Raw genomic sequence first — 56,389 nt, 5'->3', positions numbered from 1 at the left:
GCCCCGGCCGAATAGGCCTATTCAATCACGGCGCAGGCGAGCCGGTCGCCCGCGCCGCCCGTCGGATCGGTGCGGTAGTCGTCCGAACCGGCATGCACGATGAGCGCACGGCCGCGGATACCGCGTTCCGCATCGTCGAGACGGACCAGCGTCGAATAGACCTGCGCCCGCAGCACGCCGTCCTCGGCGATATACTGGTTCGGCAGGTCGCCGGCATGGGGACCGTCCGCCGAGATGAAGCCGTGGCTCTTTTCATCCGGGTTGAAATGCCCGCCCGCCGATGCGTGGCCGCCAGCCGGATCGCAGCTCCCGCTCTCGTGGATGTGCAGCGCCACCCATTTTCGCGGCTCGAGGCCGGAGATCTCCACTTCGAACAGCACGCCGTCGCGCCCTGCGGTCACCTGTGCACGGCCGGTTTCCTTGCCTGCGCGATCGACGAAATCCGCCCGGGCCGTATCCGCCGCCTGCTGGGCGGCGGCGGGCAGGCTGATGAGCGGGGCGGCCAGCACGGCGTGTGCAACGATCTTCCACATGGATGCGTCCTTCCGATTGCCATTGTCCATGGAACCGGAACGCATCGTCCGCCGGGGTGTTCCGGCCCGATCAGCTCACAACCACGTCGAGGCCGATGTCGAGCGTCGGCGCAGCCATGGTGATCTTGGAGGTCGAAATATAGTCGACACCGGTTTCGGCAATGGCGCGGATCGTCTTCAGATTCACGTTGCCGGAGGCTTCCAGCTTCACGCGGCGCGGGTCGGCGGCGTAGGTCGCCTCGGTCAACCCCGCACAGTCGCGGTTGATCTCGACGGCGCGGCGCAGGAGCTCCAGCCCCATATTGTCGAGCAGGATGACGTCGGGCTGCGCCTCCAGCGCCTCCTCCAGCTCCTCCAGCGTCGTCACCTCGACCTCCACCTTGACGAGATGTCCGGCAAAGGCGCGGGCGGCCGCAATGGCGCCCGCAACACCGCGGGACACGGCGATATGGTTGTCCTTGATGAGGATCGCATCATCGAGGCCGTAGCGGTGCGACGAGCCGCCGCCCATGCGCACGGCATATTTTTCCAGCGCCCGCAGGCCCGGGATGGTTTTCCGCGTGCAGCAGACCCTCGCCTGCGTGTGGGCGATCTCGGCGGCGAACCGCGCCGTGTAGCTCGCCACGCCGCAAAGGTGCATGAGAAAATTCAGTGCCACGCGTTCGGCCGACAGCACGGCGCGGGCGGGGCCGGAAACCTGCGCGATCACCATACCCGGCGAAAGCCGGTCGCCATCCTTCACGAAGGCCTCGAAGCGGATCGCAGGATCCATCAGCCGGAAGGCCGCGCGGGCGAGATCGAGGCCGGCGACAACCCCCTCCTCCCGCGCATTCAGCTCCGCCCGCGCCAGACTGCCCGGTGCGATCGTCGCCTGACTGGTGATGTCGCCGGCGCGCCCGAGATCTTCCGACAGCGCGGCGCGCACCTGATCCTCGACCATCAGCGGGGAGAGGACGGGGAGATGGGGGGTGGTCATGGCGGAGAATCCTTCTCTGGACTGTTGGCATCGACGAGCCGCTTCAACGGCTCCATGCGTTCATGCAGAACGCGGAGAATGACGATTTCCTGTGCCTCGTCCGCGCCTGCTACGAGGTGATAGTAAAGAACGTGCGCAGCAGCATGGCGCCGGGCTGCCGCACGGGAAAAATGCATGGAGCGCACGCCGGGGCGGAGCTCGTCGCGTGCCCGCGACGCCGGTCGGAGCGGGTTTTCGGCGAGAAGGCTCATGGCATGCCCGATCAACGCGGCATAGTGCATGGCCTGGACAACGCCGAAGGCCGTCGCCGTGTAGCGCGCGATCTCGGTAAGATCCCGTTCGGCCTCAACCGTCAGCCGAACGATCATTTTTCGCCGATTGAAGCCGTAAAAATGTCCGTGACGGAGCGCCGGGAAAACTCGCCCCGCTCCGACTGCGCCAGCCCGGCATCGACCGCCTTGCGCAGGAGCGCGAGTTTGGCCGCCTCGCTTTCCTGTTCCTGACGCATCAAACGCAACGCATCACGAACGACCTCGCTTGCAGAGACGTAGGAGCCGCTTGCGACGGCGTCCTCGATAAAGTCGGTGAACTCCGGGGTGAGACTGACATTCAGCGTCGGCATGGCGCGATCCTTTCGCCCGATTCTAGTGCGCAAAGAGCGATTGTCAATTTTTGCCAAACTTCACGCCGCCGCCGTTTCCGCAAGGTCCGCAACCACCTTCTCGGCATCGGCAAGGGTGAGGAAGGTGCGGTGCTTCCAGCCGGCCTTCTGCTCGGAGAAATCGGAGCGGAAGTGGCCGCCGCGGCTTTCCTCGCGCAGATACGCACCCGTCGCGATGAGCTTTGCCGTGGTGACGATGTTGTGGAAGCGCATGCGGCTGTTTTCGCGCTCCAGCGCAGCGATCTCGCGGATTGCCGTCTTCAGGCCGTCGCGGCTGCGGATGACGCCGACATGGTCGCTCATGATGCGGCGCAGGCGCTTCAGCGCCGGGCTGTCCTCGATGGTGACGAGGTCGTCGCTCTCGCCGGCATTCTTGCCCCAGTCGTTGATCTTCGGCTCCGGCAGCATGCCCTTGATGTTTTCCGCGATGCGGGCGGCGAAGACCACCGCTTCAAGCAGCGAATTCGAGGCAAGGCGGTTTGCACCGTGCACGCCGGTGGAGGTGACTTCGCCGGCGGCCCACAGGCCGTCGATCGAGGTGCGGCCTTCCGCATCCGTCAAGACGCCGCCCATGTGGTAGTGCACGGCGGGCACGACGGGGATCGGCTGGGTGACGGGGTCGATGCCGGCGGCGATGCAGGAGGCATAGACCGTCGGGAACATTTCCGGGAAATGCGCACCGACCGCCTTGGTGCAATCGAGGAAGGCGCCGCGGCCGGCCTGCACCTCCGCAAAGACGCCGCGCGAAACGATATCACGCGGGGCGAGTTCGCCGTCCGCGTGGATATCGAGCATGAAGCGGTGGCCGGCGGAATTAATGAGGTGCGCACCGTCGCCGCGCAGCGCCTCGGTGGCGAGCGGTGCAGGATCGCGGCCGATATTGATGGCGGTCGGGTGGAACTGCACGAATTCCGGATCGGCGATGATCGCCCCGGCGCGCGCGGCCATGCCGACCCCCTGACCGCAGGCCTCCCACGGATTGGTGGTGACGGCATAGAGATGGCCGACGCCACCCGAGCAGAGCACGACGGCGCGGGCCGGGAAATGAACGCGGTTCTTCGACTGGCCGGCATCGGGGCGGGCGACGACGCCCGAGATGAAGCGGCCCTCGCGCACCAGCTCCTCGACGACATAGCCTTCGAGCACCCGGATCGACGGCGTCTTGCGAACCGCAGCGATCAGCGCCTCCATGATGGCCTTGCCGGCCATGTCGCCCTTGACGCGCACGATGCGGCGTTCCGAATGGGCAGCCTCCCGGGAGAGCAGCAGCTTGCCCTCGAGATCGCGATCGAAGGGCACGCCGTATTCGAGCAGGTCGTGGATGCGCGCCGGGCCTTCGGAAACCATGAAGCGCGCCATCTTCTCATCGACGATGCCGGCACCGGCTTCGAGCGTGTCGGCGACGTGCTTTTCGAACGTATCGCCGGGGCTCATCGCCGCCGCGATGCCGCCCTGCGCCCAGGCGGAGGACGCGCCCTGGCCGATCGGCGCAGCCGCGAGAATGGTGACGGGACGCGGCGCGAGTTTCAGCGCGCAGAACAGGCCGGCAAGCCCGCCGCCGACGATGACGATATCGTCGATGCCGTTCCAGGATTGCGGACGAAAACTATCAATGGGCATGTCTTACTCCTCCGACGCGCCGCCGAACTGCGCCCCTCACCTGCCTGCCGGCATCCTCTCCCCGCAAGCAGGGCGAGGAGCGCTGGGCTCGCCGTTTTCCCCTTCTCCCCGTTTACGAGGAGAAGGTCCCGGCAGGGGGATGAGGGGCCGCAGGGCCTCCTGCGCCTCTACTGCTTCAGGTTCACCATCCGCTCGACGGCAAGGCGGGCGCGATCGGCGATCGCCGGATCGACCACGACCTCTTCCGTCATGTTGACCAGGCTGTCGAGGATCTTCGGCAGCGTGATACGCTTCATGTGCGGACAGAGATTGCACGGCTTGACGAAATCGACGCCCGGCAGCTCGGCCTGGATGTTGGAGGCCATGGAGCATTCGGTGACGAGCAGCACGCGCGAGGGACGATTGTCCTTCACGTAGTTGATCATGCCGGAGGTGGAGCCGGCGAAATCGCAGACGGCGATGACGTCGGGATGGCACTCCGGATGGCCGATGATCTCGATACCGGGATGGGCCTCCTTGTAGGAAAGCAGCTCAGCCGCCGTGAAGCGCTCGTGCACCTCGCAGTGCCCTTTCCAGGTCAGGATCTTCTTGTTCGTCTGCTTGGCGACGTTCATCGCCAGGTACTCATCCGGGATGCAGAGCACGGTGTCGCTCTCCAGGCTCTCGATCACGGCAAGCACGTTGGAAGAGGTGCAGCAGATGTCCGTCTCCGCCTTCACATCGGCCGAGGTGTTGACATAGGTGACGACCGGCACGCCGGGATAACGCTGCTTGAGCAGGCGTACATCTTCCCCGGTGATCGAATCCGACAGCGAGCAGCCGGCCCGGGCATCGGGGATGAGCACCGTCTTTTCCGGGTTCAGCAGCTTCGAGGTCTCGGCCATGAAATGCACGCCGCACTGGATGATGATCTCGGCATCCACCTTCGTGGCGTCACGGGCGAGCTGCAGCGAATCGCCGACGATATCGGCGACGCAGTGGAAGATTTCCGGCGTCTGGTAATTGTGCGCGAGGATGACCGCGCCGCGCTCCTTCTTCAACCGGTTGATGGCGGCGACATAGGGCGCGTAGACCGGCCATTCGAAGGCGGGAATGAACTGTTTCACCTTCTCGTAGAGGTGTTCCGTCTCGCGGGCGATCTCGGGCGTGAAGGTCAGATCCGGTTTCTCGACGACGCCGAAGCGCTCCGCGGCAGTCAGCGGACGAGCGGCTTCGGCCATCCCCGCATGCTGGGCCAGAACGGTCATGGAACCCTCCCTTTCTCCCGCCATCCTCCGGCGGAAAGGCTATTTTGCTCAGTTTGAGCATAATAGCTCCAAAACAAAACCGGCATTGCCGGTGGTTCAGATTTAGAAACTTTTGTGACGGTTTGCAAGAACCGCCGCCCGAATTCCTTCGGGCGGCGGTACCGTTTTAGGTCAGGCGACGGCCGGGCGTACGACGCCCCTTTCCTCGATCGGCCAGTGCACGATCGCCGCGAAGACACCGAGCGCCGCGCCGAGCCACCAGACCGGATCATAGGTGCCGAAATGATCGTAGAGATAGCCGCCCATCCACACGCCGAGGAACGAGCCGACCTGGTGCGAGAGAAAGACGATGCCGCCGAGCAGGCCGAGATGTTTCGTGCCGAACATGATGGCGACGAGACCGTTGGTCGGCGGCACGGTGGAGAGCCAGAGCAGGCCCATGACGATGGCGAAGACGATGACCGAGGCCGGCGACTTCGGCAGAAGGATGAAGGCCGCCACCGCGACCGAGCGCGCGAGATAGATATAGGCGAGGAAATAGGGCTTCGAGTAGCGCTGGCCGATGAAGCCGGCGGCGAGCGAACCGATGATGTTGAAGAAGCCGATCAGCGCCAGTGCGATGACCGCATAACGCGCATCGATGCCGATATCGCCGAGATAGGCCGGGAAATGCGCGGTGATGAAGGCGACCTGGTAACCGCAGACGAAGAAGCCGGCGACCAGCAGCAGGTAGCTGCGATGGCCGAGCGCCTCGCGCAGCGCCTCGCCGATGGTCTGCTTGTATTCGTTTGCCGACGTGATGCCGGAGGAGGAATTGCCGCGCAGCGGAATACCGAGCAACGGCACGATGAGCATCAGCATGCCGAGATAGACGAGACTGTCCGACCAGCCATAGGCGCTGATGAGGCCCTGCGACAGCGGCGCGAAAAGGAACATGCCGGCAGAGCCTGCGGCCGTGCAGATGCCGAAGGCCATGGAGCGCTGGTCCGGCGTCACATTGCGCGCGAAGGCCGACAGCAGGATGCCGAAGGAGCCGGCCCCGACACCAAGCCCGACCAGCACGCCGCCGCCGACATGCAGCCAGAGCGGCGACGTGCCGAACGACATGAGGACCAGGCCAAGCGCATAGACGAGACCCGAGACAAGCAAGACCCGCCAGGTGCCGAACTTGTCGGCAATCGCGCCGAAGAACGGCTGGCTGACGCCCCAGGCAAGGTTTTGCAGCGCCATGGCGAGGCCGAACGTGGTGCGGTCCCAGCCGGTATCCTGCAGCATGGGCAGCTGGAAAAAGCCCATCGCCGAGCGTGGGCCGAAGGTGAGCACGGCGATCAGCGAGCCGGCAAGAATGATGAGCCACGGCATGGGCCGGCTCGCGGCAGGCGCCGCAACGACGGATGGGGTGGACATGGTGGGTCTCCGGGAGTGTGTGGCCGGACACTACGCGGCGCCATGCATTAACAAAAGCGAATTTAATTGACCGGACGATCAGCCGGATTGATGAAATCCCGGCACCGGGCATGGCGCCGGATGTGCTTGACGCCACGGTATTTTGAGCGCATGTCCCCTCCAGGCGTCACACGGCGCCAACCGAACCCGGATAAGATCATGGACCCCGACAGTCGACTATCGAGAGCAATCGAGCGACCGATCCGGTAAGAGCCCCGAAAAGGCTTTGCTCCGGACGGCGAGAATGCCTCCAAGGAGTAAAGCATGCTGCAAATCTATGCCCGCAGGGCAGACCGCTTCTGCCTGCGCGAAATTTCCAACCCGGCCATCGAGCAGGCAATCGCCCCTGCCCTCTGGTACGATCTCCTGAGCCCGACACCCGAAGAGGTGGCGGACGTGGAGGCGGCGCTCCGCATTTCGATCCCGACGCGGGAGGAAATGGAGGATATCGAGCTGTCGGCCCGCCTCTACCAGGAAGACGGCGCGGAATTCATGACGATGACGGCGCTCACCAATCTCGACGGCGACGAACCGATGAAGATGCCGGTAACCTTCATCCTCACCGGCCCGACGCTGGTGACGGTGCGCCATGCGGATGCAAAGCCCTTCGTGACCTTCTGCAATCGGGCGCTGCGCGGCAACGGCCACAGCTACGAGACCGGCGAGGACGTGATGCTCGGCGTCATCGAGGCGGTCATCGACCGCATGGCGGACGTGCTGGAGCGGCTCGGCAACGAGATCGACGGCATCTCCCGCGAGGTCTTCCGCAGCAAGAAGGGCTCGTCCACCAAGAAGACGCGCGACCTCGAGGCACTGATCGAGCAGCTCGGCCGCAAGGGCGATTTCCTCTCCGGCGTGCGCGAAAGCCTCGTCAGCATCTCGCGTCTCGTCGCCTATCACGCGGCGGTGGAGAGCCCAGCCCGACGGCCGTCGAAGGACATCCGCCAGCTCGTCAAGCTCGTGCAGCGCGATGCCGCATCGCTCGGCGACCATGCGGCGTTCCTCTCGGGCAAGATCAATTTCCTGCTCGACGCGACGCTCGGCCTGATCAATCTAGAGCAGAACCAGATCATCAAGATCTTCACCGTCGCCTCGGTCGTCTTCCTGCCCCCGACGCTGGTCGCCTCGGCATACGGCATGAACTTCGAGCTGATGCCGGAGCTCCAATGGCGCTTCGGCTATCCCTATGCGGTCGGCCTGATGATCATCTCGGCTTTGATGCCGTTCCTCTATTTCAAGCGACGCGGCTGGGTTTGAAAGGCAACATGAGCACGCCGGCCCGACATCAGGCTGTCACACGCCGACGATAGTCGGGCCGACATGGCACGATACAACTCGTATATCATCTGCACCTCTCCGCGCAGCGGAAGCACCCTGCTGTGCAAACTCCTGGCGGCGACTGGCATCGCCGGAAACCCGGCCTCACTCTTCTACCGTCCGAACTTGCCCGACTGGCTGACGAGGCTCGGTCTCATACTGGTGGAAACAGTGGCGGAGCGCGAATTGCTCGAAACGATCTTCGAGGCTGCGAACCGCAAGGGACGCGGGGATACAGCAATTTTCGGACTTCGCCAGCAGAGGCACGGCTTCGATTTCCTCTGCGAGAAGCTCGCGATCCTCCACCCCGGCAATCTCAGCGATTGCGAACGCATCCAACGGATCTTCGGCACGACGCTCTTCATTCACCTGACGCGCACCGACAAGCTCGCGCAGGCGGTTTCCTACCTTAAAGCAGAACAGACCGGATTGTGGCATCTCGCCCCGGACGGCACGGAACTGGAGCGGACCGCGCCGAATCGCGCGCCCGTCTACGACCGAGACGCCATCCGAGCCCACGTCGAGACGATGACGGCCTATGACCGCGCGTGGGAGACGTGGTTCGAACGCGAGGCGATAGCACCGCTTCGCCTTTCTTATGACGATCTATCCGACGATCCGCGCGCCACCTTACGGACCATCCTCCTCCACCTGGGGCTGGATCCGGCAGCCGCCGATCGCGTTGCGCCCGGCGTGAGGAAGTTGGCCGACGAAACCAGCCGGGAATGGGGGGCGCGGTTTCGCGCGGAAAACACGTTAGCCTGACTTCAAGCCCGCACCTTCATCGGCCAGCGCTCGGTGCGCGTCTTCGTCACGCGCACCGTATCGCCGAGGCGGATCTCGCCCTCGCCGCGGGGCACGGCGTTCCAGCCGAAGAGCACGCCGGGCACGCGGCGGTCGGCGGACATGCGCTTTTCGGCAAGGCCCTGGATCGGGTTGCCGCCGATGCGCTCGCCGGTCTTCTGGTCCTGCGTGGTCATGATGCAGCGGGCGCAGGGTTTGACGAAATCGAAAGTGATGCCGTTGATCTCGATCGCTTCCCACAGGTCCTCCACCCAGGGATCGTCACAGGAGACGAGGATGTTGGTGCGGAAGCGCTCCATGCCGACAGGCTCCTGGCCCTTGGCGACGAGGGTACGGTTGAGGTCGGAAAGCGAGCCGGTGGTCGTCACGAGAACGGGGAAGCCGTCGGCAAAACCGACAGGCGCCGGGCTGCCGGCCCACTCCTCACCCTCCAGTCGCTCGGCCCGCGCGTCCATGTGCACGAGCCTGACCGGACGGGCGAGCCAGTCCGACAGGACCTCGTTGACGGCCTCGTCAGCGACGGCAGCGTTGACCGGGCTGTCCCAGACGGTCACGTCGAGGCGGTCCTCCGGATCGAAGCTCGCAAAAAGCTGGCGGCCTTCCATTTCGAGATGCAGGCTGTCGCCGACGGCCGTCGCCTCGATGCGGGCCAGCGCCTGCAGCTCGCGCTGGGTGATGAAGCGGCCGTCCGGCTCGACGACCATGAAACGCCGGTCGCCGGCAAGGCCGTCGAGACGCACGGCAGCGCTTTCGACGGGAATGGCCCGGCCGCTCTTCAGCGGGTGGATGTTGAGACCTTCGACCTTCATGCGGGCGACCTTTCCTAAAACTTTGATTCAACGGCCTGCCGATCGGATTCAATGCGGCGGCACAAAAGCATGTTTTTCTTCAGATTTCATCCAACAGCATGGCGCGGATCGCCCGCAGGCGCTCCGTCCGCTCGCCGGCCATGCGCGCACCCGCCGCCGTCTGGAACCCGTCAGCCAGTTTGAAGAGCTTGACCTCGAAATGGTCGATGGCGAAGGCCTTGTCGTCGAGCGGGCGGTTTTCGCCGAGCGGGTCCAGCGGATCGTAGAGGCCGCTGCCCATGCGGCCGGCAATGTAGAAGCAGCGCGCAGCACCGATCATACCGATCGCGTCGAGCCGGTCGGCGTCCTGCAGGATCTTCGCCTCCAGTGTCTTGGGAGCGAGATTGGCGGAGAAACTGTGCGTCAGGATGGCATGGGCGACGGAGGCCACGTCCGCTTCGCTCCAGCCTTCGGCGGCAAGCAGACCGGCCGCCTTTTCGGCTGCAAGGCGTGACGCTTCGGCGCGCAGCGGCGAGTTCTTTTCCACCGCCACGCAATCATGCAGCAGCACGGCGGCGGCCAGCAACCGTATGTCACCGCCCTCTTCCGCCTGGATGCGGCGCGCGCTCTTCCACACACGGATGAGATGCGCGGCATCGTGCGAGCCGTCATCGGCAGAGAAGGCCTGCGGCAGCAGGCGTTCGGCAAGGGTCCCGAGGGGCGAGAAGGCGGCGGCGAGACAGGCGAAGGTCATGGGCAATCCATCATTGGTTGCCCTGACTATCCTGTCACGCCTCGGCGTTCAATTCCGCCTTTTCGCCGGTCCCGGACTTTCCCGACAGGATCTTCTGGTAGAACAGCCCGATACCGATCAGCACCGCGCCGAGCCCGATGAAGGAGAGCGCCCTGAGGATGCCTTCGAGATTGGCCATGTCGATCAGGAAGACCTTGACCACCGCGATCAGCACGAGACCGGCGGAGGCAAGGCGGATGCTCTTGGAATCGAACTTCGAGCCGACCACCAGCAGCAGAACGCCGAGCAGCAGCCAGACGACCGAATAGGTGTAGGTCTCCGGCTGGAGGAACCCCTTCCAGTCGGCAATGCCCTCGCCATGCCAGTAGCGGCGCACGCTGAGCGTGACCCAGGAGAAGGCGAGCGCCACGCCGGTCAGCGCCAGCATGATCACATAGGGCATCGGCCGCCGGCCGCGCGCATAGAGGGCAAGCCCGCCATAGGCGATGCCAGGCAGGAGATAGCCGACGAAAAGCAGATCCAGGAACGGCCATTTACCGAGCAGTTCGCCGGTGAAATAGGGGTTGAGGCCAACGAAATGGGCGCTGAGGATGGACAGGACCGAGAGCCCGCCGACCACCATGGAACCGTAGCGGAAGACCGGGCTCGGCGATTTCAGGTCGAGCGACATCAGGATACCCGCGGCGCCGATGACCAGCAGCGTGTAGATCGACTGCTCGCCGAGCGTCGGCACGGAGCTGTCCAGCACCCCGCCATTCATGCCGTGGCGCACGAGGATCGCCGCCGTCAGCAGCACGAACAGGCTGGCCAGCGCCTGCAGCAGGTTGCGGATTTTCTCGCCCGGCCAGCGGCGCAGTTCGAAGGCCGAGAGCGCGAGGAGAGCAGCCGGAATGCCGTAGCCGGCAAGCAGCTGGTTGAAGACCGGCGTCTTCGAAAGGTTGGCCGCGCCGACGATGGTCGGCTCCCAGCCGATGCGGCCGGCAACCACGGCCGCCGCCCCGGCCATCAGCCAGGGCAGGACCGGCCAGCGGCGAAGGCGCGTCGCGAAGACGGCGGCAGCGCCGAGGATCGCGATGCCGAGCGTGGTGGCAAGGCCGTCCGTCATGGCGTGCAGCGCCAGCACGAGGAAAGCAAAGCCGCCGGCAACGAGCGTCCATTGTGGAATGAACAGGCCCTCCTCCGCCCGTCCGCGCGAAAAGACCTCTGCCGCAGCGAAGAAGGCGAGACCGAGCGCCACGGCGAGAAGACCGTGCTTGAGGTCAAAGGAGAGGTTGCCGAAATGGAGGAAGCTCAGGGCGACAACAACGAAGGGCACGGCCGGAGCGATGAGGCTCCAGAGCGCGGAAAAGGCGGAGGACCCCGTCATGCGCAGGCGCACCGCCGCAAGACCGACCGCCGCATAGGCCACGGCAAGGAGCAGCAGCAGATTGACCGGCACGACGGCGATCATCGGTACCGGCAACGATGCTGGCGGCGGCAGCACCGAGGCGTTGTCCAGTATCGGCGGGGCCAGCGAGGAGAAATCGTCGAACAGCAGGCCGCCGGGCCGGATCACCATCGCCCCGGCGCCGACCACGGCCGTGATGGCGGAAAAGAGCGCGGGATAGATCGCCCAGCCGCGCAGCGCGCCGAGCAGGGCAAGCGCCATCACGATCGCCGCAAAGCCATAGTCCGCCCGGGCGAGCGCCGGGACGGCATTGGCGAGGATCAGCGCCGGGAAGGTCAAGGCCAGCGCGCCGGTCAGCGATACGGCGACCGCGGGCGGGGCAAGCAGGCGGTCCAGCGGATCGGCGGCGGCGGCGCCCGTTGCGGGCGGCAGGTCGTCCGCCGTAATGTTGCCCGGCCAGATCAGCCCCAGGCCAAGCGCCATCACGAGCAGGGCGAGAAGCATCGGCACGACCTCGACCGTACTCGCCTCCGAAAGATAGAGCACCGCCCAAAGCGCCATGCCGGCACTGGCCAACGCCGGCACGACCAGCCAGCGACGGATGCGCGCGGCGGCGAAGGTGGCAAGCCAGGCGACGGAGAGGAAGCCGAAAAGGCCCCAGGCACTCGGCTCCTCGGTCGCGATCAGCGCAGGCGTCACGAGAGAGGCCAGCAGGCCGAGGCCGGCCAGCGCCTGCCCGTGCAGGAGCGACAGGCCGATCGTCGCGAAGGCCACGGCGGCGAGCAGCACGAAGGCCGTCAGCGGGCCGAAATAGCCGTAGAACTCGTAGGAAACATAGGTGACGGCAAACAGTGTTATGGCGCCGGCAGCGGTCAGCACGCCGGGGATCATCGCGTTCTGGAAGGCATTCGCGATGACCGGCAGCGTGCGGCGGCGCACGAACTCGCCGACGGCCATGAGCACGAGGCCGAAGACGGCGGCCAGCGACAGCCGCACCGCCGGGCTGAGCAGCCCTGCCTCGATGGAATACTTGACCATGAAGATGCCGCCGAGCGCGAGCGCGATGCCGCCCACCCAGACGGCCCAGCGCGCGCCGATGCGGCTTTCGAAGCTTTCCTTCGGCTTTGCCGCGGCCGCGGGAGTGGCAGAGGCCGCCGCAACGGCTTCGTCCAGCCCCTCGCTCGCAGCAACCGTTTCGGCGGGACCGGCGGGCGTGCCGCCAAAGATCGCCCGGCCCTTCTCGGCCTCGTCCATCCCCGCCGCCTGCGACGCAGCCCAGGGGCTTGCGAAATCGGCCGGCACCGGCTCCTCGGCCGCCTCTTCGGAGATGGCCTCGGTCGCTTCCACAGCCACCGTCTCCACTGGCGCCGTCAAATCTCCGGCCTTCAGCGCCTCGACTTCGCGCTTCAGCCGCATCACCTCCTCGCCGAGTTTCTGCGCGCTGTTTCGCGATGCATTGAGGGTATAGAGCGCCAGGCCGATCGCGACCAGGGAGAGGATTTCGAGCATTGCGACTCCAAGGCGGGCATTGTCCGGGCGCGGAGACTACCCGGTTTTTTCCAAAGACTAAACGGGGTTACGTTTGAAGCCGGTATTCTCTTCGGGTTGTCGCATGGTTTTCATGCAAGGCGGGCACAATGACCTATTTCCAGGAGCAACCGGAGCCCGCCATGACCCAGACCCTTCGCAATGCCACCGCCACGCAGGCGGGCCGGCAGCCCCGGGACGGCTATGCGCATGCCATCGTTCGCAGCCTCGGCAATCTTCTCGGTCGATGCACCGCCGCCCGCACGGACGGGCAGCCTATAACGCCAGCCGCCGGCGAGGCCCCGGCAAAACGCCTGGCCCCCGCCGCGCTCCGCTTGGCTTCAAGCCAGCGCATCGCCACCGCCGGCTGCCTTACCCCCTGGGGCACGCGGCTGATGGCAGAGGCGGATTTTCATGGCGACGCCCGTTGCTTCGATGAGGGATCCGGCGCCCCTGCGGGCTGGGTCGTCGAGGTCGATCCGCGGAATCCGGACGCCGCCCCGAAAAAACGGCCCGCCCTCGGCCGCTTGCGGCATGGCGCCCTCGCCTGCCTCGTCAACCGGGATGGCCGCGTGGTCGTCTATTGCGGCGATGTCGGCGAATCCGGGCATCTCTACAAGTTCGTCACAAACCGCACCTGGCAGTCCGGTAGCCGCGCCGACGGCCCGGACCTCCTCGACGACGGCACGCTCCATGTCGCGCATTTTTCCGCCGACGCGGAAGAGGACTGGATGCCGGTCACCTTCGACGCGGCGCCGCTGGTGATGGAAAACGGCACGCTGACATGGATGCCGGTCGCTGCCGGAAAGAGCCCGCTGACCACCGCTTATGGCTATGCCACACCGATCAACGTGCAGAGCGAAACACGCCGCGCCGCCGCCCTCCTGCGCGCCACCCGCCTCGACGGAATTGCGGATGTGACCGGGGATCCTGCGGCCGGCACGGCCCGCCTCCAGCTGGCCGGCGAAAAAACGGGCGCCCGCGACCGGTTCAGCCATATCGTCGAGATCATCGAAGCCGGCGGCGATTTCGCAGCGCTGCACGCGCACTGGGAAGTGCTTTCGACCTGTAACGGCCATTGAGCCATCGGCAGCAGGACCGATGCCTGCGGCCTGTCTGGAGCAACTTCGCAGCCCCCGGTTCAGTGGAATTGCCCCATATGCCTTCTGGCCGCCGCATCCGGCGCCGCTTCAGCTGGAGACACTAACGCATCAGGTTTTCGATCGGGAAGATGGCGCAGGTTTCAGTGCCATGGGCGAGCAGCTTGCCGTTTCCGTCGCGCAGCCAGGCTTCGGATGTCGCAATGGTACGGCCGCGATGCACGATCCTGCCTTCGCAGAACACCTCACCCATGCCGGGCAGGACGGGGCGCACGAGATTCAGCTTGAACTCGATCGTCGTATAGGCTTCGCCCGGCTTGATGACGGAGAAAACGGCGCAGCCGAGCGCCGAATCCATCACCGTTGCCGTCCAGCCGCCGTGCACCGTGCCGAGCGGATTGAGATGGTCGACAGACGGCAGGCCGGCAAAGACGACGCGGCCGTCCTCCACCTCCGTCATGCTGAAGGCGAGCGTCTTCGCCATCGGCGGGGCCGGCAGGTCGCCGGCCAGCATCGCCTGCAGTACCTTCAGCCCGCCGTCGCGCTTCACCACGTCGAGCGGCAGCGTACCGACGCCAGAAACCGTCAGCCCGGGGTAGATTTCGACCGTCATGCATGCGCCTCTCGGGGTTGATCGTGCCTCGGCGTGCCGAGCGCCTTCAGGGCCGCCTGGATGAAGCCGTCGCGGGCGCTGGCGAGTTCCAGCCCGCGCGGTTCGCAGACATGCCGGTTGAGGAAGAAGGCGGTCAGCCGGAAGCCGTCCGCGAGGGCGGCGGCATCGGCGGCGTGCCGGCGCTCGTCGCCAAGAAAGGCCGGCAGTGCCAGCATCTTGTCCGCCCAGGGTGCGCCGGCTTCGCGCGAAACGGCACGGCCGGATTTCGGCGACACGTAACAGAGGTTTTCGCGGCTGCCCGTTGCGACACATTCGAAAAGATCGAGGCCGAAGCCGAGATCGTTGAGCACGGCGAGTTCGAAACGCACGAAGAGTTCGCCGGCATCGGCCGGCTCGTGCAGGTGATCGAGGATGACGGAAAGCGCCTCGTAGAGATGGGGATGCGGGTCGCGCTCCGGCAGGAAGCGCAGCAGCGCCGCCATGGCCTGCACGCCGTAGACAGCGGTCGCCGTCTCCATCAGCCGCCCGGCGCGCAGTTCCAGCGGCTCGATGCGGAACTCGCCGAGATGCTCGTCGAGCCGCGCCCGCCAGGTGACATCGACGGAATTGCCGGGCTGGAGCACCGGCTGCATGGTCCGCGAGCGCCCGCCGCGCACCATGCCGAGGTGCCTGCCACGGCTGCGCGTCATCACCTCGACGATGACAGAGCTTTCGCCGTGGCGCCGCACGCCGAGAACGATGGCTTCCTCACTCCATTGCATGGCAAAAGCCTTACGCCCTCGCCCGCGCGGGAGCAAGCGGCATGGCATGTGCGACGGAACGACGCGTGGCCGCAAGGACACACCCAAGCCCTTGCCACAGTTTCGCTTTTTTCTCGCCGCGCCGATGCCCGCTTTGCCGACAAAGAACCCGCGCAAGGCTTTCAAGCCAGATTTCGGAATTGAAAAACGACAGGTGCCCCCCTCATGTGTGTGTCCCGTGCCCGCGCTTTCGCGGCTCTCCGCCCCTTCGCCCTCCTCGCCCTTGCGGCAACGCTCGCAAGCTGCGCCACCACCGCAAAGCCGGTGAAGAAGGGACCGGACCCGATACATGTCGCCATGTACGGACCGCATCCGGAAGAGCGTTTTCCCCTGCCGGCGATGGACATCAGCAAGGTGAACCCGAAATATTTCCGCCAGCTGGTCGCCTACCAGACGGCCGAGCCGGCCGGCACCATCGTCATCGACACGCAGAACCGCTTCCTCTACCTCGTGCAGGGCGAAGGCATGGCGATGCGCTACGGCATTGGCGTCGGCAAGGCGGGACTGGAATTCGAGGGCGGCGCACGCATCGGCCGAAAGGCGGAATGGCCGCGCTGGACTCCCACCCAGAACATGATCGAGCGCGAGCCGGAGCGGAACCTGAAATGGGCCGGCGGCATGGAGCCGGGCCTTACCAACCCGCTGGGGCCGCGCGCGCTCTATCTGCACAAGGACGGCAAGGACACGCTCTTCCGCATCCACGGCACGTCCGAGCCCTGGTCGATCGGCAAGGCGGTGTCGAGCGGCTGCATCCGCCTCTTCAACCAGGACATCATCGACCTCTACGGCCGCGTGCCGACCGGCAGCCGCGTCGTCGTGCTGCAGCACCAGGCACCGGTCGACCAGCCGGTGCCGATGGCGGCTGCCGACGGCCTGACACCGCCCGCCGCCATCTGAGGCCTCGTTCGGGGACGGCCTTGCGCCCGTCCCCGAACCGTTTTCATCACCAGGCGTCGGGCTCGCGCACCATGTGCACGATATTGGCCGGGTTCATCACCCAGCCGCCGCGAAAGCCTGCGCCCAGATCCTCGATCGGATCGCAGCGCACGACGCCGTTCTGCTCGAGATGGCCGAGAGCGACCGTGTGGTCGGGCGTGAAAAGTTCGAGCCAGACCTCCGCCTGGCTGTAGCCCGGCGCCTCGTCGATCCACAACCGGTTCGGGCCGAGCAGGAACCCCCTTGCCGGGGCTTTGTCGTCGAAGGGCTCGAGCCCGACGACGTCGCGGTAGAAGGCGAGTGTCGCCTCATACTGGTGCGAGGGAACCTTCATGGCGATGTTGATGCCGCCCTTGATGTCAGCTGTCATTGCAAACCTCCCGTTTCAAGTGAAATCCTGCTGCTCGGAGGCGACGACGCCCTTGAGCTCGCTCGGGTAATAGCCCTCGCGCAGGTTGATGCCGTATTCGACATAGGCCTTCATGCAGGCCAGCATCTGCGACCAGCCCTCGCAGTTCATGTAGGATGCTTTCTGGCCGCGGGCGTTGTCGCGCCAGCCGGTCTCGGCGATGGTCACCATCGTGCCGCCGTCCTCCAGCGGCTTGAAGCGCATCTCGACGCGCGTCCTGTAGGGCGCCTCCCCCTCGTCCACCATGGCATCCCAGCGGAAGACGATCAGGGCGTTCTCCTCCACCTCGTCGACGACGACCGGGGCCATGCCCCACCAGGTGACCGTCGTGCCCTCGACCAGCGGGGCGCTCGCCCCGCCGATGGTGGTGAAGTAGCCGCTGAGCTTCTTCGGATTGACCACCGCATCGAACACCTCGGCAACCGGCTTGCCGATGCGCCCGTTCACACGAAATTCCAGCGTCATGCCGTCCTCCTTCCGGGGCAGAAGCGCCCCTTTCGATCTTGTCTGCCGTCAAAATATGTTATAAAAATATAACATGTCAAGCGAATCGAAACAGGACGCCGTTTTCAAGGCGCTGGCCAATGGCAAACGGCGGCAGATGCTGGACGCAATCAAGGATGCGCCGCTGACGACGGGCGCACTGTGCGAGCGTTTCGGGGAAATGGACCGCTGCACGGTCATGCAGCACCTCAAGGTGCTTGAAGAGGCGGAGCTGATCGTCGCCCGCCGTGAGGGCCGCGAACGCTGGAACCACCTCAATGCCCTGCCGATCCAGGCAATCCATGACCGCTGGATCAGCCAGTATGCCGGCCATGCGATGAACGTTCTTTCAGCGCTCAAGGGCGACCTGGAGGACTGAGGCACCGTCGCAAGGGCGGCGCCTCGGCTTGAACCGTAACGTCTCAGACCTCGGCCGCGATGCGCCCGATCTCGGCAATGACGGCATTGCGCTCGTCGCCGGAAATGCCGGGGATTTCGCAGAAGGCTGCAACGATGATGGCGCCGCGGTCCGGCGACCAGGCGATGGCGACGTCGTTGGCATTGCCGGCCTTGTCACCGTTGGTGCCGGTCTTGTCGCCGGCCATCCAGTCCGCCGGAAAACCCGCGCGCAGCCGCGCGTCGCCCGTCTTGTTCATCACCAGCCAGGCGGCAAGCTGCGCCTTCGAACGCGCCGACAGCACGTCGGCAAAAACCAGCCTGCGCAGCGTCTCCACCATGGCGGTCGGCGTCGTCGTGTCGCGCACGTCGTCCGGCGTCTCATGGTAGTTGAGCGTCGGCTCCGTGCGGTCGAGCCGCGTTACCGCATCGCCAAGGCCGCGCAGGAACGCCGTGACGGCCTCCGGCCCGCCCGATGCGGCAAGCAGCAGGTTGGCGGCGGCATTGTCGCTGAACGTGATGGTCGCCTCGCAGAGTTCGGCGATCGAGATGCCCTTCCCGCCGACACGCGTTTCCACCACCGGCGACCAGTCCACGAGGTCCGCCTTCTTCACGACGATGCGCCGGTCCAGCGTCTCCTCTCCCCGATCCACCCGGGCGAGGATATGGCCCGCCAGCAGCGCCTTGAAGGTGCTGCACATCAGGAAGCGTTCATCCGTGTTGTGGCCGAGCCGCGCGCCCGTCGAAAGATTATGTATGGCAACGCCGATGCGCCCGCCGTGACGCGCCTCCAGCGCGGCAAGCCGTTGCGCGAGATCCTCGCCGGCGGCGCGGCTGGTGCCGGCCGTCAGCGCGGAAACCGCGGGAATAGCAAGGAGAGCGCCGGCCATGGCCTGGCGGCGTGAAATCGTCATCGTCATGTCTTGTTTCCTGTTTGCCGGACACCGGGCGCGCTTTGCAACACCCGGCCCGCTTGAGCCCGCCCACACCGCGACTATGGGCGGTGAGGCGATTCAAGACAAACGACGATTTCTGCCGACAGCCATTAGGAAAACTAGGGCTTTGCCTTATTTTCGCTTCATCGCCTCGGCGAGCGCTGCACCGAAAGCGCCTTGCGAGGGCGCCTGCTGCTTGGGGGCCGCCTGGCTGAACTTCGGCTGCATCTGGGCATTCTTGTCGCCCCGCGGAGCATTGTCGCGGGCGGCTGGCGCGCCGCCGTCCTTGCGCATGGTGAGGCCGATGCGCTTGCGCGGCACATCCACCTCGGTGACGCGCACCTTCACCACGTCGCCGGCCTTGACCACCTCGTGCGGGTCCTTGACGAAGCGGTCGGCGAGCTGGGACACGTGCACGAGGCCGTCCTGATGCACGCCGATATCGACGAAGGCGCCGAAGGCGGCCACGTTCGTCACCGTGCCCTCCAGGAGCATGCCGACCTTGAGGTCCTTGATGTCGTCGATGCCGTCGGCAAAGGTCGCGGTCCGGAATTCCGGACGCGGGTCGCGGCCGGGTTTTTCCAGTTCAGCAAGGATGTCCTTGACCGTCGGCAGGCCAAAGCGCTCGTCGACGAACACCTTCGGGTCAAGTTGCTTCAGCGCCGCACTGTCGCCCATCAGCGCGCGCACGTCCCGCCCGCAGGCCGCGACGATCTTCTTGGCGACGCCATAGGCTTCGGGATGCACCGAGGACGCGTCAAGCGGCTCCTTGCCGTTCGGAATGCGCAGGAACCCGGCGCATTGCTCGAAGGTGCGCGCACCAAGGCGCGAGACCTTCATCAGCTCCTTGCGGCTTTCGAACGGGCCATTGGCATCACGATGCGCGACGATCGCTTCGGCCGAGGATTTGCCGAGGCCGGAGACGCGCGCGAGAAGCGGCGCGGAGGCGGTGTTGAGATCGACGCCGACGGCGTTCACCGCGTCTTCCACAACCGCATCCAGCGAGCGGGAGAGCTTTCCCTGGTCGACATCGTGCTGGTACTGGCCGACGCCGATCGACTTCGGCTCGATCTTCACCAGTTCGGCAAGCGGATCCTGCAGACGGCGGGCGATGGAAACGGCACCGCGCAGCGAGACGTCGAGGTTCGGAAATTCGGCGGCCGCCGTTTCCGAGGCGGAATAGACGGAGGCACCGGCTTCCGAGACGATGACCTTGGTGGGCTTGGGTGCCGGCAGCTGGTCGAGCAGATCGGCGACGAGCTTTTCCGTCTCGCGGCTGCCGGTGCCATTGCCGATGGCGATCAGCTCGATCTTGTGCTTGCGGATGAGCGACGCTAGCTCAGCCTGTGTGCCGCGCACATCGTTCCTCGGCGGGAACGGGTAGACGGTCGTCGTCTCGAGCACCTTGCCGGTGTTGTCGATGATGGCGACCTTGACGCCGGTGCGGATGCCCGGGTCGAGGCCCATCGTGGCGCGCGTGCCGGCAGGAGCGGCGAGCAACAGGTCCTTGAGATTGCGGGCAAAGACGCGGATCGCTTCCTCCTCGGAGCGTTCGCGCATCTCGCGCATCAGGTCGAGCGACAGCGACATGGAGAGTTTCACCCGCCAGGTCCAGCCGATCACCTCGGCCAGCCACTTGTCGCCCGGCTTCGTGCCGATGGCATAGAAGGAAGCGATGATGCGTTCCACCGGCTTGACGGCCTCGGTGCTGTCCTGGTCGACGACGATGTCGACCGACAGGAACTCCTCGTTCCAGCCGCGCAGCATGGCGAGCGCCCGGTGCCCCGGCACCGCCGCCCAGCGTTCGGTATGGTCGAAGTAGTCGGAGAACTTCGCCCCGGCCTCCTTTTTCCCCTCAACGACCCGCGAGCGCAGGAAGGCGTTGTCCTTCATGTATTCGCGCAGGCGCTTCAGGAGATCGGCATTTTCCGTGAACTGCTCGGCGACGATGTCACGCGCGCCTTCCAGCGCCGTCTTGACGTCGGGCACCTCGGCCGACAGGAATTTTTCGGCAAGCTCCGCCGGCACCAGTGCACGGTCCGTGAGGATCTGTTCGGCAAGCGGCCCGAGGCCGCGCTCGCGGGCGATCTCCGCCTTGGTGCGGCGCTTGGGCTTGTAGGGCAGATAGATGTCCTCGAGCTCCGCCTTGGTCGCGACCGTGGCGATCTTCGCCGCAAGCTCGTCCGTCAGCTTGCCCTGCCCCGCAATCGATTCGAGGATCGAGGCACGGCGCGCCTCCAGCTCGCGCAGATAGGTCAACCGTTCGGACAGCGTGCGCAGCTGCGTATCGTCGAGACCGCCGGTCACTTCCTTGCGGTAGCGCGCGATGAAGGGCACCGTTGCCCCCTCGTCGATGAGCGCCACGGCGGCGGAAACCTGCGCGGAGGTCGCCTTGATCTCGGCGGCGATCAGGTTCGCGATCTTGAGCGGTGTCGTGGCCATGTCGAATTCCTCTGGGTTGGCGCGGTCGGCGACCATAGTGTGCGGCCGGCTATAGGCCAACCACAGGCCCGGCAGCCCGCGGCCACGTCCACAATATATATCACGACCGGCAAAAGCGGCAGGACTGTGCCACGGTTGAACACCAGCGAATACAGGCTTAGAGGTTGTAACGCTTCATAAAGTCTTGCCGACTATCCTCACCGCACGTAACGGCAACGGGGCCTTCGGCATGCGCGGCGCTTTTCTTGCAGCAGTCTCACTGGCGGCCTTCGGCACCACGTGCCCGGCGCATGCGACCACGCTTAACCTGTTGATCTGGGAAGCCTATATCGACGAGCAGATCCTTGCCGACTGGACTGCCGAAACCGGCATCGAGGTGCGCCAGACCTTCTATGACAGCGGCGACGTGCGGGACAAGATCCTTGCCGATCCGAACGCCAATGTCGACGTCGTCGTGACCAATGAGAACGGCGCACGGCTCTACGGCAAACGCGGCGTCATCGCCACGCTGAGTGCCGACAACGTCCCATCGCTGAAGGACTATGCGGAAAGCTGGTCGGGCCGCTGCGGCGGCTACGGCGTGCCCTATCTGTGGGGCACGATGGGCATCCTCTATCGCTCCGACAAGATCACGACGCCGCCGACCTCCTGGGCGGACATGATGAAGCCGGCCGAAAGCCTACGCGGCCATATCGCCATGTACGGCGACCACGCCGAAGCCTTCGTCGCGCCGCTCGCCCTGCTCGGCAAGTCGGTCAACGCCAATGACAACGAGACGCTGAAGGCGGCCTACGAGCTGATGAAGGCGCAGGCGCCCTATGTGCTCACCTACGACTATGTCGTCACCTCGGTGCAGAGCCCGGACAAGGGGCCGAACATCTACATGGCGCTCGGTTACAGCGGCGACCAGTACACGCTGAACGACAAGGTCTCCTCACCGGGCCTCTGGCGCTACGTCGTGCCGAAGGAAGGCACGCTTTCCTGGCTCGACTGCGTCTCCGTCAGCGAACGCTCGAACAACAAGGCCCTGGCGCTGAAGCTGATCGACTATATCAGCAACGCCAGGAACGGCGCCCGCAACGCCGTCAAGCTCAACATGCCCACCGCAAGCACCGCCGCACTGGCGCTGCTTCCGGAGGACATACGCTCCAATCCCGAAATCTATGCAGCACCGGAAATCCTGGCCAAAAGCCAGTTTCAGGAGGAACTGACCGTGCAATCGGTCCAGGCCCGCCGCCGCATCATCAGCAGTCTGGCCCAGATCAGTGACGCTCGGTAAACGCGCCCTTTCCCTCATCTTCCCGGTCGTGCTCGCAGGCTATGTACTTGCCGCCTCGCTGATCTACTACGTGCAGAGCTCGTCCATCCTCGCGCTGGAACGCGCCCGCCTGTGGCAGCAGATGGGCCTGCTCACCGCCGTCTTCCAGAACGAGGTGACGCAGAACCGCAGCTTCATCTACTCGCTCGTCGAGGGCGGCGCGGTTCGCCTCTTCGTCAACGAGCCCGATGCCGCCTACCGCAACACCGCGCTCGGCGTGCGCCTGCAGCAGAGCATCACCTCGCTCTCCGACGACCGCAAGCGCTTCATCTCCGTGGCGATCATCCGCCCGCCGCTGACCGTCGATTATTACTTCGAGGACAGCGACGATCCGTTCGCGGAGATCACGCCGCAGCAGATCCAGCATGCAAGGCAGGTGATCGAGAGCCCGCGGCTCTCCTCCTGGAGCTATCTCAACACGGCCGGCATCGAGCCGCTGATCGTGCATTCGGAGTTCATCGATCCCTTGACCTTCAACCGACCGGTCGCCAGCGCCAAGAACGGCGCGATCCTGGTGCAGACCGCGGTTCGGCCCAAACTCTTCCTCGACATGAAGCGGGCGCTGGAAAAGGAATATGGCACGACGATCGAGATCGGCCAGCACCAGCTTCTGGCGCAGGGCGGGCTTTCCGCGACCGCGACGCTCAGCCCCTCGCTCTTTGCGCGGCTGACGCCGGAACCCACCTTCCTCGACAACCGGCTTTCGACGCTGAAATCGCTGCTCGCGCTCGGCGCCATTGCGCTCAGCCTGTGCACGATCGTCCTCGTGCTCGGCCTGGTGCGCCGCTACATCACCAACCCGATCGCCAAGCTCGACCGCCAGCTCACCGACGTGATGACCGGCAACCGCAGTGCCCTGCCCGAAATGAACGAGATCGGCGAGATCGGCCGCCTGTCGGCCAACGTCAAGCGGCTGCACGACCACTCCATGCAGTCCTTCGACCTCGTTCAGAACGCCTCGTGGACGGACACGCTGACGGGCATTTCGAACCGCGAATATTTCAATATCCGCTCCACGCAGATCCTGCAGGAGGCGGAGGCCGAGGATATCGGCTGCACGCTGCTCTTCATCGACGTCGACAACTTCAAGTTCGTCAACGACAAGCACGGCCACAAGATCGGCGACGAGTTGCTGAAGACGCTGGCCGACCGCATCTCGACCATCGTCGCCTGCGTCGTTTCCGAGCGCGGCCTGCCGGACGGCCTGTTCGCCCGCCTTTCCGGTGACGAATTCGCCATCATGCTGCGCTGCCAGCCGGGCAGCGGCACGATCACGGAGATCTCCGAAAAGATCCTCGCCCTCTTTGCCGAGGGGTTCGAGGTGCTCGACAAGGCCTATCCGGTCACCGCCAGCATCGGCATCGCCGTCTATCCGGAGGATGCCCGCACGCTGCCCGAACTCGTCGCCAATGCCGATGCCGCCATGTACCAGGCGAAATCCCAGGGCAAGAACGGCTCGGCCCGCTATTCCCGCTCGCTGCACGAAAAACGCAACCGCCAGCGCCGCATCGAAGAGGAGTTGCGCGTCCTCGACCCGGACCGCGAATTCCACCTCGTCTACATGCCGATCGTCGATGGCCACGGCAAGGTGACGGGTTGCGAGGCGCTGTTGCGCTGGACCTCGCCGGTGCTTGGCCGCGTGACGCCCGACGAATTCATCCCGATCGCCGAGACGACCGGCCTCTTCAGCAAGATCGACTGGTGGGTGATCGACCGGGCGATGGCCGAATACGGCCAGATCCGCAAGCTGTTCGGCACCGAGACGATCCTGTGCATCAACATCTCGTCCGCCGAGCTCTACACGAAGTCGATCAGCGACCATTTCTGCGACAGCGCCGACCGGCACGGCATCGATGCCCGCCTGATCGAGATCGAGCTGACCGAGACCTTCGCCGTCAAGCTCGGCGAGCAGTCCCGCCGCAACATCGAGATCCTGCGCGCCCGCGGCTTCCGCATTTCCATCGACGATTTCGGCGCAGGCTACACGTCCGTGCAGCAGATCATCGAGTACCCGGCCGAGACCATCAAGCTCGACCGCGAGCTGGTCGAGAGCCTCACCCGTTCGGCGGCGCTGCCGACGCTGCGGGCTCTCGTCGCGCTTTGCCATGCACAGGACATGTCGGTGATCGCGGAAGGCGTCGACACGACCGAGAAGATGGCGCTGCTCGCCGCGGCCGGCTGCGACCTCTATCAGGGTTATCTGATCAGCCGCCCCCTCACCCTCGAGGAGATCGGCATCTGGGCGATGCAGCGGCTTGTCGAAAAGGCCCGCGAGGCCGCCCAGAGCCCCGACCGCCGCGCCCGCGCCTGATACTTTCCACGACTTGCCGTCTCTCCGGCGAGCCCCTATCCCTATGCCCGGGGCCGCAGGAGGACTTTTATGCGAAACGCGCCGATCTTCACGCTGGGCCTCGCCCTGCTCATCTGGTCGTTCAACAGCTCGCTGATCGCGAGCACGCCGGATGGCGCGACGAAGCTGATGGCCCATCGCGGCGCCCACCAGACCTTCAGCCATGAGGCGGTCGACGACGACACCTGCACGGCAAGCCTCATCGACCCGCCCAAACACGATTTCCTGGAAAACACGGTCGCCGGTATGCAGGCAGCCTTTGCGGCGGGCGCCGAGGTCGTCGAGATCGACGTGCACCTGACGCCCGACAAGAAGTTCGCCGTCTTCCACGACTGGACGCTCGACTGCCGGACGGACGGCAAGGGCGTGACCGAGGAGACGGACAGCGCCACGCTGAAGACGCTCGACATCGGCTACGGCTATACGCCCGATGGCGGCAAGACCTATCCGTTCCGCGGCAAGGGTGTCGGGCAGATGCCGATGCTGGAAGAGATCTTCGCCGCCAACCCGGCGGGCAAGCTGCTGATCAACTTCAAAAGCCGGCGGGCGGAGGAAGGCGCGGCGTTTGCCACGCTGCTGGCGGCAAATCCAGCCTGGAAGGACAAGATCTTCGGTATCTACGGCGGCGCGGAGCCGACGGATGCGGCGCTTGCCGCCATACCCGGCCTCAAGGGTTACACAAAGACCTCGGTGAAGAGCTGCCTGCTGCGTTATCTCGGCACAGGCTGGATCGGCTATGTGCCGGAGGCCTGCCGAAACACGCTGGTGCCGGTACCGAGCAACTATGCGTTCCTGCTCTGGGGCTGGCCGAACCGCTTCCTGACGCGCATGGAGGATGCCGGCAGCGATGTGGTCCTCATCGGCCCCTATTCCGGCGGCGGTACGGTCGGCATCGATACGGCCGAACAGGTGGACGACCTGCCGGAGCCCTTCCCCGGCTATGTCTGGACCAACCGCATCCTGGAGGTCGGCCCCGCCATCAAGGCGCGGCCGTAGGCCCTTACGAGGTCGGGAAGTCGAGGCCCATTTCGCGGAAGCGGGCCGGGTCGTCGCCCCAGTTCTCGCGCACCTTCACGAAGAGGAAGAGGTGCACGGGCTGTTCGAGGATTTCCGACAGCTCCTTGCGCGAGGCCATGGAGATCGCCTTGATGGCGTCGCCGTTCTTGCCGAGCGCGATCTTCTTCTGGCTGTCGCGCTCGACATAGATGACCTGCTCGATGCGCACCGAGCCGTCCTTGCGCTCCTCCCACTTCTCCGTCTCGACATGCGAGGAATAGGGAAGCTCCTGGTGCAGGCGCAGGAAGAGTTTTTCGCGGGTGATCTCGGCGGCGAGCTGGCGCATCGGCAGGTCGGAAATCTGGTCCTCCGGATAGTACCAGGGGCCTTCCGGCAGAGCGCCCGCCAGATAGTTCATCACGTCGTCGCAGCCCGAACCGTTCAGCGCCGAGATCATGAAGGTGCGTTCGAACGGAACCACGGCGTTCACCGCTGCCGTCAGCTTCAGAAGGTCCTCCGGATTGACCCGGTCGACCTTGTTGAGGACAAGGATCTTCGGCTGATGAACCTCTTTCAGGCCCTCCAGGATCGTCTCGGCATCGCCCTTGAGGCCCCGCTCGCTGTCGATCAGGAACATGATGAAATCGGCATCCTTCGCCCCACCCCAGGCGGTCGTCACCATGGCGCGGTCGAGCCGGCGGCGCGGCTTGAAGATGCCGGGCGTGTCCATGAAGACGATCTGGGCGTTGTTGTGGATGGCGATGCCGCGCACGATGGCACGCGTCGTCTGGACCTTGTGGCTGACGATCGACACCTTGGCACCGACGAGGCGGTTGACCAGCGTCGACTTGCCGGCATTGGTCGCGCCGATGAGCGCGACGAAGCCCGAATGGGTCGGGCCCTCGCCGTTCGTGCTGCCTTCGGCGGGGTTTGTGTTTTCTTCGTTCATGATATCCGTCAATCCGCGGTTTGCCCCTTGGGCCAGACGCCTTCGCGTTCCAAAATCTTCGTCGCGGCCACCTGTTCGGCGGCCCGTTTCGAGCGGTCGATGCCGGTTTCCGGTGCGACGCCCCTGATCTCCACCGTCACGGTGAAGCGGGGGTCGTGGTCCGGTCCCGAGCGCTCGTCCACCCTATAGTTCGGCGTCAGGCCGAACCTGGCATGCGCCCATTCCTGCAGTTCGGTCTTGGCGTCGCGCCGCGCGCCTTCCGCACGCGCCGCCCTGCCCTGCCAGTTGGCGAGGATGAAGCCGCGCGCCGCTTCCAGCCCGCCATCGAGATAGATCGCGGCGATCAGCGACTCTACCACATCGGCCCGCACATTCAGCATGGCTTTTCCGGTGAGTTTCTTGACGTCCGCGCCGGTGCGGATGAAGCGGTGCAGGCCAAGATCATCGGAGACCGCCGCACAGCTTTCCGCGCTGACAAGCTGGTTCAGGCGAACCGAAAGCTCGCCCTCCTTCGCCTCGCGGAAGGTGCGGAACAGCATCTCGGCGACGCACAGGCCAAGCACGCGGTCGCCCAGAAATTCCAGCCGCTCGTAATTGCTGCCCTTGCCGGGCCGGGCGCTGGCATGGGTGATCGCCCGGTCGAGACGGTCCTTGTCGGTGAAGGCGTAGCCGATCAGGTCCTCGAGGGCCTTGCGGTTGACGTCGTTCAGCGGAATGGCGCCCTTCATTCAACAACCTTGAACAGGCGGTCCCAGCGAAGGTTCGTCGGCCACTTCCAGATCTCGGAGAAGGACGTGTCGTTGCCGAGCGAGAAGAAGATGAGGGTTGCGCGGCCGATCAGGTTTTCCGCAGGTACGAAACCGACATCGAAGCGGCTGTCGGCCGAGTTGTCGCGGTTGTCGCCCATCATGAAATAGTGGCCTTCCGGCACGATGAACTCGCGCGTGTTGTCGCCGACGGTGCCCGGACGGGTGTCCAGCGTGTCGTAGGCGACGCCATTGTCCATGGTTTCGCGGAAGACCGGAACATCCTCGCCGGTGTCGTACTGGTCGTCGGCACGGAAGAAACCGTTGTGTTCGCGCTTCACGGCAACTCCGTTCACGAACAGCTCGCTGTCACGCACCTGGATGCGGTCACCCGGCAGGCCGACGAGACGCTTGATATAGTCGATGTCAGGGTTCGGCGGGAAGCGGAAGACGACGATGTCGCCGCGCTCGGGTTCACTTGCAAAAATACGGCCGGAGAACAGGTTCGGCGAGAACGGCAGCGAATATTTCGAATAGCCGTAGGAGAACTTGTTGACGAAGAGATAATCGCCGACGAGCAGCGTCGGCATCATCGACCCGGAGGGAATGGTGAAGGGCTGGAAAAGCACGGTGCGGATCACGACGGCGAGCAGCAGCGCCTGGATGATCACCTTGACGTTTTCCCACAGGCCGCCTTCGGCCTTTTCAGTCTTCTCTGCCACGCCGGATCTGTCCTTATCTGCAAACATGGGGCCCTCTATAGAGGAAAGGTTGCCTGTTGGAAATCGTGTCGGTCAAAAAGACGCTGGGCGCCTGTTATCCGGGCGTTCCGGCCGGCAGCGCCTCGATGATCACGAAAGCTTGAGCCAGCGGAAAATCGTCCGTGATGGTGATGTGGATGCGCGCTTCGTGGCCCGCGGGAAGCATCTGCGTCAACCGCTCCAGCGCGCCGCCCGTCAGCTTCATGGTGGGCTTTCCGCCCGGCAGGTTGACGACGCCCATGTCCCTCCAGAACACACCCTGTGCGAGGCCTGTACCGAGCGCCTTGGAACAGGCCTCCTTGGCAGCGAAACGCTTGGCATAGGAGGCCGCGCGGTTCTTGCGCCCGTCGGACTTCGCCTGCTCGATCTCGGTGAAGCAGCGCCGGGTAAAGCGCTCGCCGAAGCGTTCCAGCGACTTCTCCACCCGGCGGATGTCGATGAGGTCGCTGCCGATGCCGATAATCATAGGGATTTGTCTCCGCGGGAAAGGGCAGGATGAGCCGCGGCAAGGCCGGCGCGCTCGAGAAGACGGGCATGGCGGCGGGCCTTGAAGGAGCGCACGGCGAAACGCGTGACGCCATAGGCAAACACGGCGGCCACGATGCCGAGAACGCCGGCGCCGGCAAGCATGGGCTTCAGCACGGGCTGCCAGAGCTCGGACAGTTGCAGATGCTCCAGCCGGTGAAACAGCTCGGCCGCCGTCACCGCCTCGGCGGATTTGATGCCGAGCAGCGCCTCGCCGACGCGAAAGGTCGCAAGCGCGATGAGCGGAATGGTCAGCGGATTGGCGATGGTGGTGGCAAGCGCGGCGGCCAGCAGATTGCCGGCCATCAGATAGGCGAGCGCAAGCGCCAGGATGACGTGAAAACCGATGAGCGGCGTGAAAGCCGAAAAGGCACCGGCTGCAACGCCCGCGGCCACCGCATGCGGCGAGGCGGACAGGCGCAGGATTCGCTTGGCGAGGTAGCGCGCCGGACGCGTGAAGCCTTTGCGCGGCCAGAAGAATTCGCGCAATCGGCCAGGCCAGCTTGTCTTCTTTCGGCGTCGGAACAACATGGCTCAGACATAGCCGATCCGTTGGTGGCATTTCAATGGCGCCCTCATGACGCCAGACAAGACGGTCGCCGTGGCGCCGGAGGGGCGCCACACGGATCCGCGGAGCTTAGTAGGACTTGCGGAAGAGGCCGCGGTCGATCTGACGCTGGCGGTATTCCAGGTCGATCCGGTCGATGGCGCCGTTGAGATAGGCCATTTCGCGGTCTTCAGGAGTCGGGATGCGCAGGGCGCGGGTGAAATTCTTGATCTGCTTCAACATTGGTAAACCTCTTTCGGTTGACCTCCCGATGCAGAAGATAGGGATTTCACCCCAAAGACACCAGCGACACTATGCCAATACAGCCATGCAACAGGCGCATAATGACTGGTCAAATCTTGGGCAAACCTGCCTTATTCAAGGCAGGATGCCACATTTTTGCATAGAAACTGTCATGTAAAGACGCGATGGATCGTCGAGACGGACTGAAGTTCCTTCAACTGGCTCATCAGCTGGTTGAGCTGGCGCAGGTCCCAGACCTCCAGATCGATATGCACCTCGGTGAAGTCGGCCGCCACGCGCGTCATCGACATCGAGCGGATGTTGACGTCGCTGGTGGCAATCGTCTGGGTGACTTCGGCGAGCGTGCCCGGCTCGTTCAGCGCATTGATCATGATGCGCGCCATGAAGCGGGTGTTGTTCGCCTCATCGAGGTCCCAGCGCACGTCGATCCAGCGTTCCGGCTCGTCGTCGAACTTCTGCAGTGCCGGCGACTGGATCGGGTAGATGGTGATTCCCTTGTCCTTCTCCATGATGCCGACGATGCGATCGCCCGGCACGGCACCGCCGACGGAGAAATGCACCTCGGCATTGCCGGAGAGGCCGCGGATCGGCAGGGCTTCAGGGCCGGTTTCGCTCGCCCCCTCCTCCAGCGCCGTCTTCGCCTTGCCCGGCAGCTTGAACACCATGCCTGCCGCGCTGCGCATGTTGAACCAGCCGTCGTCCGAGCTCGGCTTCACCGTGACACGCTCGTCCTGGTAGTCCGGGAAGACGGCGCGCAGCACGTCGAGCGAGGAAAGCTCACCGCGACCGACGGCGGCGATGGCGTCCTCCACTTCCTTCTGGCCCAGCCGGTGCAGGACAGGCTTCAGGCCGTCGCGCGAGAAGGACTTGCCGGCGCGATCGAAGGTGCGCTCCAGAATGCGGTAGCCGAGGCCGGAATATTGTTTGCGCACGGCGGCGCGGGTGGCGCGGCGGATCGCGGCGCGCGCCTTGCCGGTGACGACGATCTCTTCCCAGGCCGGCGGCGGCACCTGGATGCCCGAGCGGATGATCTCCACCTCGTCGCCGTTGCTGAGGCGGGTGACGAGCGGCATGATGCGCCCGTTGATCTTCGCGCCGACGCAGGTATCACCGATATTGGTGTGCACCGCATAGGCGAAATCGATCGGCGTCGCGCCGCGCGGCAGGGTGATGAGCTGGCCCTTCGGGGTGAAGGTGAAGACCTGATCCTGGAAGAGCTCGAGCTTGGTGTGCTCGAGGAACTCTTCCGGATTGTCGCCTTCCGCCAGCGATTCGATCGTGCGGCGCAACCTGGCATAAGCGTTGGAGCCCGGCGAGCGGGCAACCTCGCCGTTCGCCACTTCCTTGTCCTTGTAGAGCGAATGGGCGGCGATACCGTATTCGGCGATCTCGTGCATGCGCTTGGTGCGGATCTGCAGTTCGATGCGCTGGCGCGACGGGCCGACGATCGTCGTGTGGATCGACTGGTAGTCGTTCTGCTTGGGCGTCGAGATGTAGTCCTTGAACCGGCCCGGCACGACACGCCAGCGGGTGTGCACGATACCGAGCGCCGCGTAGCAGGCGGGAATGTCGTCGACGAGGATGCGGAAGGCGTAGACGTCGGAAAGCTGCTCGAAGGAGAGCGACTTCGACTGCATCTTCCGGAAGACCGAATAGGGCGTCTTCTGCCGGCCCTTGACGAGCGCGTCCGGCAGGCCGTTGACAACAAGCAACTCGCGCAGTTCGTCCTCGATCTTGCGGATCAGGCCCTCGTTGCGCTGGGACAGGTCTTCCAGCTTGCGCGTGACGGTGTCGAAGGCTTCCGGGTTGATATGGCGGAAGGAGAGGTTTTCCAGCTCTTCACGCATGTCCTGCATGCCCATGCGGCCGGCGAGCGGCGCATAGATGTCCATCGTCTCCTCGGAGATGCGGGCGCGCTTTTCCGGTGTCATGTGGTCCAGCGTGCGCATGTTGTGCAGCCGGTCGGCGAGCTTGACGAGGAGCACGCGCACGTCGTCGGAAATGGCGAGCAGCAGCTTTCGCAGGTTTTCCGCCTGCTTGGCTTTCTTCGAGACGAGATCGAGCTTCTTGATCTTGGTCAGGCCCTCGACCAGAGCGCCGATATCCTCGCCGAACAGTTCGTCGATTTCCGCGCGCGTCGCGCTGGTGTCCTCGATCGTGTCATGCAGCAGGGCGACGGCGATGGTCGATTCGTCGAGCCGCATCTCGGTGAGAATGGCGGCCACTTCGAGGGGATGCGAAATATAGGGATCGCCGCTCGCCCGCTTCTGCTGGCCATGTTTCTGCATGGCATAGACATAGGCCTTGTTCAGCAAGGCCTCGTTGACGTCGGGCTTGTACTTCTGAACCCGTTCGACGAGTTCATATTGACGCATCATTCTCGATCGGCTCCCTCCCCGGCACGGCGGGGCAAAAAAAAGTGCGCCCCGACCTTAAGAGGGGCGCACCGACATTCGCAATATCAAAGGCTTCGGTAAAGTAACCGAAATCAGTAATCGTCGCTCTTTTCCGGCGGCACGAGGCCTTCGATGCCGGCCAGCAGCTCTTCTTCCGACATGCGGTCGAAGGCGATGGTTTCCGGCTGGTCCTCGTCCTCTTCGATCGCAACCGTACCGGTGGCGGCATCGACGACCATGCTGGCCGGATCGGGCTCGGGCTCGTCCACTTCAACATGCTTCTGCAGCGAATGGATCAGGTCTTCCTTGAGGTCATCAGGCGAAAGGGTTTCGTCGGCGATCTCGCGCAGCGCGACGACGGGGTTCTTGTCGTTGTCGCGGTCGATGGTGATGGCGGCGCCCTGCGAGATGAGGCGGGCACGATGGCTTGCAAGAAGAACCAGCTCGAAGCGGTTGTCTACCTTGTCAATGCAATCTTCAACGGTGACACGGGCCATTGCCTGTCCTTTGTGATCGAGAATTTCATGAGTTTGCATGCCCGATACAGGCAATGGACGGCAAATTCAAGTTTTTCCTTCCCCAAGGCGCTGTGGCGCGTGTCGTAAGGCTGCCCATGTAACTTCTGATTTAGCCCTCACGTTACGGAAAGTAAAAAGCCAAAAGATCGGACAAATAGGGTAAAGCGCGGGAACTATTCCCCAATTCCGACGCCCTTGATTTTTCTGAAACGATGCCGGGGGGAAAAATGGCCTTCGCAACCTAGGTTTGCTTGGAAAGCCGGGCCCTCTGCCCTAAATGAAGATTATATGAAAAAGAGTTAATTCAACCGGATAGTGCATCCGGCCACCTCGGCACTCGGCCAAAACTCAACCGTTTGTATCCACTTCTATTTAAAAGGATTGCACAGTATGTTCGACCCCCGCGAGAAAATCGCCCTCTTCATCGACGGTGCAAATCTCTATGCGGCTTCCAGGACACTCGGGTTCGACATCGACTACAGAAAGCTCCTGAAGGCCTTCCAGAAGCGTGGTTATCTGCTGCGCGCCTATTACTACACGGCTCTGATCGAAGACCAGGAATACTCTTCGATCCGCCCGCTGATCGACTGGCTCGACTACAACGGCTACAAGGTCGTCACGAAGCCTGCCAAGGAATTCACCGACTCGCTCGGCCGCCGCAAGATCAAGGGCAACATGGACATCGAACTCGCCATCGACGCGATGGAGCAGTCCGAGACCGTGGACCACCTTGTCATCTTCTCCGGCGACGGCGATTTCACCACGCTCGTCGAGGCGCTGCAGCGCCGCGGCCGCAAGGTTTCCGTCGTCTCGACCATGCAGACACAACCCCCGATGATTGCCGACGACCTGCGCCGCCAGGCCGATTACTTCATCGACCTCGGCTCGCTGAAGGCCGAAATCGGCCGCGATCCTTCGGAACGCCCGCAGCGCGTCGTCGAGCCAGTGGAAACCGTTGGCGAATAAGGCAGCCCTCCGCCGATGTTCCAGGTGCAAATGTCGATCCTCGGCACAGGGCCGAGGGTGGCGGCAATGAGCGGGGCGACGCTCCCCTGACAAGGATTTCGTGTGTGGCCGCACGCGAGAGAAGTGCCGAAATCCGGCCTTTTCAAGCTTTCCTTAAACATTGAATCAAATACCCTTGCCGGGTCTTAAGGTTCTTCAAGACTCCCCTGCTATTCCCGATATCGGACAGTCATTTCGCATTGGGACATCGGGACGATGGTGGACGCAGTATCGCTTTCGGCAAACAGCTACCGGGGAGCATCGAGCACGCTGGACGTGCGCGCACCGGCCATGGCGGCGGAAACCCGCCCGGCGGTCTCGGCCCTTGCCGCGCTTGCAGCGCCGCAGCCGGTCACCCAGGTATCGACCCCGTCCGACATCGCCGAGGAGATTGGCGATCTCAGCTTCCTCTATACGTCGAACGGGCTACCGGGCATCTCCGCCCTGCCCTCCTACGCCGTCCCACCGTCGCAGGCGGCGGCGGATGAGCGTGTTGCCAACGGCCGCAACCCGACCGCACGCCTTGCCATCGAGAGCAACGATCTCAACAGCTTGATGGCAAGCTTCCTGACCGCCCGCACGCCGAGCGCCAACCCGGCCGCGTCGCCGGAAGTGCCTGCGGATACCGGCAACCAGCAGGCCGCCCGCAGCGCGCACCAGTCGGTCATCGCACAGCTCTACAGCCAGTTCTAAGGAAAAGACGTCGAAGAAGAAGGGTCGCCTCAGCCGCGTTCGCGCAGCAGGCGGCCCTTCTGGCGATTCCAGTCGCGTTCCTTCTCGGTCTCGCGCTTGTCGTGCAGCTTCTTGCCCTTGGCAAGCGCGAGTTCGAGCTTGGCCCGGCCGACATCGTTGAAGTAGACCTTCAAAGGCACCAGCGTCATGCCCTCTCGGTTGATCGCGATGCGCAGGCGATGGATCTCACGCTTCGAAAGCAGGAGCTTGCGCCGCCGGCGGGTCTCGTGGTTGAAGCGATTGGCCTGCAGATATTCCGGCAGATAGGAATTGATCAGCCAGATCTCGCCGCCCTCGTCCGAGGCATAGGATTCCGCGATGTTCGCCTTGCCTTCGCGCAGCGACTTGACCTCCGTGCCGGTCAGGACAAGACCGGCCTCGTAGGTGTCGATGATCTCGTAGTTGAAGCGGGCCTTTCGGTTCTCCGCTACAATCTTCTTGACCGTCGTCGGGCGGGCTTTCGTCGCCATGTCAGTTCAAGAGGCCGGCGTGGCGAAGCGCCGCGTCGATGGCCGCCTCCGTCGCCGGCTCCAGCGAGGACAGCAGCGGCGAACGGACGAACCGGTTCATGCCGCGCGTGCGGTTCAGCGCATATTTCGCACCGCAAAGGCCGGGCTCGAGGAAGATCGCCTTGTGCAGCGGCATCAGCTTGTCCTGGTATTCCAGCGCCGCTGCATAGTCGCCGGCAAGCGTCGCCTGCTGGAACTCCGCGCACAGGCGCGGGGCGACATTGGCCGTCACCGAGATGCATCCCGTCCCGCCATGGGCGTTGAAGCCGAGCGCGGTCGCGTCCTCACCGGAGAACTGGATGAAATCCTTGCCGCAGGTGATGCGCTGTTCGGACACACGCTCGATCTTGCCGGTTGCGTCCTTGACGCCGACGATCGAGGGATAGGCCTTGTGCAGCGCGCCCATCGTCTCCGGCGACATGTCGACCACCGAGCGACCGGGAATGTTGTAGATGACGATCGGCAGCTTCACGCTTTCGGCAATCGCCGCGAAATGCGCGAAGAGCCCCTTCTGCGTCGGCTTGTTGTAATAGGGCGTGACGACGAGAATCGCGTTCGCGCCCGCCTTTTCGGCGTGCTGGGCGAGGTCGACCGCTTCCTTCGTGTTGTTCGAGCCTGCGCCGGCGATCACGGGCACGCGGCCGGCCGAGACCTTGATGCAGAGTTCCACCACCCGTTTGTGCTCGTCATGCGACAGCGTCGGCGATTCGCCGGTCGTGCCGACCGGGACGAGGCCATGGCTGCCTTCGCCGATCTGCCATTCGACATGCGCGGCAAAGGCGTCTTCATCGACGGCGCCGGCATCGGTGAACGGGGTGACGAGAGCGGGAAAGGATCCCTTGAGCATCGAGAACTCCTGAGGCCAGAGCCGCCCGTGGGCTTACATGCTTTGGCCGTATTCCGTGGTTAAAAACGCCCGCACAATAATCATGTGACAGTCATGCGGCAAGCGGCGCGAGGGGCGTTTTTCATGCATGATCAAGGCGGAAGGGCGGCGGATGCGCGAATATTCGCGTCCCCTGATCCGTCGCCTGGAAAGCGGACGCCTTCACGGCTTAGTGAGCGCGGCGCTTAAGGTTTCGTTAAGGCAACAAAGGGTTAACTGATTGTCAAGGATCTGGCGGAAAATGACGGTCGAAATGCACCGCCGGTCAGGCACCCGGGATGTGACATGATCTCGCGAAACAGTTTTGCCCTTTGCGCCTTGCTCCTAGCCGGTGTGGCCGGCTTTGCGCTGCGCTCTTCGCCTGTCGAGGCCGACAACGCCGGCGTGCCGGCGGTGAAGCCGCTCGGCTTTGCTGCGGATATGCCCTCGAAGGACATCATCACCAATGCCATTCCGCGCACCGACAGCGTGCAGCCGGCAAGCGTGGAACTGCGCGAAGGGCTCGATGCGCTCTCCAACCGTGACGCGGCCACCGCCATTGCGGCCCGCAACCGCCTGCCGAAGGACAATCTCGACCGGCATATCCTGACCTGGGCGATCGCCGTTTCCGGCCAACGCGGCGTCCCCTCCTGGGAAATCGCCGCGGCCCAGAACGAACTGAAAGGCTGGCCGGGCCTGAAGGCGCTGCGCGCCAACTCCGAGCGGGCGCTTTCCCGTGAGAACCCACCGACCGCTGACGTCATCGCCGCCTTCGGCACGACACGCCCGGAAACGGTGGACGGCGCCATCGTGCTCAGCCGCGCGCTCGTCGCGAGCGGCAATGCCGCGCGCGCCGGCGAGGTGCTGCGTTCCTTCTGGCAGAAGGAAACACTTTCCAAGGATGTCGAGACGAAGATCCTCGACGAGTTCGGCACGCTCCTGACGGCGGGCGATCACAAGATGCGCATGGAGATGCTGCTCTATCGCGACCGCGCCGACCAGGCGCAGCGTTTCGGCGATCTCGGCAAGGCGCAGTCGCTCTACCGCGCCTGGGCGGCGGTCATCCGCAAGAACAAGACGGCGGGCACGCTGATCAAGGCCGTCGATGCGAGCTGGCAGAAGGACCCGGCCTACACGTTCCTGCGCATCCGCCACCTGCGCAACAACGAAGAATACCGCGCGGCCGGCAAGCTCTTTTCCGCCATGCCGGAGGATCCGGCACGACTGGTCAATCCTGGCGCCTGGTGGAACGAGCAGCGCATCGTCAGCCGCGGCCTCGCCGATCTCGGCGACGCCCGCGATGCCTATCGCGTGGCGGCACGACACGGTGCGGACGATCCGGCCGATATCGTCGAGGCGGAATTCCATGCCGGCTGGTATGCGCTGCGCGACCTCGACGATCCCAAGACCGCGGCCGGCCATTTCCAGCGCATCCTGCAGGTCTCCGACCGGCCGCTCTCCGTCTCCCGCGCCTGGTACTGGCTGGGGCGGACGGCGGAGAAGGGCGATGCGAAGGCGGCGAAGGACTATTTCGCCAAGGCGGCAAATTTCCCCGGCACCTTCTATGGCCAGCTTGCCGCCGCACGGCTCGGCCGCACGGCACTGAACGTCGCCTATCCGAAGCCGAGCGCCGAGGAGCGCACCCGCTTCAACCAGCGAGAGGCGGTGCAGGCGATCGCCCGCCTGCAGGCCGCCGGCCACGGTTGGCGCGGCGACAGCCTCTATCGGGCGCTCGCCGGCGAGCTGATGAGCCCGGGCGAACTCGCCCTGCTTGCGGCGCAGGCGGAGAAGGGCAGCAATCATCAGCTTTCCCTGCAGATCGGCAAGATTGCCTTCGGGCGCGGCATCGATGTGGCCGCGCTCGCCTTCCCGATCGGCGTCATCCCCGACAGCGCCAACATTGCCGGTTCCGGCAAGGCGCTGGCCTATGCCATCGCCCGCCAGGAGAGCGCCTTCAACCCGGCGGCCGTTTCTCCCGCCAATGCCCAGGGCCTGCTGCAGCTGATGCCCGGCACGGCGCAGGGCGTGGCGAAACGCTATGGCCTTGCCTATTCCAAGGAGCGGCTGACGACGGATGCCGCCTACAACGCCACGCTCGGCGCTCACTATCTCGGTGAGCAGATCAGCGATTTCGGCGGCTCCTACGTGCTGACCTTCATCGCGTACAATGCCGGTCCCCGCCGCGTGCCGCAGTGGATCGCCCGCTACGGCGACCCGCGCGGCAAGCCGATCGACGAGGTCGTCGACTGGATCGAGCGCATCCCCTTCTCCGAAACCCGCGGCTATGTGCAGCGCGTGATGGAAAACTACCAGGTCTACAAGACCCGGCTCGGCCAAAAGGCCGATATCGTCCACGATCTCAGTGTCGGTCGCTGAGGCGGCCGGCCGATCGCGCACCTGCCTTTGTCGGTCCGCTCCGGCATGCGTGCGCTGCCGCTCGGATCGTTAAAACGTCTTGCCTGTTTGCGTATGGCTCAGACGCGGTTCATGCTCCCGCATCGGCCAGAGCTGCCGCCGCAACGCATCTTTTCCAAAGTTATCCAAAGCCACGGCGATACCGTTTCGCCTGGAACTAGGGTCTGTCAGCTTCATACTCAATCTGGCAGACTCTAGGGTTCTTTGTTTTCGTTTGTTTTTCAGGAGAACCGGGTTTCACTTTTCCTTGACAAACTCTAGGCTTCCCTTCCCTCACCCGTTCGACGCGCACCACGCTCGAACGCCCCTCCCTGACCGCAAGGCGAGTGCATAGCGATGGATGGATTTGAGAGCCGCTTCTTTTCAGCTGAAGACGGACTGCGGCTGCATGCGCGCGACTATGCACCGGTAGAGGCGGGCGACCGGCTGCCGCTCGTCTGCCTGCCCGGCCTCAGCCGCAACGGGCGCGACTTCCATCCGCTCGCCCTGCGCCTTGCGCGGGATGCCGAGCGGTGCCGCCGGGTCATCACCCTCGACTATCGCGGGCGTGGCCAGTCCGGCCGTGACAGCGATCCTGCCAACTACAACGTGGTGATGGAGTGCCGGGACGTCCTGATGGTCCTCTCCGCTCTCGATCTCCCCCGCGCACTCTTTGCCGGGACCTCGCGCGGCGGCCTCATCCTGCATGTCATGGCGGCCGCGCAGCCCGATCGCATTGCGGGTGCTGTTCTCAACGATATCGGGCCGGAAATCGAGGCCGATGGACTAAGGGACATTCGCGACTATCTCGTGCGCGCGACGGCTCCCGCCAGCTTCGACGCGGCGGCCATGGACCTGAAGGCGATTCACGGCTCCACTTTCCCCGCCCTGTCCGATGGCGACTGGCGCGACATGGCCGACGCGATCTATGCCGAGCGCGAGGGGCGGGTCGTTGCAGACTTCGACCCCAGGCTGACCGAACAGTTGCAGGCGATCGACTTTTCCAAGCCGCTGCCGACGCTCTGGCCGCAATTCGAGCTTCTGGCGAAGACACCGCTGCTCGTGGTGCGCGGCGAGCATTCCCGCCTGTTCTCCCGCGAGACGCTTGCCCGCATGGCTGCCCAGGCGACGACCGTGCAGACGATCACCGCGCCCGGTCAGGGCCATGCTCCGCTGCTGCATCACGCCGATGTCTTCCCATCGGTCAGGGCATTCCTCGCCGGCCTCGGCTGACCCCTTCCCGATTTCCCGGATCCATCCACCTTACGCAAGGCGCAGAAGAGCTGTGCACATTTTTCAATCACGTATTCCAAAACGAAAAAGACCCGGCTCGAAAGCCGGGTCTCCCATCACTGACAGAGGTCAGATCAGATTAGAACGAACGCTGCAGACGGACGAAGCCGCCCCAGTTGTCGTCGCCAGCGCCCTTGTTGCCAGCGCCGTTGTCGATGTCCGTGTACTGCAGGCTGACCTTGGTGGTCAGGTCCGTAACGATCGTGTAGTCGAGCGTCAGGCCAGCGCGCCATGCATCGCGGCTGCCGCGGTAGTCGCCAGCTGCGTCATAGTCGATCGTGCCCCAGTACTGGAAGCCGGGGGTGATTGCCAGCTTGTCGGTCAGGTTAGCCTTGTACGAGGCAGCAACCGACCACTCGGAAGCGTCCCAGTAACGGCTTGCGCCCGACGACCAAACAACTGCGCCCTGCAGGGTGCCCGGACCGACGTCAGCGGAAACGAGACCGCGGATCGCGCCGTTTTCGTTGTCGAAGTCGTAGGAGCCGAGCAGGTCAACGCTGACAGCGCCGAACGAGCCGGTGACAACACCCGAGATGCCGAGGCCGTCTTCGAAGCGAACGAAGCCAGCGTTGGCGTTGGTGAAGGACTCGAGAGCGACCGTAGCGGAGAAGGCGCCGCCTTCATACTTGTACGATACAGCGTTCAGGAGGCTTTCGCCGCCGATGACATTCAGGAAACCGCTGTCGAGAGCGTCGGTTTCGCCGTTGATGCCCTTATCCCACTCGGTGTAGAAGTAACCAGCCTTGAAGCCGCCGAGCTGGATCCATGCGCCGTCGAGGAAGACGTCCTGGTGGGAGTCAGCCTGGAGGTCGATGTGACCGGTCAGCGTGCCGAGCTCGGTGTCGCTCTTGGCGTCAAGCGAGAGGTAACCACGGGTACGAGCGCGGTAGCCCCAGTCGTCGCCACGCGTGCCGGCCGAGTCTTCTTCGAAGTTAACCTGGAAACGGACGTAGCCGCTGATCTGCAGGCAGGTTTCGGTGCCCGGAATGTAGAAGTAACCCGTGCCGAATGCGTCGCAAACGCGAACGTATTCCATCGGCTCCGGCTCGGCGGCAACGATAGCGTCGGCGGCCTGAGCGCCGGAGACTGCTGCGAGAGCAGCAGCGGAGCCGATGAGAAGGCTCTTGATGTTCATTTTCTGACCTCCAGTCAAAAAGTTTCAAACGGGTCTGGGTTTTTTGCTGAAGGACAGCGTTCCCTGCCCCATCCCCAAGTTCAGGAAGCGGACGATCAACCGCCCCTGCTTCCGAAAGTGAAAATACAAGACGCGCTTCCGTAAGCAATCTCCAAACTGAAAGGAGGCAGGGTTTGTGTCAGCCTTCGCCCAGCGCTGTTGCGGAAAGGACACAAAATGGCGGGGCAGATCGCTAAAAGTTTATGGATCATTAACAAAAGGCCTTATGAAGCGGGCACTTAGCAAAGAGACACCCTGCAATTGCCCTGCCACAGACCGGGCAAAACAGGGGCAAGGACCGCTCTTTCACATGGCATTGGGGCGATTTCCGCCCCGTCCCTTCCCTGCCGGGGACGCGGCGGCAGCCCGAACCGGAGGGCGAGGCGCTCGCTTTTCCCACGTCGATTCGGGGAATCACGCGACGGGTTTTCCGGCCACGGCCGCGAGCCCAAAACAAGTCCTCCTCTGCAAGGCCCTATTTATAGAGTACGCCAGCCACGTCCCCACCGAGTTGGAAAACGCAATCTGCCGGCCTTGCTCTCATCGGGAATCACGCGCTCGCGACCGCCACCATCGATCCGCCTTGCACCGTTTTTACAAACGGCATCACGAGGAGAAGCTCGAATTCGGCTGCAGCATCACACGGCTTTCAAGCCGAAGGCCCGGTCCTGTCATCAAAATGTGGGCGAAAAACAAAAAGCCCTTGCAATCGCAAGCTCTGCCGCATAGTGAAACCGCGAGCGGAGAGGTGGCCGAGTGGTCGAAGGCGCTCCCCTGCTAAGGGAGTATACCGGAAACGGTATCGAGGGTTCGAATCCCTTCTTCTCCGCCAGTTTCCCCCACAGGAATAAGACCTTGCGGCACGAGACGTACCAGACGGTGTGCCCGCGCCTCTTCCCGGAAGCCGCGCCACACCAGCGGCCTCCGAAAAAGCGAAATTCCCTGAATATGCCGGCTGCCCCGATTCCCCGGGAATTTGCCGATTCGCACACCGTTTGATGGGCCTTTGCCGGCTTGCGCCCTCAATTTTTTTTCGGCCGGCCTCGAAAATGCCTTCTGCCTCCCCATTTTGTTCAACGGCGGTTCAGCTTGCCGGCGCTAAAAGTCGGACAACAGCACGTGGTACAGAAAGGAACGAGGACATGGCCTATGTATACAAGGGCACGAATGGAGATGATTACGTCGTCCAGAACTCCCGCACCGAGGTGGAAATCTACACCTATGGCGGCGATGACGAAATCGTTCTGAACCGTACCGACAGCCGGGGCGGCCTCAACTATGTGGAAGCCGGCAGCGGCAACGATCTCGTGCGCAACAGCTTCGAAGGCGGCAACGATATCTTCCTCGGCTCGGGCGACGACGTCTACAAGCACAGCGGCGCGGCCAAGGCCAGCGGTGAGTATGACAAGGTCAGCGGCGGCGACGGCAACGATCGATTCGAAGTGAAGACCCTGTCCAGCGACTACTGGGGCGATAGCGGCAACGACACCTTCTACTCGGTCGGCTATCGCAACGCGTTCAACGGCGGTTCCGGCACCGACACGGTCAACTATTCGCTGCAGGATTCCTCCAGCGAGAAGGGTCGTGGCATCTATGTCGATCTCGACAAGGGCTTCGCGAAGGCCGTCGACGGACGCAACGAGGAACTGACGAGCATCGAAAACGCCACAGGCACCCGCTCCAATGACACGCTGATCGGCACCGGCGGCAACAACACGCTGCGCGGCGGCAACGGCAACGACCAGCTGGAAGGCCTCGGCGGCAACGACCGGCTCTATGGCGGCTCCGGCAAGGACATCCTCTACGGCGACAGCGGCAATGATGACCTTTACGGCGACAGCGGCAATGACCGGCTCTACGGCGGTTCGGGCAATGACGACCTTCTGGGCGGTTCGGGCAATGACCTGCTCGTCGGCGACAGCGGCAACGACTTCCTCGTCGGCGGCACCGGCGCCGATACGTTCCGCTTCATCAAGACATCCGACAGCAAGGTCGGCTCGCAGCGCGACGTGATCGACGACTTCAAGCCGGAGAGCGAAGACGACGTCATCGACCTCAAGAGCATCGACGCCGACACCGGCCGAAGCGGCAACAACGCCTTCCACTTCATCGGAAAGAGTGCGTTTTCCGGTGAAGCGGGCGAGCTGCGTTATTCGGGCACGATCATCTCCGGTGACGTCAATGGCGACGGGCGGGCTGATTTCGAGATTGACGCCGGCCTCACACGCTACTATTCGAGCGACTTCCTGCTCTAAGCTCCGCCCCTGGCACAGGGGGCGCTCCCGAGCTTGTCATGCCGCACGCGCCAGCAACGCGTGCGGCATTTCTGTTTCAGGGCCGCGCGGACGGCAGCGCATGCAGCGCCGCGTTCAACCAGCTCCATGCCCTGTCCGATGCAGCCGTATCGACGTCCCCGCGCAGGACGGCGAGCAGCTGCCGGTAGCGGCCCATGCGGCCAGACTGGTTGTCATACTGGGCAAAGTGCCAGTCGAGAAACGCCCCGTCGGGTACGCGGCCCATTGCCTGCGCCGATTCGATGAGCCAGGCGGACGCGATCGCCTGCCCTTCCCTGCCGGTTGGCGACTGATTCGCGGCGATCGCCGCCTGGACGGCCTCATAGGCGCGCAGCGAAGCCTCCCGGTATGCATCCGAATCAAGGGCGCCGTTCCAGAACGCAGCCATCTGCGCCTGCAACTGGTGACCGAAATCCTCGTCTTCGAGCATGCCCGCAAGATCCGTCCAGGCCACGACCTGCTCCGGCGTCGGATCGTCGGGCAGTTCCGGAACGCTCGTTTCGATCATGCGCTGGCGCCATTGCGCATCCATCTTCGCGCCGTCGGCGATTCGATCGACGAATCGCTCGAGAAGGGCCTGCATCTGTCTGTTGCTCACATTCGCCATGGTCCAAAGCCTCCTCAGGTCATCATCGGCGGGATTGGGCAGACGAAGTGTTGCACGAAGCACGGCGGCCATGCGCCGTTTGGCTGATATCTCCGCCTCGAGAACATCGAGCCGGGCGCTCAGCACATCCGACAACGTCAGCCGGCGGGCAAGCAACCGCGCAATGGCGGCGAGGCCGACGCCCGCTTCGCGCAGGGCGCGAATGAGGTCGAGCCGGGCGACATCCGCCTCGCTGTAGATCCGGTAATTGCCAGCCGAGCGATCGCTTGGCGGCAGGAGACCCTTGTCGGAATAGTAGCGGATGCGGCGGACGGATTGCCCCGAAAGCCGCGCCAGTTCACCGATCGTGTAAAACTTCGTTCCCATGGCAGTCCTATTGCGGCCTCCACCCGGTGGAGGGTCAACGGCGTTTCCTTAAATGATTTTTCCCGCCAAACGAAAACCGCCAGCGCCCTTTCGGGCACTGGCGGTTTTCTTTCCGGATGCTGGGCCGGCGCTGTGTTTACGTGCGGGCGGCCAGGCGGTCGATCGCGTTCTGCGTCGAGGTGCCGAAGTCGCCGTCGATCGGGCCGCTATAGTAGCCGCGATCCCTGAGGATCTGCTGGAACTCCTTGCGGAACTGCGGCGTGAAGTTCGCCGGCGAGCCCTTGAGTTCCTGCAGCTTGCCCTGGTCGCCGCCCTCGACGCTGGCGGCGGCCCAGCGGGCGGCCTCCTTGGCGTTGGCGCGGGTGCCGAGGCCCTGGTCGTAGAGGCGGGAGAGATTGCCCATGGCATAGGTGTTGCCGCCATTGGCCGCCTTCTCGTACCAGTCGCGTGCCTGGGCGTAGTCCTGCTTCACGCCGTTGCCGACGTCGTAGAGCCAGCCGATCGAGGCCATCGAATAGTAGTCGTTGAAGGCCGCGGCCTTCTCGTACCACTTGCGCGCCTCGGCATAGTCGACCGCGACGCCGAGGCCGGACTGATAGGCATAACCGACGGAAGACATCGCGTTGACGTCACCGCCCTCGGCACCCTTCACGTACCAGTCGAGCGAGGCGTTGTAGTCGCGCGCCGTACCGAGGCCTTCGCGGTAGAACCAGCCCATGGTGGCCTGTGCATTGGCATAACCCTGTTCGGCCGCCTTGCGATACCACTTGATGGCCTCTTCATAGTCCTTGCGCGTGCCGTTGTAGCCTTCGCGGTAGAGCCAGCCGAGCGAGGCCTGGGCATAGGGGTTGCCGGCATTCGAGGCCTGCTCGAACATGCGCGTGCCCTTGGCCATGTCGACCGGGCCGTCCGTGCCGTAGATCGAATACCAGGCAAGGTTGGTCAGCGCATAGAGGTTCCCCTCGTCGGCAGCCTTCTGGTAGTGCTCGCGCGCCTTCGGGAAGTTCTTTGCCGCGTCGTGGGCACGACCCAGCATGTTACGGATCGAGTTGTCCGACGGGGAGGCATTGAGCGCCGCCTCGCAGACCGGAATCGCACGGCCGTAGTCGATCTGCGCGAAGAGCTTTCCGAGGAAGCCCGGGCGCAGGTTCGGTTCGCCGGCAAGTTCGTAGCACTGGTCGGCGTCCGAACCGCTGAGGGTCACCGTCGACTGGCTGTTGTCGGTGGTGGTCGTGTTGGTGTTCGTCAGCGAGCTGCTGTCGTTGCGGCCGGTGGCCAGCTTGTCGATGGCAGCGAGCGTCGCGGCGCCGAACTCACCATCGGAGGAACCGCTGTAGTAGCCGCGCTCCTTCAGGAGGTTCTGCATTTCCTTGCGGAAGGCGACCGTGAAGTTGCCCGGGTTGTCCTTCAGCTCCTTCAGCTTGTTGGCGTCGCCGCTTTCGACCGAGGCAGCGGCCCAGCGGACGGCCTCCTTGGCATCGGCCGGTGTGCCGAGGCCCTGGTCGTAGAGGCGAGACAGGTTGCCCATGGCATAGGCGCTGCCGGCATTGGCGGCCTTTTCATACCAGTAGCGGGCTTCGACATAGTCCTGCTTCACGCCGTTGCCGACGTCATAGAGCCAGGCGAGCGAGGCCATCGAGTAGGAATCGCCGATATTGGCGGCCTTCTCGTACCAGACCTTGGCTTCGGCATAGTTCTGCGACGTGCCGAGGCCGTTCTGGTAGGCCCAGCCGAGCGAGGACATGGCGTTGGCGTCGCCGGCGTCCGCCGCCTTGCGATACCAGTTGAGCGACTGGACGTAATCCTGCGAGACGCCGAGGCCCTCGCGGTAGAACCAGCCCATGGTGGCCATGGCGTTGGCATAGCCCTGGTTGGCCGACTGCTGGTACCACTTCACCGCCTCGTTATAGTCCTGGCGGGTGCCGCCATAACCTTCGCGGTAGAGCCAGCCGAGCGAGGCCTGGGCATAGGAATTGCCGGCCGTCGAAGCCTTTTCGAACATCGACAGGCCCTTGGCGACATCGACCGGGCCATCCGTGCCGTAGACCGAGAACCAGGCGAGGTTCGTCAGGGCATACATGTTGCCGAGCTCGATCGCCTTCTCGTAGTTGCGGCGGGCTTCGACATAGTTGCGGTCGGCGTCATGCGCGCGGCCGAGCAGGTTGACGAGCATGCCGTCGGACGGATTCTCGTTGACGGCCTGCGCGCAGGCGGCGAGTGCCCGCTTGGCATCGATCTTGAGGAAGTTGACACCCATGAAGCCGGGCAGCGACTGCGGCTCGCCGGCAAGAAGGAAACAGTCGCGCGAGGCGGGTGTTTCCTTGCCGGCCACGTTGACGCTCAGGCCTTTTTTGGGCTCCAGCGCGGCAATCAGCGTTTCGGCGTCGCTGCGATGGCGGCTATCGGGATAACGCTCGATGAAGCGCTGCAGGGCGGCCGCGTCCGTTGATTCCTTCAGGGCCTCCCATGCGATGCCGGCCGCATCCTGCCCATCGTTCTGGGTGGCCTCCTTGAGGCTGGCGAGCTTCTTTTCCGCCAGCATCTTGTAGACCGGATCCTTGCCGTGCTTTTCGATAAAGGCGTTGATCAGGTCTTCGTCGGCGAGGTCGCGGATGTTCTGCCAGTCGGCAGCCGCTTCGGACTGGCCGTTGGGCGAGATCTCCTGCGTGTTGCCGCTGTTGGTGACGTTGATGTTCACTTCCTTGATGTTCAGGAAGATCTGCGCGCCGCCGAGCGAACCATAGACGAAGGGTTCCTGCTCGCGGTTGGTGGCTTCCACCACCTCGTCGCGCACCTTGCCGAGCGCGATGCGCACGTCGAGGCCCGGTTCCGTCAGGTATTTCGAAAGGGCGGTGGCAAACGGGCTGTTCTTGCCCTCGCCGTCCAGCGCCACCGTGCCGGCCTTGGAGGCGAAGGCGATCAGCGTGTCGGCCGATTCGGGCTCGACCCGGGCAAGGCCGCGCGTGACGGCGCGGGTGCCGATCGAGCGCGTCATCGAGGCGGAGAACGGATTGTTGCGGCAAGCATCGAGGATGAAGAGCTTGAGCTTCTTGGCGCCCTCCAGCGAGCGCTGCACGCGGTCGATGGCGACGCTCTCGTCCTCGACGTCGCGGTCGCTCTTCAGCGCTGCATCGACGGGGATCAGGTAGTTGATCCCGTTCATCTCCATGGCGTGGCCGGAGTAGTAGACCACGGCCATGTCCGCATCGACGGACTCGTCCTCGAACTCGCGCAGCGCCTTCACCATGGCGGAGCGGTCGAGATCCAGAACGGTCTTGACGGAATCGAAGCCTGCGCTCTCGAACGAGGCGCGCATCAGCTCCACATCGTTCGCAGGATTGTTGAGCTGGGCGGTCTCTTCGTATTTCTGATTGCCTATCAGCAGTGCAACGCGCTTCGCCTCTGCGGCGTTCGCGTTGAACACGACGACAGCAATCGAGACGAAGAGGACCGGCGCCCAGCGTCTCTGTATCTGCTTTCTCATGCCCTTCCCTCCGGCATTATTGCCGAGAGTATTACGTATGGCCCCCACCGTTTCAATGTGCGGGCGGCCGGATTTTTTTGGTCCGGCCGCCGAAAGGTCACGCTGCGGCGATCTCGACCCAGCGGCTTTCGCGGAAAGATTGCGCCATGGCATGCACCGACTTCTCGATGCGCAGGCCGTGGTTGAAGTCGATGGAATGCGAGGCCATGCCCGCGATGGCGGCAATCAGCTCGCGGCACTCGATGATCTTGAGATCGTTGAAGCCTAGGCCATGGCCGGGGGCCGGAATGAACCGGTCATAGGGCTTGTGGTGCGGGGCCGTCAGGATTGTGGAAAAGCCCTGCTCGGTCGCGCGACCGTCCACCGTATAGAGCTGGAACTCGTTCATGCGCTCCTGGTCGAAAAGGATCGACCCCTTCGAACCGTAGATCTGCAGCGCGATGCGGCCCTTGCGTCCCCAGGCCGAGCGGTTGGCCATCAGCACGCCGGAAATGCCGCCGGGAAGGCGCATCAGCACGCTGGCGATATCGTGGTTCTCCACGGCGCGGCGGCCGCCCTCCTTGAGCGGACGGTCGGCATAGGGCTTTGCCAGCGAGGCGATCACCGCCTCGACATGGCCGAACAGGCTCCAGAGCAGCGAAAGCGGGTGCACGGAAAAATCGTCGAGCGCGCCATACCCGGACGAAGCCTCGCTTTTCCAGTAGAACGGCGCCTCGGGATCCGCCATGAAATCCTCGTCCATCTCGACGCGGACATGGTTCACCGTGCCGATCACACCTTCGTCGATGAGCGAGCGGATGTGCCGCAGGACCGGGTTCTGGATATAGTTGTAGCCCATGACCGCGACCTTGCCGGAAGAACGCTGGGCGGCAAGCATGCGCTCGGCATCGGCCAGCGCCGGCGCCATCGGCTTTTCGCACCAGACGTGTTTTCCCGCTTCCAGCGCGGCGATCGCCATCTCTGCGTGGAACTGGTTCGGCGTCGTCACCGAGATCACGTCGACTTCGGGATCGGCAAGCAGCGCGCGCCAGTCGGCAGTGGATTTCGCAAAGCCGAATTCGCGGGCGCGGCTGGTGGCAAGCTCCGCATTGGCTTCCGCCAGATGCACGAGACGCGGGCGCTCAACATCGCCGAAGACCGCGCTGACATTGTTCCAGGCGAGCGCATGGCACTTGCCCATGTAGCCGGTACCGATCAGTCCTATTCCCAAGGCCTTCATGCCGTCTCCTCCACCTGCCAGGGTTGCCTTTCCACGCGAATGCGGCCGCAAAACCGTTACGCATTCGCGCCGGATTTGCTCTATATCTCGCCGCATGGCGTCGTCGGCTCCATGCATAGCGGGAAAGATTTGGAACGAAAACTATCTTTTCTGAAAATATGGAATATTTATTTCGTTTGTCGCAGAATGGCCGCACGAGGGAGGATAGAACCATGAACAGCACCGAAGCGGCCCTTGCGCGTGTACCGCGCGATTTCGACAGCCTGCGTAGCGTCATCATCGAGCGCAAGGTGAGCATGCCCAAGCGCCTGGCGCAGGTGGCGGCCTATGCGCTTTCCAACCCGGACGAGATGGCCTTCGGCACTGCGGCGAGCATCGCGACGGCGGCCGACGTGCAACCTTCCACGCTGGTACGTCTCGCCCACCATCTCGGCTATGAAGGCTTTTCCGACCTGCAGAACGTCTTTCGCGCCCGGCTGCGAGACCGTACGCTCTCCTACGAAGAGCGCCTGCTCTCTCTCGAGGCGGGGCCGGCATCCAACAGCGACACGGAGCTGCTTTCCGGCTTCCTGACCGCCGCCAGCCAGTCCGTCGCGCGGCTTGCCAGCACCATCGACGGCGAAACCTTTTCGAGATCGGTCGATCTCCTGGCGCGGGCCGAGACGATCTATCTCGTTGCCAAGCGCCGCTCCTATCCGCTGACGGCGCATATCGCCTATGCTCTCGGCAAGCTCGGCATCCGCCATCAGATCATCGCCTCGCCGAACGGCATCGATGCCGAGATGGCGCAGTTCGCTACCGGCAAGGATGCGGTGATCGCCGCGAGCTTCGCCCCCTATGCCGCCGAAAGCCTGACGCAGGCACAGGAGCTGGCCGCCCGTGGCGTGCCGATCGTCGCCATCACCGACTCGGTCTTCTCCCCCCTCGCCGCGTCGGCCACCCACTGGTTCGAGGTTTCCGAGGCGGATTATGCCGGCTTCCGTTCGCTCTCGGCCTCCATGGCGCTTGCCATGGCGCTGCCGGTCGCCATTGCCGAGAAGCGGCGCAGCCTCATGCGATCCTCGAAGTGAAATGCTGCAGAATGGAAACGGAATGAATATTCCGAATTGACATAATAATGGAATTCATGTTTCATTTTCTTCACGGACCGCCGCACTCCGAATGACGGCGCCGCGAGACCGGGAGGAAGACATGCCGCACACTGACCGCGACCAGGGCCAGGACAAGACGCTCGACGTCATCACGATCGGCCGCTCGTCCGTCGATCTCTACGGCCAGCAGCTCGGCACGCGCCTGGAGGATACCGCCTCCTTCGCCAAATCCGTCGGCGGCTGCCCGGCCAACATCGCCATCGGCACTGCCCGCCTCGGCCTAAAGTCTGCACTCATCACCCGCGTCGGCGACGAGCAGATGGGCCGCTTCATCCGCGAACAGTCCGCCCGCGAAGGCGTCGATGTCGATGGCATCAAGACCGACAAGGCGCGGCTGACGGCGCTCGTGCTGCTCGCCATCGAGGCCGAAGGCGTCTCGCCGATGATCTTCGTGCGCACCGACTGTGCCGACATGGCCCTCGACGAGGGCGACGTCGACGAAGCCTTCGTACGCTCCTCCCGCGCGGTTCTCGTTTCCGGCACGCATTTTTCCCGCCCCAACACCGAGGCTGCCCAGCGCAAGGCGATCCGCATTGCCAAGGCGAGTGGCGGCAAGGTCATCTTCGACATCGACTACCGCCCGAACCTCTGGGGCCTTGCCGGCCATGCAGAAGGCTTCGAGCGCTATGTGAAGTCCGATCGTGTCTCCGCCATCCTGAAATCCGTGCTGCCGGATTGCGACCTCATCGTCGGCACCGAGGAAGAGATCATGATCGCGTCGGGCGCCGACGACGTGCTTTCGTCACTGAAAGCCATCCGTGCCGTCTCGGCCGCGACGATCGTGCTGAAGCGCGGCGCCATGGGCTGCATCGTCTATGACGGCCCGATCTCCGACGATCTGGAGGACGGCGTCGTCGGCCAGGGTTTTCCCATCGAGGTCTACAACGTGCTCGGCGCGGGCGATGCCTTCATGTCGGGCTTCCTGCGCGGCTGGCTGAAGGGCGAGGATCACAAGACCTCCGCCACCTGGGCCAATGCCTGCGGTGCCTTTGCCGTCTCGCGCCTGCTCTGCTCGCCGGAATATCCAAGCTGGGATGAGCTGACCTACTTCCTGGAAAACGGCAGCAAACACCGGGCGCTGCGCAAGGACGAGGCGATCAACCACATCCACTGGGCGACCAACCGCAAGCAGGACGACATACCGCTGCTGATGGCGCTTGCCTGCGACCATCGCATGCAGCTCGTCGACGTCGCCGACGAACTCGGCGTGCCGCACGAGAAGATTTCCGAATTCAAGCGCCTGACCGTCCAGGCCGCCGCGCGGGTCGCCGACGGCCGCCCCGGCTACGGCATGCTGATCGACGAGCGCTTCGGCCGCGACGCCTTCTTCGACGCGGCGACCCAGAACTTCTCCTGGCTCGGCCGGCCGGTGGAACTGCCGGGCTCCAAGCCGCTGCGCTTCGAGTTCAGCCAGGATATCGGCTCGCAGCTCGTCGAATGGCCGCTCGACCATTGCATCAAGTGCCTGTGCTTCTATCATCCCGACGATCCGGCCGCGCTCAAGACGGAACAGCAGGAGAAGCTGCGCACGCTTTTCGAAGCCGCGCGCCGCGTCGGGCGTGAACTGTTGATCGAGATCATCGCGGGCAAGAACGGGCCGCTCAAGGATGATACGGTGTCGAGGGCGATGCAGGAGCTTTACGATCTCGGCATCAAGCCGGACTGGTGGAAGCTGGAACCGCAGGCGTCCAGCCGCGCCTGGGAGAACATCGAGGCCGTCATCGCTGAAAACGACAGCTATTGCCGCGGCATCGTGCTGCTCGGTCTCGAGGCGCCGACGGAAGAGCTGGTGAAGGCCTTCGAGGCGACCAAGGTGGCACCGGCCGTCAAGGGTTTTGCCGTCGGCCGCACGATCTTCGTCGATGCCGCCCGCGCCTGGATGGCGGGAAAGATCGACGACGAGGCGGCGGTGTCGGATATGGCCGACCGCTTCCGCGCGCTGACCGACGCCTGGCTGCGGACCCGCAGCCGTTAAAGACAGGGCAATCCCGGAAGACCCGAGGCGGTTCGCCCGGTCAGGGATTGCGGCAAGCAAGAGAATTCGGGAGGAACACCATGGCAAAGACGATCCGGCTGACGATGGCGCAGGCCATCGCACATTTCCTGAAGGCGCAGATGACGGTCGTGGACGGCAAGACGGTACCGATCTTCGCCGGCGTCTGGGGCATTTTCGGCCACGGCAACGTCGCCGGCATGGGCGAGGCGCTGTACCAGGTGCGCGAAGACCTGCCGACGCTGCGCGCCCACAACGAACAGGGCATGGCGCATGCCGCGGTCGCCTTCGCCAAGGCGAGCTTCCGCCAGCGCTTCATGGCCTGCACGACCTCGATCGGTCCCGGCGCCCTGAACATGATCACCGCTGCCGGCGTCGCCCATGTCAACCGCCTGCCGGTTCTGTTCCTGCCCGGCGATGTCTTCGCCAACCGCATTCCCGATCCCGTCCTCCAGCAGATCGAGAACTTCGGCGACGGCACCGTCTCCGTCAACGACGCCTTCCGCTGCGTCTCGCGCTATTTCGACCGCATCACCCGGCCGGAGCAGATCATCTCCGCGCTGAAGCGCACCATGCAGGTCCTCACCGATCCGGTCGATTGCGGCCCGGTGACGCTTTCGCTCTGCCAGGACGTGCAGGCCGAAGCCTATGACTATCCGGCAAGCCTCTTTGCGCAGAAGGTCTGGACGCAGCGCCGGCCGCGACCGGACAGCGACGAGCTAGCCGCCGCCATCGCCACGCTGCGCAAGGCGGAAAAGCCGCTGATCATCGCCGGCGGCGGTGTGCTCTATTCGCAGGCGACCGCCGAGCTGAAGGCCTTTGCCGGCATGCACGGCATTCCGGTCGCCGTCACCCAAGCTGGCAAGTCGGCGCTGCCGGACGACCATCCGCTCTGCATGGGTTCGGTCGGCGTCACCGGCACCTCGGCCGCCAATGCCTTTGCCGAAGAGGCGGACGTCATCCTCGCCGTCGGCACCCGCATGCAGGACTTCACCACCGGCTCCTGGGCGCTGTTCAAGAACGATGCCGTGACGATGATCGGCCTCAACACCACCGCCTTCGACGCCGCCAAGCACAACAGCCAGCCGCTCGTCGCCGATGCGCGCGAGGGCCTGACGCTGCTCTCCGAGGCGCTCGGCGGCTGGAAGGCCCCGGCAGCGGTGGAGGCGGCCGCAAAATCCCGCAAGGCGGAATGGATGGCCGCCGCCAACCGGGCAACCGCCGCCACCAATGCGGCCCTGCCCTCCGATGCGCAGGTCATCGGCGCGGTGCAGCGGTCGATCGGCGGGGAGAATTCGGTTCTCGTCTGCGCGGCCGGCGGCCTGCCGGGCGAATTGCACAAGCTGTGGCAGGCCGTGAAACCGGGCGGCTACCACATGGAATACGGCTTCTCCTGCATGGGCTACGAGATTGCCGGCGGCCTCGGCGTCAAGCTGGCACGGCCGGAGGCCGATGTCGTCGTCATGGTCGGCGACGGCTCCTACATGATGATGAACTCCGAGCTGTCGACCTCCATCATGCTCGGCCAGAAACTGACGATCGTCGTACTCGACAACCGCGGCTATGGCTGCATCAACCGGCTGCAGATGGCGACCGGCGGCGCGAACTTCAACAACCTCCTGAAGGACTCGATGATCGAGATGATGCCGGATATCGACTTCCGGGCGCATGCCGAAAGCATGGGCGCGGTCGCCGTCAAGGTCTCCTCCATCGCCGATCTCGAGACGGCCATCCAGCAAAGCAAGGGCAACGACCGCACCTCCGTCATCGTCATCGACACCGACCCGCTGATCACCACAAAGGACGGCGGCCACTGGTGGGATGTCGCGGTTCCCGAAGTGAGCGCGCGCGACGAGGTCAACACTGCACGCGAGGCCTATGTGAAGGCGCTCGAAGCCCAGCGGATCGGCTAGGACAGACAACGCCCTCCCTCGCTTCGGTCATCCTCGGGTCAAATCCGGGGATGACCGAAGCGAGGGAGGGAGCAACAAGGACAAGGGAGGCCGTTGCCTCCCGCAAGGAGACGATAATGAAAGCCAAACTCGGCATGTCGCCCATCGCCTGGTGGAACGACGACCTTCCGGAGCTCAGCGACGACGTATCCCTGGAAGAATGCCTGCGGCAGTCGCGCAGCGCCGGCTTCACGGGCATGGAGAAGGGCCGCCGCTTTCCCGAGGACCCGGCCGTCATGCTGCCCATCCTGCGTGCGGCCGACGTGACGCTGTGCGGCGGCTGGTTCTCCGGCACGCTGGTCGACGAGGCGCTTTCGGCCAACAAGGATCGCATCCTGCCGATGATCGACCTGTTCAAGGCGGTCAATGCGCCCTGCATCGTCTATGGCGAAGTCGCCCGCTCCATCCAGGGCGACCGCTCCAAGCCGCTCGCCACCAAGCCAAAACTCTCCGACGACGAGATGAAGGCCTATGGCCGCCGCCTCACCGAATTCGGCGAATGGTGCGCTGACCAGGGCATGCCGCTGTCCTATCACCACCACATGGCCGCCGTCGTCGAGACCGAACCGGAACTCGACGCCTTCATGAAGAATTCGGGCGAAGGCATTCCGCTGCTGCTCGATGCCGGTCATCTTGCCTTTGCCGGCGGCGATGTGCTGCGCGCCATCGACAACCACCATGCCCGCATCAACCATGTGCATGTCAAGGACATCCGCCGTTCCGTCGTCGACGGGCTCGACCGCACGAAACAGTCCTTCCTTGATGCCGTGGCGCTGGGCGCCTTCACCGTTCCGGGCGACGGCTCGCTCGATTTCGGCGCCATCGTGCAGCGTTTCGCCGACTATGGCTATGAAGGCTGGTTCGTCGTCGAGGCCGAGCAGGACCCGCGCACGGCACCGCCGCAGAAGATGGCCGAGGTCGGGTATGCGGAATTGATGCGCGTCATGACGGCGGCGGGTTATACCGTGGAGACGGAAGGGTTTCCGAAAGGATAACCCTTCCCCCGATGCCGACTGAAAGGAAGAAGCCCATGTCGACCCTGCTCATCAAACCCGAAGGCTACCATGGCCGCGTCAGCCATGTGACACCCGAAAGCGCCGGCTGGACCTATGTCGGCTTCGACGTGCACCGCATGAAGCCGGGTGAAATCCTGGCCGCCGAGACGGGAAGCCGCGAGGTCTGCCTCGTGTGGATCTCCGGCAAGGGCAAGGCGACGGCGGCGGGCCAGGATTTCGGCATCCTCGGCGAGCGCATGAGCCCGTTCGAGGGCGCGCCGCATGCACTCTACATCCCGGCCAATTCCAACTGGTCGGTGACGGCGGAAACGGATCTCGAACTTGCCGTCTGCTCGGCCCCGGGCGGCGGCGACCACAAGGCCAAGGCCATTCCGCCGGGCACGCATCCAAAGGTCAGCCGCGGCAAGGGCTCGAATGTCAGGCATGTCCACAACATCATGCCGGAAGACGACAATTCGGCCCATTCGCTGCTCGTCGTGGAGGTGATCACGCCGAGCGGCAACACCTCGTCCTACCCTTCGCACAAGCACGACCAGGACAATCTTCCGCACGAAAGCTTCCTGGAGGAAACCTATTACCACCGCCTCAACCCGCCGCAGGGTTTCGCGTTCCAGCGCGTCTATACGGACGACCGTTCGCTCGACGTGGCGATGGCGGTGGAGGATGGCGACGTGACGCTGGTGCCGAAAGGCTACCATCCCTGCGCCACCATCCACGGCTATGACCTCTATTATCTCAACGTGATGGCCGGGCCGAAGCGCGTGTGGAAGTTCCACAACGCCAAGGAGCACGAGTGGCTGCTGGCGTAGGCGCCGCCTACCGCTTCCACTTGCGCGTCAGGCCCCAGGCTTTCGCAATCTCCAGCGTCGAGGAAAAGCCGGTTTCCAGCATGAAGGGTTCGATGGCAGCGGCGTAACCGCCGCCCTCGCCGCGCTCCACCGGCGTGCCGTGACCCATGCCGTCGATCTCGTGGAAGGTGACGAGCGGCTTGCCCTCCTTGTCGGGCCAGATGCGCGTGCGACGGCCCTTCATGCGCTTTTCCACGAAGGCCTCCTTCGGCAGGCGGTAGAGGTCGCGCCATTGCTCGACCAGCGCGAGGCCGTTCGACAGCGCGACGGTTTCGTCCGCCGTGCCGTGCCAGATCGAGATGGCCGGCTTGCGCGCCATGCGCGGGGAGACGGCACGCACCAGATCGCTCCATTCGCGCGGGCTCCTTTCCGGCGCCTCGCCCATGGCATCGAAGGCGCGGGTGGCGTCGCGCGCGGCACCGAAGGGCAGCCCGGCGATGATCGCACCGCCGGCAAAGAGCTCGGGATAATTGGCGAGCATCGCCGCCGTCATCGCGCCGCCGGCGGAAAGACCGGTGATGAAGATGCGCTCCGGATCGCTTGTCGCGCGTTCAGCCGTATGGGCCACCATCTGGCGGATCGACATTAGCTCGCCGCGGTCGCGCGTCACCTCGCTCGGCCGGAACCAGGTGAAACAGAGCCGCGGATTGTTCGCCTCGCGCTGCTGGGCATAGACGACCGAAAAGCCGCGCTCTTCGGCAAGCGACGCCCAGCCGGCTGCCCGATCATAACTTTCGGCATCCTGCCGGCAGCCGTGCAGCACCAGAACGAGCGGCCGGCCGGCCGGAAGCCCCTCCGGAATATGCTCGAACATCAGAAGGCAGCCCGGATTGCTGCCGAAGCCGGTGACTTCGACGAGCCCGGAGGAGCCGGCCGGACGGCGACGGGTGGCGGGCGCCTTGCGCTCCGGACTGCGCTGGAACGGCCAGAACAGGTCACCCAG

50 protein-coding genes and 1 tRNA gene (2 of these 51 running past the window's edge) are annotated in these 56,389 nt (G+C 64.3%); 20 read left to right on the top strand and 31 right to left on the bottom strand.

The genetic code is table 11. The features are described from left to right. Nucleotides 1-15 carry the end of a mechanosensitive ion channel family protein gene (locus tag K0P03_RS05475; RefSeq protein WP_130514918.1) on the top strand. Its footprint begins 816 nt before the window's first position, so only the last 15 of its 831 coding nucleotides appear in the window; its start codon lies off the left edge, out of view; it ends in the stop codon at nt 13-15. A 2-nt stretch (nt 16-17) separates the two neighbouring features. Here the strand turns inward: K0P03_RS05475 and K0P03_RS05470 are convergent, their stop codons facing one another. The 7 genes from K0P03_RS05470 to K0P03_RS05440 all read right to left on the bottom strand — a co-directional run bounded on the left by K0P03_RS05470 (nt 18) and on the right by K0P03_RS05440 (nt 6,444). Next, on the bottom strand, nt 18-533 hold the full coding sequence (locus tag K0P03_RS05470) for a superoxide dismutase family protein (RefSeq protein WP_272789095.1): 516 nt from the start codon (nt 531-533) through the stop codon (nt 18-20). 70 nt (nt 534-603) lie between these two features. Beyond that, on the bottom strand, nt 604-1,509 hold the full coding sequence (gene nadC / locus K0P03_RS05465; protein WP_023512280.1) for a carboxylating nicotinate-nucleotide diphosphorylase: 906 nt from the start codon (nt 1,507-1,509) through the stop codon (nt 604-606). Further along, nucleotides 1,506-1,877: a type II toxin-antitoxin system RelE/ParE family toxin gene (locus tag K0P03_RS05460; RefSeq protein ID WP_023512279.1), complete on the bottom strand. Its 372-nt coding sequence runs from the start codon at nt 1,875-1,877 to the stop codon at nt 1,506-1,508. Before K0P03_RS05460 ends, nadC begins: the two co-directional genes overlap by 4 nt. Then, the gene (locus K0P03_RS05455) at nt 1,874-2,131 is read right to left on the bottom strand and encodes a type II toxin-antitoxin system ParD family antitoxin (protein ID WP_050742867.1); all 258 of its coding nucleotides are present in this window, start codon (nt 2,129-2,131) and stop codon (nt 1,874-1,876) included. Before K0P03_RS05455 ends, K0P03_RS05460 begins: the two co-directional genes overlap by 4 nt. A 60-nt stretch (nt 2,132-2,191) precedes the next feature. Then, nucleotides 2,192-3,790: an L-aspartate oxidase gene (locus tag K0P03_RS05450; protein ID WP_024271433.1), complete on the bottom strand. Its 1,599-nt coding sequence runs from the start codon at nt 3,788-3,790 to the stop codon at nt 2,192-2,194. 167 nt (nt 3,791-3,957) lie between these two features. After that, on the bottom strand, nt 3,958-5,037 hold the full coding sequence (gene nadA, locus K0P03_RS05445; RefSeq protein ID WP_130514910.1) for a quinolinate synthase NadA: 1,080 nt from the start codon (nt 5,035-5,037) through the stop codon (nt 3,958-3,960). A 171-nt stretch (nt 5,038-5,208) separates the two neighbouring features. Further along, nucleotides 5,209-6,444: an MFS transporter gene (locus K0P03_RS05440; RefSeq protein WP_023513000.1), complete on the bottom strand. Its 1,236-nt coding sequence runs from the start codon at nt 6,442-6,444 to the stop codon at nt 5,209-5,211. A 303-nt stretch (nt 6,445-6,747) separates the two neighbouring features. Here K0P03_RS05440 and K0P03_RS05435 point away from each other — a divergent pair, with 303 nt between their 5' ends. Further along, nucleotides 6,748-7,740, top strand: coding sequence for a magnesium transporter CorA family protein (locus K0P03_RS05435; protein WP_023512999.1), 993 nt, complete (start codon nt 6,748-6,750; stop codon nt 7,738-7,740). A gap of 63 nt (nt 7,741-7,803) precedes the next feature. After that, nucleotides 7,804-8,565 carry a Stf0 family sulfotransferase gene (locus K0P03_RS05430; RefSeq protein WP_272789094.1) on the top strand — a complete coding sequence of 254 codons (762 nt, stop codon included), beginning with the start codon at nt 7,804-7,806 and terminating at the stop codon, nt 8,563-8,565. Between the two features lie 2 nt (nt 8,566-8,567). Here the strand turns inward: K0P03_RS05430 and K0P03_RS05425 are convergent, their stop codons facing one another. The 3 genes from K0P03_RS05425 to K0P03_RS05415 all read right to left on the bottom strand — a co-directional run bounded on the left by K0P03_RS05425 (nt 8,568) and on the right by K0P03_RS05415 (nt 13,042). Continuing rightward, complete coding sequence (locus K0P03_RS05425) at nt 8,568-9,413, bottom strand: MOSC domain-containing protein (protein WP_272789093.1); 846 nt, start codon at nt 9,411-9,413, stop codon at nt 8,568-8,570. A gap of 79 nt (nt 9,414-9,492) precedes the next feature. Further along, on the bottom strand, nt 9,493-10,146 hold the full coding sequence (locus K0P03_RS05420) for an HD domain-containing protein (protein WP_272789092.1): 654 nt from the start codon (nt 10,144-10,146) through the stop codon (nt 9,493-9,495). A 34-nt stretch (nt 10,147-10,180) separates the two neighbouring features. Next, nucleotides 10,181-13,042, bottom strand: coding sequence for a DUF2339 domain-containing protein (locus tag K0P03_RS05415; protein WP_272789091.1), 2,862 nt, complete (start codon nt 13,040-13,042; stop codon nt 10,181-10,183). A gap of 161 nt (nt 13,043-13,203) precedes the next feature. Here K0P03_RS05415 and K0P03_RS05410 point away from each other — a divergent pair, with 161 nt between their 5' ends. Then, complete coding sequence (locus tag K0P03_RS05410; RefSeq protein WP_272789090.1) at nt 13,204-14,142, top strand: PhoX family protein; 939 nt, start codon at nt 13,204-13,206, stop codon at nt 14,140-14,142. Nucleotides 14,143-14,263: 121 nt separating this feature from the next. On the opposite strand, the gene K0P03_RS05405 is transcribed toward K0P03_RS05410, so the two are convergent. Both K0P03_RS05405 and recO read right to left on the bottom strand, forming a co-directional pair. Then, a complete protein-coding gene (locus K0P03_RS05405; RefSeq protein WP_050742861.1) occupies nt 14,264-14,773 on the bottom strand; it encodes a PaaI family thioesterase in 510 nt (169 codons plus the stop codon). Continuing rightward, nucleotides 14,770-15,534, bottom strand: a complete 765-nt coding sequence (recO, locus tag K0P03_RS05400) for a DNA repair protein RecO (RefSeq protein WP_050742860.1) — start codon at nt 15,532-15,534, stop codon at nt 14,770-14,772. Before recO ends, K0P03_RS05405 begins: the two co-directional genes overlap by 4 nt. 204 nt (nt 15,535-15,738) lie before the next feature. Between recO and K0P03_RS05395 the strand changes: the two genes are divergently transcribed. Continuing rightward, nucleotides 15,739-16,470: a L,D-transpeptidase gene (locus K0P03_RS05395; protein WP_050742859.1), complete on the top strand. Its 732-nt coding sequence runs from the start codon at nt 15,739-15,741 to the stop codon at nt 16,468-16,470. Between the two features lie 46 nt (nt 16,471-16,516). On the opposite strand, the gene K0P03_RS05390 is transcribed toward K0P03_RS05395, so the two are convergent. Together K0P03_RS05390 and K0P03_RS05385 are read right to left on the bottom strand one after the other, a co-directional pair. Continuing rightward, nucleotides 16,517-16,879 carry a glyoxalase/bleomycin resistance/dioxygenase family protein gene (locus tag K0P03_RS05390; protein ID WP_023512990.1) on the bottom strand — a complete coding sequence of 121 codons (363 nt, stop codon included), beginning with the start codon at nt 16,877-16,879 and terminating at the stop codon, nt 16,517-16,519. Between the two features lie 15 nt (nt 16,880-16,894). After that, on the bottom strand, nt 16,895-17,383 hold the full coding sequence (locus tag K0P03_RS05385) for an SRPBCC domain-containing protein (protein ID WP_023512989.1): 489 nt from the start codon (nt 17,381-17,383) through the stop codon (nt 16,895-16,897). Nucleotides 17,384-17,456: 73 nt separating this feature from the next. Between K0P03_RS05385 and K0P03_RS05380 the strand changes: the two genes are divergently transcribed. Further along, nucleotides 17,457-17,780, top strand: coding sequence for an ArsR/SmtB family transcription factor (locus K0P03_RS05380; RefSeq protein ID WP_023512988.1), 324 nt, complete (start codon nt 17,457-17,459; stop codon nt 17,778-17,780). Nucleotides 17,781-17,823: 43 nt separating this feature from the next. On the opposite strand, the gene bla is transcribed toward K0P03_RS05380, so the two are convergent. Both bla and K0P03_RS05370 read right to left on the bottom strand, forming a co-directional pair. After that, nucleotides 17,824-18,717: a BKC/GPC family carbapenem-hydrolyzing class A beta-lactamase gene (gene bla, locus K0P03_RS05375; protein ID WP_130514899.1), complete on the bottom strand. Its 894-nt coding sequence runs from the start codon at nt 18,715-18,717 to the stop codon at nt 17,824-17,826. Between the two features lie 147 nt (nt 18,718-18,864). Next, the gene (locus tag K0P03_RS05370) at nt 18,865-21,174 is read right to left on the bottom strand and encodes a Tex family protein (protein ID WP_272789089.1); all 2,310 of its coding nucleotides are present in this window, start codon (nt 21,172-21,174) and stop codon (nt 18,865-18,867) included. A gap of 229 nt (nt 21,175-21,403) precedes the next feature. On the opposite strand from K0P03_RS05370, the gene K0P03_RS05365 reads away from it, so the two are divergent. The 3 genes from K0P03_RS05365 (at nt 21,404) to K0P03_RS05355 (ending at nt 25,838) form a co-directional block, all read left to right on the top strand. After that, nucleotides 21,404-22,453 (top strand): polyamine ABC transporter substrate-binding protein, encoded by a 1,050-nt coding sequence (locus tag K0P03_RS05365; RefSeq protein WP_023513874.1) that lies wholly within the window; start codon nt 21,404-21,406, stop codon nt 22,451-22,453. After that, the gene (locus K0P03_RS05360) at nt 22,440-24,803 is read left to right on the top strand and encodes a putative bifunctional diguanylate cyclase/phosphodiesterase (protein ID WP_023513875.1); all 2,364 of its coding nucleotides are present in this window, start codon (nt 22,440-22,442) and stop codon (nt 24,801-24,803) included. The genes K0P03_RS05365 and K0P03_RS05360 overlap by 14 nt, the downstream gene beginning before the upstream one ends. A 69-nt stretch (nt 24,804-24,872) precedes the next feature. Then, a complete protein-coding gene (locus tag K0P03_RS05355; protein ID WP_272789088.1) occupies nt 24,873-25,838 on the top strand; it encodes a glycerophosphodiester phosphodiesterase family protein in 966 nt (321 codons plus the stop codon). Nucleotides 25,839-25,842: 4 nt separating this feature from the next. Here K0P03_RS05355 and era read toward each other — a convergent pair whose 3' ends face one another. The 8 genes from era to rpoZ all read right to left on the bottom strand — a co-directional run bounded on the left by era (nt 25,843) and on the right by rpoZ (nt 32,523). Next, entirely contained in the window at nt 25,843-26,787 is a 945-nt protein-coding gene (era, locus tag K0P03_RS05350) for a GTPase Era (protein WP_023513877.1), read from the bottom strand. 8 nt (nt 26,788-26,795) lie between these two features. Continuing rightward, entirely contained in the window at nt 26,796-27,515 is a 720-nt protein-coding gene (gene rnc, locus K0P03_RS05345; protein ID WP_023513878.1) for a ribonuclease III, read from the bottom strand. Continuing rightward, nucleotides 27,512-28,282: a signal peptidase I gene (gene lepB, locus K0P03_RS05340; protein WP_272789087.1), complete on the bottom strand. Its 771-nt coding sequence runs from the start codon at nt 28,280-28,282 to the stop codon at nt 27,512-27,514. The genes rnc and lepB overlap by 4 nt, the downstream gene beginning before the upstream one ends. 67 nt (nt 28,283-28,349) lie before the next feature. Then, entirely contained in the window at nt 28,350-28,760 is a 411-nt protein-coding gene (gene acpS / locus K0P03_RS05335; protein WP_023513880.1) for a holo-ACP synthase, read from the bottom strand. Next, the gene (locus K0P03_RS05330) at nt 28,757-29,350 is read right to left on the bottom strand and encodes a DUF2062 domain-containing protein (protein ID WP_023513881.1); all 594 of its coding nucleotides are present in this window, start codon (nt 29,348-29,350) and stop codon (nt 28,757-28,759) included. Before K0P03_RS05330 ends, acpS begins: the two co-directional genes overlap by 4 nt. A gap of 106 nt (nt 29,351-29,456) precedes the next feature. Beyond that, complete coding sequence (locus tag K0P03_RS05325; RefSeq protein ID WP_023513882.1) at nt 29,457-29,609, bottom strand: DUF3563 family protein; 153 nt, start codon at nt 29,607-29,609, stop codon at nt 29,457-29,459. Nucleotides 29,610-29,779: 170 nt separating this feature from the next. After that, nucleotides 29,780-32,008 (bottom strand): RelA/SpoT family protein, encoded by a 2,229-nt coding sequence (locus K0P03_RS05320; protein WP_023514974.1) that lies wholly within the window; start codon nt 32,006-32,008, stop codon nt 29,780-29,782. Between the two features lie 110 nt (nt 32,009-32,118). Then, entirely contained in the window at nt 32,119-32,523 is a 405-nt protein-coding gene (gene rpoZ / locus K0P03_RS05315; RefSeq protein ID WP_024269988.1) for a DNA-directed RNA polymerase subunit omega, read from the bottom strand. 411 nt (nt 32,524-32,934) lie between these two features. Here rpoZ and K0P03_RS05310 point away from each other — a divergent pair, with 411 nt between their 5' ends. Both K0P03_RS05310 and K0P03_RS05305 read left to right on the top strand, forming a co-directional pair. After that, entirely contained in the window at nt 32,935-33,510 is a 576-nt protein-coding gene (locus tag K0P03_RS05310; RefSeq protein WP_024269987.1) for a LabA-like NYN domain-containing protein, read from the top strand. A gap of 255 nt (nt 33,511-33,765) precedes the next feature. After that, complete coding sequence (locus K0P03_RS05305; protein ID WP_272789086.1) at nt 33,766-34,242, top strand: hypothetical protein; 477 nt, start codon at nt 33,766-33,768, stop codon at nt 34,240-34,242. 29 nt (nt 34,243-34,271) lie between these two features. Here K0P03_RS05305 and smpB read toward each other — a convergent pair whose 3' ends face one another. Continuing rightward, on the bottom strand, nt 34,272-34,751 hold the full coding sequence (gene smpB, locus K0P03_RS05300; RefSeq protein ID WP_023515412.1) for an SsrA-binding protein SmpB: 480 nt from the start codon (nt 34,749-34,751) through the stop codon (nt 34,272-34,274). Nucleotide 34,752: 1 nt separating this feature from the next. After that, complete coding sequence (gene dapA / locus K0P03_RS05295; protein WP_023515411.1) at nt 34,753-35,637, bottom strand: 4-hydroxy-tetrahydrodipicolinate synthase; 885 nt, start codon at nt 35,635-35,637, stop codon at nt 34,753-34,755. 324 nt (nt 35,638-35,961) lie between these two features. Between dapA and K0P03_RS05290 the strand changes: the two genes are divergently transcribed. Further along, on the top strand, nt 35,962-38,031 hold the full coding sequence (locus K0P03_RS05290; protein ID WP_272789085.1) for a lytic transglycosylase domain-containing protein: 2,070 nt from the start codon (nt 35,962-35,964) through the stop codon (nt 38,029-38,031). A 375-nt stretch (nt 38,032-38,406) separates the two neighbouring features. Further along, nucleotides 38,407-39,282, top strand: coding sequence for an alpha/beta fold hydrolase (locus K0P03_RS05285; RefSeq protein ID WP_272789084.1), 876 nt, complete (start codon nt 38,407-38,409; stop codon nt 39,280-39,282). A 139-nt stretch (nt 39,283-39,421) separates the two neighbouring features. On the opposite strand, the gene K0P03_RS05280 is transcribed toward K0P03_RS05285, so the two are convergent. Then, nucleotides 39,422-40,477, bottom strand: coding sequence for a porin (locus K0P03_RS05280; RefSeq protein ID WP_024269985.1), 1,056 nt, complete (start codon nt 40,475-40,477; stop codon nt 39,422-39,424). Between the two features lie 781 nt (nt 40,478-41,258). On the opposite strand from K0P03_RS05280, the gene K0P03_RS05275 reads away from it, so the two are divergent. Beyond that, a tRNA-Ser gene (locus K0P03_RS05275) sits at nt 41,259-41,348 on the top strand. Between the two features lie 310 nt (nt 41,349-41,658). Then, a complete protein-coding gene (locus K0P03_RS05270) occupies nt 41,659-42,771 on the top strand; it encodes a calcium-binding protein (protein WP_023515466.1) in 1,113 nt (370 codons plus the stop codon). Nucleotides 42,772-42,847: 76 nt separating this feature from the next. On the opposite strand, the gene K0P03_RS05265 is transcribed toward K0P03_RS05270, so the two are convergent. The 3 genes from K0P03_RS05265 to K0P03_RS05255 all read right to left on the bottom strand — a co-directional run bounded on the left by K0P03_RS05265 (nt 42,848) and on the right by K0P03_RS05255 (nt 48,486). After that, nucleotides 42,848-43,783, bottom strand: coding sequence for a MerR family transcriptional regulator (locus K0P03_RS05265; RefSeq protein ID WP_272789083.1), 936 nt, complete (start codon nt 43,781-43,783; stop codon nt 42,848-42,850). A 136-nt stretch (nt 43,784-43,919) separates the two neighbouring features. Further along, nucleotides 43,920-47,267 carry a caspase family protein gene (locus K0P03_RS05260; protein ID WP_023514735.1) on the bottom strand — a complete coding sequence of 1,116 codons (3,348 nt, stop codon included), beginning with the start codon at nt 47,265-47,267 and terminating at the stop codon, nt 43,920-43,922. Between the two features lie 97 nt (nt 47,268-47,364). Continuing rightward, nucleotides 47,365-48,486, bottom strand: a complete 1,122-nt coding sequence (locus tag K0P03_RS05255; protein ID WP_272789082.1) for a Gfo/Idh/MocA family protein — start codon at nt 48,484-48,486, stop codon at nt 47,365-47,367. Nucleotides 48,487-48,698: 212 nt separating this feature from the next. Between K0P03_RS05255 and K0P03_RS05250 the strand changes: the two genes are divergently transcribed. The 5 genes from K0P03_RS05250 (at nt 48,699) to iolB (ending at nt 55,407) form a co-directional block, all read left to right on the top strand. After that, nucleotides 48,699-49,556: a MurR/RpiR family transcriptional regulator gene (locus K0P03_RS05250; RefSeq protein WP_023513771.1), complete on the top strand. Its 858-nt coding sequence runs from the start codon at nt 48,699-48,701 to the stop codon at nt 49,554-49,556. A 121-nt stretch (nt 49,557-49,677) separates the two neighbouring features. Beyond that, nucleotides 49,678-51,612 (top strand): bifunctional 5-dehydro-2-deoxygluconokinase/5-dehydro-2-deoxyphosphogluconate aldolase, encoded by a 1,935-nt coding sequence (locus tag K0P03_RS05245; RefSeq protein ID WP_272789081.1) that lies wholly within the window; start codon nt 49,678-49,680, stop codon nt 51,610-51,612. Nucleotides 51,613-51,692: 80 nt separating this feature from the next. Further along, nucleotides 51,693-53,543: a 3D-(3,5/4)-trihydroxycyclohexane-1,2-dione acylhydrolase (decyclizing) gene (gene iolD / locus K0P03_RS05240; RefSeq protein ID WP_272789080.1), complete on the top strand. Its 1,851-nt coding sequence runs from the start codon at nt 51,693-51,695 to the stop codon at nt 53,541-53,543. A 116-nt stretch (nt 53,544-53,659) separates the two neighbouring features. Then, the gene (gene iolE / locus K0P03_RS05235) at nt 53,660-54,577 is read left to right on the top strand and encodes a myo-inosose-2 dehydratase (protein WP_272789079.1); all 918 of its coding nucleotides are present in this window, start codon (nt 53,660-53,662) and stop codon (nt 54,575-54,577) included. Nucleotides 54,578-54,612: 35 nt separating this feature from the next. Further along, the gene (iolB, locus tag K0P03_RS05230; RefSeq protein WP_272789078.1) at nt 54,613-55,407 is read left to right on the top strand and encodes a 5-deoxy-glucuronate isomerase; all 795 of its coding nucleotides are present in this window, start codon (nt 54,613-54,615) and stop codon (nt 55,405-55,407) included. A 7-nt stretch (nt 55,408-55,414) separates the two neighbouring features. On the opposite strand, the gene K0P03_RS05225 is transcribed toward iolB, so the two are convergent. After that, a protein-coding gene (locus K0P03_RS05225) for an extracellular catalytic domain type 1 short-chain-length polyhydroxyalkanoate depolymerase (protein WP_165909290.1) crosses the window boundary here: on the bottom strand, nt 55,415-56,389 show its 3' portion. 54 nt of this gene lie beyond the right edge of the window; only the last 975 of its 1,029 coding nucleotides appear in the window; the start codon falls outside the window, past its right edge; the stop codon is at nt 55,415-55,417.

The organism is Shinella sp. HY16 (assembly GCF_028534175.1).
Taxonomy (GTDB): domain Bacteria; phylum Pseudomonadota; class Alphaproteobacteria; order Rhizobiales; family Rhizobiaceae; genus Shinella.
This window is presented reverse-complemented; position numbering and strand designations above follow the sequence as displayed.

Excerpts from the sequence above, each read along its gene's own strand:
- K0P03_RS05470 (WP_272789095.1), bottom strand. The coding sequence starts at position 533 with ATGTGGAAGATCGTTGCACACGCCGTGCTGGCCGCCCCGCTCATCAGC.
- nadC (WP_023512280.1), bottom strand. The coding sequence starts at position 1,509 with ATGACCACCCCCCATCTCCCCGTCCTCTCCCCGCTGATGGTCGAGGAT.
- K0P03_RS05460 (WP_023512279.1), bottom strand. The coding sequence starts at position 1,877 with ATGATCGTTCGGCTGACGGTTGAGGCCGAACGGGATCTTACCGAGATC.
- K0P03_RS05455 (WP_050742867.1), bottom strand. The coding sequence starts at position 2,131 with ATGCCGACGCTGAATGTCAGTCTCACCCCGGAGTTCACCGACTTTATC.
- K0P03_RS05450 (WP_024271433.1), bottom strand. The coding sequence starts at position 3,790 with ATGCCCATTGATAGTTTTCGTCCGCAATCCTGGAACGGCATCGACGAT.
- nadA (WP_130514910.1), bottom strand. The coding sequence starts at position 5,037 with ATGACCGTTCTGGCCCAGCATGCGGGGATGGCCGAAGCCGCTCGTCCG.
- K0P03_RS05440 (WP_023513000.1), bottom strand. The coding sequence starts at position 6,444 with ATGTCCACCCCATCCGTCGTTGCGGCGCCTGCCGCGAGCCGGCCCATG.
- K0P03_RS05435 (WP_023512999.1), top strand. The coding sequence starts at position 6,748 with ATGCTGCAAATCTATGCCCGCAGGGCAGACCGCTTCTGCCTGCGCGAA.
- K0P03_RS05430 (WP_272789094.1), top strand. The coding sequence starts at position 7,804 with ATGGCACGATACAACTCGTATATCATCTGCACCTCTCCGCGCAGCGGA.
- K0P03_RS05425 (WP_272789093.1), bottom strand. The coding sequence starts at position 9,413 with ATGAAGGTCGAAGGTCTCAACATCCACCCGCTGAAGAGCGGCCGGGCC.
- K0P03_RS05420 (WP_272789092.1), bottom strand. The coding sequence starts at position 10,146 with ATGACCTTCGCCTGTCTCGCCGCCGCCTTCTCGCCCCTCGGGACCCTT.
- K0P03_RS05415 (WP_272789091.1), bottom strand. The coding sequence starts at position 13,042 with ATGCTCGAAATCCTCTCCCTGGTCGCGATCGGCCTGGCGCTCTATACC.
- K0P03_RS05410 (WP_272789090.1), top strand. The coding sequence starts at position 13,204 with ATGACCCAGACCCTTCGCAATGCCACCGCCACGCAGGCGGGCCGGCAG.
- K0P03_RS05405 (WP_050742861.1), bottom strand. The coding sequence starts at position 14,773 with ATGACGGTCGAAATCTACCCCGGGCTGACGGTTTCTGGCGTCGGTACG.
- recO (WP_050742860.1), bottom strand. The coding sequence starts at position 15,534 with ATGCAATGGAGTGAGGAAGCCATCGTTCTCGGCGTGCGGCGCCACGGC.
- K0P03_RS05395 (WP_050742859.1), top strand. The coding sequence starts at position 15,739 with ATGTGTGTGTCCCGTGCCCGCGCTTTCGCGGCTCTCCGCCCCTTCGCC.
- K0P03_RS05390 (WP_023512990.1), bottom strand. The coding sequence starts at position 16,879 with ATGACAGCTGACATCAAGGGCGGCATCAACATCGCCATGAAGGTTCCC.
- K0P03_RS05385 (WP_023512989.1), bottom strand. The coding sequence starts at position 17,383 with ATGACGCTGGAATTTCGTGTGAACGGGCGCATCGGCAAGCCGGTTGCC.
- K0P03_RS05380 (WP_023512988.1), top strand. The coding sequence starts at position 17,457 with ATGTCAAGCGAATCGAAACAGGACGCCGTTTTCAAGGCGCTGGCCAAT.
- bla (WP_130514899.1), bottom strand. The coding sequence starts at position 18,717 with ATGACGATGACGATTTCACGCCGCCAGGCCATGGCCGGCGCTCTCCTT.
- K0P03_RS05370 (WP_272789089.1), bottom strand. The coding sequence starts at position 21,174 with ATGGCCACGACACCGCTCAAGATCGCGAACCTGATCGCCGCCGAGATC.
- K0P03_RS05365 (WP_023513874.1), top strand. The coding sequence starts at position 21,404 with ATGCGCGGCGCTTTTCTTGCAGCAGTCTCACTGGCGGCCTTCGGCACC.
- K0P03_RS05355 (WP_272789088.1), top strand. The coding sequence starts at position 24,873 with ATGCGAAACGCGCCGATCTTCACGCTGGGCCTCGCCCTGCTCATCTGG.
- era (WP_023513877.1), bottom strand. The coding sequence starts at position 26,787 with ATGAACGAAGAAAACACAAACCCCGCCGAAGGCAGCACGAACGGCGAG.
- rnc (WP_023513878.1), bottom strand. The coding sequence starts at position 27,515 with ATGAAGGGCGCCATTCCGCTGAACGACGTCAACCGCAAGGCCCTCGAG.
- lepB (WP_272789087.1), bottom strand. The coding sequence starts at position 28,282 with ATGTTTGCAGATAAGGACAGATCCGGCGTGGCAGAGAAGACTGAAAAG.
- acpS (WP_023513880.1), bottom strand. The coding sequence starts at position 28,760 with ATGATTATCGGCATCGGCAGCGACCTCATCGACATCCGCCGGGTGGAG.
- K0P03_RS05330 (WP_023513881.1), bottom strand. The coding sequence starts at position 29,350 with ATGTTGTTCCGACGCCGAAAGAAGACAAGCTGGCCTGGCCGATTGCGC.
- K0P03_RS05325 (WP_023513882.1), bottom strand. The coding sequence starts at position 29,609 with ATGTTGAAGCAGATCAAGAATTTCACCCGCGCCCTGCGCATCCCGACT.
- K0P03_RS05320 (WP_023514974.1), bottom strand. The coding sequence starts at position 32,008 with ATGATGCGTCAATATGAACTCGTCGAACGGGTTCAGAAGTACAAGCCC.
- rpoZ (WP_024269988.1), bottom strand. The coding sequence starts at position 32,523 with ATGGCCCGTGTCACCGTTGAAGATTGCATTGACAAGGTAGACAACCGC.
- K0P03_RS05310 (WP_024269987.1), top strand. The coding sequence starts at position 32,935 with ATGTTCGACCCCCGCGAGAAAATCGCCCTCTTCATCGACGGTGCAAAT.
- K0P03_RS05305 (WP_272789086.1), top strand. The coding sequence starts at position 33,766 with ATGGTGGACGCAGTATCGCTTTCGGCAAACAGCTACCGGGGAGCATCG.
- smpB (WP_023515412.1), bottom strand. The coding sequence starts at position 34,751 with ATGGCGACGAAAGCCCGCCCGACGACGGTCAAGAAGATTGTAGCGGAG.
- dapA (WP_023515411.1), bottom strand. The coding sequence starts at position 35,637 with ATGCTCAAGGGATCCTTTCCCGCTCTCGTCACCCCGTTCACCGATGCC.
- K0P03_RS05290 (WP_272789085.1), top strand. The coding sequence starts at position 35,962 with ATGATCTCGCGAAACAGTTTTGCCCTTTGCGCCTTGCTCCTAGCCGGT.
- K0P03_RS05285 (WP_272789084.1), top strand. The coding sequence starts at position 38,407 with ATGGATGGATTTGAGAGCCGCTTCTTTTCAGCTGAAGACGGACTGCGG.
- K0P03_RS05280 (WP_024269985.1), bottom strand. The coding sequence starts at position 40,477 with ATGAACATCAAGAGCCTTCTCATCGGCTCCGCTGCTGCTCTCGCAGCA.
- K0P03_RS05270 (WP_023515466.1), top strand. The coding sequence starts at position 41,659 with ATGGCCTATGTATACAAGGGCACGAATGGAGATGATTACGTCGTCCAG.
- K0P03_RS05265 (WP_272789083.1), bottom strand. The coding sequence starts at position 43,783 with ATGGGAACGAAGTTTTACACGATCGGTGAACTGGCGCGGCTTTCGGGG.
- K0P03_RS05260 (WP_023514735.1), bottom strand. The coding sequence starts at position 47,267 with ATGAGAAAGCAGATACAGAGACGCTGGGCGCCGGTCCTCTTCGTCTCG.
- K0P03_RS05255 (WP_272789082.1), bottom strand. The coding sequence starts at position 48,486 with ATGAAGGCCTTGGGAATAGGACTGATCGGTACCGGCTACATGGGCAAG.
- K0P03_RS05250 (WP_023513771.1), top strand. The coding sequence starts at position 48,699 with ATGAACAGCACCGAAGCGGCCCTTGCGCGTGTACCGCGCGATTTCGAC.
- K0P03_RS05245 (WP_272789081.1), top strand. The coding sequence starts at position 49,678 with ATGCCGCACACTGACCGCGACCAGGGCCAGGACAAGACGCTCGACGTC.
- iolD (WP_272789080.1), top strand. The coding sequence starts at position 51,693 with ATGGCAAAGACGATCCGGCTGACGATGGCGCAGGCCATCGCACATTTC.
- iolE (WP_272789079.1), top strand. The coding sequence starts at position 53,660 with ATGAAAGCCAAACTCGGCATGTCGCCCATCGCCTGGTGGAACGACGAC.
- iolB (WP_272789078.1), top strand. The coding sequence starts at position 54,613 with ATGTCGACCCTGCTCATCAAACCCGAAGGCTACCATGGCCGCGTCAGC.